Annotated in this window: 54 protein-coding genes and 1 tRNA gene (1 of these 55 running past the window's edge); 24 read left to right on the top strand and 31 right to left on the bottom strand. The window is 63.8% G+C overall.

Translation table 11 applies throughout. The features are described 5' to 3' along the window. Positions 1–78: 78 nt before the first annotated feature. Both F3J44_RS05725 and F3J44_RS05720 read left to right on the top strand, forming a co-directional pair. Positions 79–372 carry a putative quinol monooxygenase gene (locus tag F3J44_RS05725; RefSeq protein WP_167061715.1) on the top strand — a complete coding sequence of 98 codons (294 nt, stop codon included), beginning with the start codon at positions 79–81 and terminating at the stop codon, positions 370–372. A 46-nt stretch (positions 373–418) separates the two neighbouring features. After that, entirely contained in the window at positions 419–652 is a 234-nt protein-coding gene (locus F3J44_RS05720; RefSeq protein WP_167271102.1) for a hypothetical protein, read from the top strand. Here the strand turns inward: F3J44_RS05720 and F3J44_RS05715 are convergent, their stop codons facing one another. Both F3J44_RS05715 and F3J44_RS05710 read right to left on the bottom strand, forming a co-directional pair. Then, positions 653–1,258: a flavin reductase family protein gene (locus F3J44_RS05715; RefSeq protein WP_167271100.1), complete on the bottom strand. Its 606-nt coding sequence runs from the start codon at positions 1,256–1,258 to the stop codon at positions 653–655. A 101-nt stretch (positions 1,259–1,359) separates the two neighbouring features. Continuing rightward, the gene (locus F3J44_RS05710) at positions 1,360–1,686 is read right to left on the bottom strand and encodes a hypothetical protein (RefSeq protein WP_167271098.1); all 327 of its coding nucleotides are present in this window, start codon (positions 1,684–1,686) and stop codon (positions 1,360–1,362) included. 356 nt (positions 1,687–2,042) lie between these two features. Here F3J44_RS05710 and F3J44_RS05705 point away from each other — a divergent pair, with 356 nt between their 5' ends. Further along, complete coding sequence (locus F3J44_RS05705) at positions 2,043–2,795, top strand: hypothetical protein (RefSeq protein WP_167271096.1); 753 nt, start codon at positions 2,043–2,045, stop codon at positions 2,793–2,795. A 75-nt stretch (positions 2,796–2,870) separates the two neighbouring features. Here the strand turns inward: F3J44_RS05705 and F3J44_RS05700 are convergent, their stop codons facing one another. From F3J44_RS05700 to bglX, 4 genes are all read right to left on the bottom strand, one after another. Continuing rightward, positions 2,871–4,190 carry an MFS transporter gene (locus tag F3J44_RS05700; protein ID WP_167271094.1) on the bottom strand — a complete coding sequence of 440 codons (1,320 nt, stop codon included), beginning with the start codon at positions 4,188–4,190 and terminating at the stop codon, positions 2,871–2,873. Between the two features lie 267 nt (positions 4,191–4,457). Further along, positions 4,458–5,792, bottom strand: coding sequence for a sigma-54 dependent transcriptional regulator (locus F3J44_RS05695; RefSeq protein ID WP_167271092.1), 1,335 nt, complete (start codon positions 5,790–5,792; stop codon positions 4,458–4,460). Then, positions 5,786–7,543 (bottom strand): ATP-binding protein, encoded by a 1,758-nt coding sequence (locus tag F3J44_RS05690; protein ID WP_167271090.1) that lies wholly within the window; start codon positions 7,541–7,543, stop codon positions 5,786–5,788. The genes F3J44_RS05695 and F3J44_RS05690 overlap by 7 nt, the downstream gene beginning before the upstream one ends. A 146-nt stretch (positions 7,544–7,689) precedes the next feature. Beyond that, positions 7,690–9,981: a beta-glucosidase BglX gene (gene bglX, locus F3J44_RS05685; RefSeq protein WP_167271088.1), complete on the bottom strand. Its 2,292-nt coding sequence runs from the start codon at positions 9,979–9,981 to the stop codon at positions 7,690–7,692. A 187-nt stretch (positions 9,982–10,168) separates the two neighbouring features. Here bglX and F3J44_RS05680 point away from each other — a divergent pair, with 187 nt between their 5' ends. Together F3J44_RS05680 and F3J44_RS05675 are read left to right on the top strand one after the other, a co-directional pair. Continuing rightward, on the top strand, positions 10,169–10,786 hold the full coding sequence (locus F3J44_RS05680; protein ID WP_167271086.1) for a TPM domain-containing protein: 618 nt from the start codon (positions 10,169–10,171) through the stop codon (positions 10,784–10,786). A 79-nt stretch (positions 10,787–10,865) separates the two neighbouring features. Next, positions 10,866–12,086 carry an SAM-dependent methyltransferase gene (locus tag F3J44_RS05675; protein ID WP_167271084.1) on the top strand — a complete coding sequence of 407 codons (1,221 nt, stop codon included), beginning with the start codon at positions 10,866–10,868 and terminating at the stop codon, positions 12,084–12,086. 223 nt (positions 12,087–12,309) lie between these two features. On the opposite strand, the gene F3J44_RS05670 is transcribed toward F3J44_RS05675, so the two are convergent. The 9 genes from F3J44_RS05670 to F3J44_RS05630 all read right to left on the bottom strand — a co-directional run bounded on the left by F3J44_RS05670 (position 12,310) and on the right by F3J44_RS05630 (position 20,349). Further along, positions 12,310–13,302, bottom strand: a complete 993-nt coding sequence (locus tag F3J44_RS05670) for a DUF4917 family protein (RefSeq protein ID WP_167271082.1) — start codon at positions 13,300–13,302, stop codon at positions 12,310–12,312. Positions 13,303–13,689: 387 nt separating this feature from the next. Further along, complete coding sequence (gene nadS / locus F3J44_RS05665; RefSeq protein WP_167271080.1) at positions 13,690–13,977, bottom strand: NadS family protein; 288 nt, start codon at positions 13,975–13,977, stop codon at positions 13,690–13,692. After that, positions 13,974–14,294, bottom strand: coding sequence for a type II toxin-antitoxin system RelE/ParE family toxin (locus tag F3J44_RS05660; RefSeq protein ID WP_167061754.1), 321 nt, complete (start codon positions 14,292–14,294; stop codon positions 13,974–13,976). Before F3J44_RS05660 ends, nadS begins: the two co-directional genes overlap by 4 nt. Before the next feature lie 153 nt (positions 14,295–14,447). Continuing rightward, the gene (locus F3J44_RS05655; RefSeq protein ID WP_167271078.1) at positions 14,448–16,148 is read right to left on the bottom strand and encodes a SulP family inorganic anion transporter; all 1,701 of its coding nucleotides are present in this window, start codon (positions 16,146–16,148) and stop codon (positions 14,448–14,450) included. A gap of 197 nt (positions 16,149–16,345) precedes the next feature. Further along, positions 16,346–16,419: transfer RNA gene (locus tag F3J44_RS05650), tRNA-Gly, on the bottom strand. Positions 16,420–16,553: 134 nt separating this feature from the next. Further along, positions 16,554–17,444, bottom strand: a complete 891-nt coding sequence (locus F3J44_RS05645) for an alpha/beta fold hydrolase (protein WP_167271076.1) — start codon at positions 17,442–17,444, stop codon at positions 16,554–16,556. A 334-nt stretch (positions 17,445–17,778) separates the two neighbouring features. Continuing rightward, entirely contained in the window at positions 17,779–18,471 is a 693-nt protein-coding gene (locus F3J44_RS05640) for a pseudouridine synthase (RefSeq protein ID WP_167271074.1), read from the bottom strand. 173 nt (positions 18,472–18,644) lie between these two features. Continuing rightward, positions 18,645–18,866, bottom strand: a complete 222-nt coding sequence (locus F3J44_RS05635) for a cysteine-rich CWC family protein (RefSeq protein WP_167061766.1) — start codon at positions 18,864–18,866, stop codon at positions 18,645–18,647. Then, positions 18,859–20,349: a sensor domain-containing diguanylate cyclase gene (locus tag F3J44_RS05630; protein ID WP_167271072.1), complete on the bottom strand. Its 1,491-nt coding sequence runs from the start codon at positions 20,347–20,349 to the stop codon at positions 18,859–18,861. Before F3J44_RS05630 ends, F3J44_RS05635 begins: the two co-directional genes overlap by 8 nt. Before the next feature lie 213 nt (positions 20,350–20,562). Between F3J44_RS05630 and F3J44_RS05625 the strand changes: the two genes are divergently transcribed. Continuing rightward, positions 20,563–21,003: a hypothetical protein gene (locus F3J44_RS05625; protein WP_167271070.1), complete on the top strand. Its 441-nt coding sequence runs from the start codon at positions 20,563–20,565 to the stop codon at positions 21,001–21,003. Between the two features lie 3 nt (positions 21,004–21,006). Here F3J44_RS05625 and F3J44_RS05620 read toward each other — a convergent pair whose 3' ends face one another. Beyond that, positions 21,007–22,119, bottom strand: a complete 1,113-nt coding sequence (locus F3J44_RS05620) for an enoyl-CoA hydratase/isomerase family protein (RefSeq protein WP_167271068.1) — start codon at positions 22,117–22,119, stop codon at positions 21,007–21,009. 126 nt (positions 22,120–22,245) lie between these two features. Between F3J44_RS05620 and ung the strand changes: the two genes are divergently transcribed. Beyond that, positions 22,246–22,941: a uracil-DNA glycosylase gene (ung, locus tag F3J44_RS05615; RefSeq protein WP_167271066.1), complete on the top strand. Its 696-nt coding sequence runs from the start codon at positions 22,246–22,248 to the stop codon at positions 22,939–22,941. 15 nt (positions 22,942–22,956) lie between these two features. Here the strand turns inward: ung and F3J44_RS05610 are convergent, their stop codons facing one another. From F3J44_RS05610 to F3J44_RS05585, 6 genes are all read right to left on the bottom strand, one after another. Further along, positions 22,957–24,636, bottom strand: a complete 1,680-nt coding sequence (locus F3J44_RS05610) for a bifunctional UDP-sugar hydrolase/5'-nucleotidase (protein WP_167271064.1) — start codon at positions 24,634–24,636, stop codon at positions 22,957–22,959. Between the two features lie 113 nt (positions 24,637–24,749). After that, positions 24,750–25,778 carry an AbrB family transcriptional regulator gene (locus tag F3J44_RS05605; protein ID WP_205299708.1) on the bottom strand — a complete coding sequence of 343 codons (1,029 nt, stop codon included), beginning with the start codon at positions 25,776–25,778 and terminating at the stop codon, positions 24,750–24,752. Between the two features lie 10 nt (positions 25,779–25,788). Then, on the bottom strand, positions 25,789–27,303 hold the full coding sequence (locus tag F3J44_RS05600) for a tripartite tricarboxylate transporter permease (RefSeq protein WP_167271060.1): 1,515 nt from the start codon (positions 27,301–27,303) through the stop codon (positions 25,789–25,791). Positions 27,304–27,306: 3 nt separating this feature from the next. Next, positions 27,307–27,765, bottom strand: a complete 459-nt coding sequence (locus tag F3J44_RS05595; RefSeq protein WP_167061790.1) for a tripartite tricarboxylate transporter TctB family protein — start codon at positions 27,763–27,765, stop codon at positions 27,307–27,309. Positions 27,766–27,906: 141 nt separating this feature from the next. After that, positions 27,907–28,887, bottom strand: a complete 981-nt coding sequence (locus F3J44_RS05590) for a tripartite tricarboxylate transporter substrate binding protein (protein WP_167061793.1) — start codon at positions 28,885–28,887, stop codon at positions 27,907–27,909. A gap of 31 nt (positions 28,888–28,918) precedes the next feature. Beyond that, a complete protein-coding gene (locus F3J44_RS05585; protein WP_167271058.1) occupies positions 28,919–30,208 on the bottom strand; it encodes an OprD family porin in 1,290 nt (429 codons plus the stop codon). Between the two features lie 199 nt (positions 30,209–30,407). Between F3J44_RS05585 and F3J44_RS05580 the strand changes: the two genes are divergently transcribed. Further along, positions 30,408–31,079, top strand: a complete 672-nt coding sequence (locus F3J44_RS05580) for a response regulator (protein ID WP_167061799.1) — start codon at positions 30,408–30,410, stop codon at positions 31,077–31,079. Further along, positions 31,072–32,451 carry a sensor histidine kinase gene (locus tag F3J44_RS05575; RefSeq protein ID WP_167271056.1) on the top strand — a complete coding sequence of 460 codons (1,380 nt, stop codon included), beginning with the start codon at positions 31,072–31,074 and terminating at the stop codon, positions 32,449–32,451. The genes F3J44_RS05580 and F3J44_RS05575 overlap by 8 nt, the downstream gene beginning before the upstream one ends. Before the next feature lie 107 nt (positions 32,452–32,558). Here F3J44_RS05575 and F3J44_RS05570 read toward each other — a convergent pair whose 3' ends face one another. Together F3J44_RS05570 and F3J44_RS05565 are read right to left on the bottom strand one after the other, a co-directional pair. Beyond that, positions 32,559–33,368 carry an HDOD domain-containing protein gene (locus F3J44_RS05570; protein WP_167061805.1) on the bottom strand — a complete coding sequence of 270 codons (810 nt, stop codon included), beginning with the start codon at positions 33,366–33,368 and terminating at the stop codon, positions 32,559–32,561. Positions 33,369–33,399: 31 nt separating this feature from the next. After that, positions 33,400–34,341, bottom strand: coding sequence for a folate-binding protein YgfZ (locus F3J44_RS05565; RefSeq protein WP_167271054.1), 942 nt, complete (start codon positions 34,339–34,341; stop codon positions 33,400–33,402). Between the two features lie 133 nt (positions 34,342–34,474). Between F3J44_RS05565 and F3J44_RS05560 the strand changes: the two genes are divergently transcribed. Together F3J44_RS05560 and F3J44_RS05555 are read left to right on the top strand one after the other, a co-directional pair. Beyond that, entirely contained in the window at positions 34,475–34,729 is a 255-nt protein-coding gene (locus F3J44_RS05560; RefSeq protein ID WP_009684770.1) for a succinate dehydrogenase assembly factor 2, read from the top strand. Then, positions 34,713–35,192, top strand: a complete 480-nt coding sequence (locus tag F3J44_RS05555; protein WP_167271052.1) for a protein YgfX — start codon at positions 34,713–34,715, stop codon at positions 35,190–35,192. The genes F3J44_RS05560 and F3J44_RS05555 overlap by 17 nt, the downstream gene beginning before the upstream one ends. 109 nt (positions 35,193–35,301) lie before the next feature. On the opposite strand, the gene nadB is transcribed toward F3J44_RS05555, so the two are convergent. Beyond that, complete coding sequence (gene nadB / locus F3J44_RS05550) at positions 35,302–36,906, bottom strand: L-aspartate oxidase (RefSeq protein ID WP_167061815.1); 1,605 nt, start codon at positions 36,904–36,906, stop codon at positions 35,302–35,304. Between the two features lie 435 nt (positions 36,907–37,341). On the opposite strand from nadB, the gene rpoE reads away from it, so the two are divergent. The 10 genes from rpoE to pdxJ all read left to right on the top strand — a co-directional run bounded on the left by rpoE (position 37,342) and on the right by pdxJ (position 47,362). Continuing rightward, positions 37,342–37,923 (top strand): RNA polymerase sigma factor RpoE, encoded by a 582-nt coding sequence (gene rpoE, locus F3J44_RS05545; protein WP_003252049.1) that lies wholly within the window; start codon positions 37,342–37,344, stop codon positions 37,921–37,923. A 31-nt stretch (positions 37,924–37,954) separates the two neighbouring features. Continuing rightward, on the top strand, positions 37,955–38,545 hold the full coding sequence (locus F3J44_RS05540; protein WP_167271050.1) for a sigma-E factor negative regulatory protein: 591 nt from the start codon (positions 37,955–37,957) through the stop codon (positions 38,543–38,545). A 12-nt stretch (positions 38,546–38,557) separates the two neighbouring features. Beyond that, positions 38,558–39,532 carry a MucB/RseB C-terminal domain-containing protein gene (locus F3J44_RS05535; RefSeq protein WP_167271048.1) on the top strand — a complete coding sequence of 325 codons (975 nt, stop codon included), beginning with the start codon at positions 38,558–38,560 and terminating at the stop codon, positions 39,530–39,532. 188 nt (positions 39,533–39,720) lie between these two features. Further along, positions 39,721–41,160, top strand: coding sequence for a DegQ family serine endoprotease (locus tag F3J44_RS05530; RefSeq protein ID WP_167061824.1), 1,440 nt, complete (start codon positions 39,721–39,723; stop codon positions 41,158–41,160). 189 nt (positions 41,161–41,349) lie between these two features. After that, positions 41,350–43,140 (top strand): translation elongation factor 4, encoded by a 1,791-nt coding sequence (gene lepA / locus F3J44_RS05525; protein ID WP_205299734.1) that lies wholly within the window; start codon positions 41,350–41,352, stop codon positions 43,138–43,140. Between the two features lie 5 nt (positions 43,141–43,145). Further along, the gene (lepB, locus tag F3J44_RS05520; protein WP_167061845.1) at positions 43,146–44,000 is read left to right on the top strand and encodes a signal peptidase I; all 855 of its coding nucleotides are present in this window, start codon (positions 43,146–43,148) and stop codon (positions 43,998–44,000) included. Positions 44,001–44,162: 162 nt separating this feature from the next. Further along, on the top strand, positions 44,163–44,852 hold the full coding sequence (rnc, locus tag F3J44_RS05515; protein ID WP_167061848.1) for a ribonuclease III: 690 nt from the start codon (positions 44,163–44,165) through the stop codon (positions 44,850–44,852). Next, positions 44,845–45,747, top strand: a complete 903-nt coding sequence (gene era, locus F3J44_RS05510) for a GTPase Era (protein WP_114171483.1) — start codon at positions 44,845–44,847, stop codon at positions 45,745–45,747. Before rnc ends, era begins: the two co-directional genes overlap by 8 nt. A gap of 148 nt (positions 45,748–45,895) precedes the next feature. Continuing rightward, the gene (recO, locus tag F3J44_RS05505; RefSeq protein ID WP_167271046.1) at positions 45,896–46,579 is read left to right on the top strand and encodes a DNA repair protein RecO; all 684 of its coding nucleotides are present in this window, start codon (positions 45,896–45,898) and stop codon (positions 46,577–46,579) included. 60 nt (positions 46,580–46,639) lie between these two features. Then, positions 46,640–47,362 carry a pyridoxine 5'-phosphate synthase gene (pdxJ, locus tag F3J44_RS05500; protein ID WP_205299733.1) on the top strand — a complete coding sequence of 241 codons (723 nt, stop codon included), beginning with the start codon at positions 46,640–46,642 and terminating at the stop codon, positions 47,360–47,362. 77 nt (positions 47,363–47,439) lie between these two features. Here the strand turns inward: pdxJ and F3J44_RS05495 are convergent, their stop codons facing one another. Both F3J44_RS05495 and F3J44_RS05490 read right to left on the bottom strand, forming a co-directional pair. Then, a complete protein-coding gene (locus F3J44_RS05495) occupies positions 47,440–48,822 on the bottom strand; it encodes a heavy metal sensor histidine kinase (protein ID WP_167271044.1) in 1,383 nt (460 codons plus the stop codon). Beyond that, positions 48,819–49,493, bottom strand: a complete 675-nt coding sequence (locus tag F3J44_RS05490; protein WP_167271041.1) for a heavy metal response regulator transcription factor — start codon at positions 49,491–49,493, stop codon at positions 48,819–48,821. Before F3J44_RS05490 ends, F3J44_RS05495 begins: the two co-directional genes overlap by 4 nt. Before the next feature lie 199 nt (positions 49,494–49,692). On the opposite strand from F3J44_RS05490, the gene F3J44_RS05485 reads away from it, so the two are divergent. Continuing rightward, positions 49,693–49,896 carry a hypothetical protein gene (locus F3J44_RS05485; RefSeq protein WP_167271039.1) on the top strand — a complete coding sequence of 68 codons (204 nt, stop codon included), beginning with the start codon at positions 49,693–49,695 and terminating at the stop codon, positions 49,894–49,896. 30 nt (positions 49,897–49,926) lie between these two features. Here the strand turns inward: F3J44_RS05485 and cmoB are convergent, their stop codons facing one another. Together cmoB and cmoA are read right to left on the bottom strand one after the other, a co-directional pair. Continuing rightward, the gene (gene cmoB / locus F3J44_RS05480; protein WP_167271037.1) at positions 49,927–50,883 is read right to left on the bottom strand and encodes a tRNA 5-methoxyuridine(34)/uridine 5-oxyacetic acid(34) synthase CmoB; all 957 of its coding nucleotides are present in this window, start codon (positions 50,881–50,883) and stop codon (positions 49,927–49,929) included. Further along, entirely contained in the window at positions 50,880–51,683 is an 804-nt protein-coding gene (cmoA, locus tag F3J44_RS05475; protein ID WP_370526368.1) for a carboxy-S-adenosyl-L-methionine synthase CmoA, read from the bottom strand. The genes cmoB and cmoA overlap by 4 nt, the downstream gene beginning before the upstream one ends. Before the next feature lie 178 nt (positions 51,684–51,861). Here cmoA and F3J44_RS05470 point away from each other — a divergent pair, with 178 nt between their 5' ends. Continuing rightward, positions 51,862–53,025, top strand: coding sequence for an alpha-xenorhabdolysin family binary toxin subunit A (locus F3J44_RS05470; RefSeq protein ID WP_167271035.1), 1,164 nt, complete (start codon positions 51,862–51,864; stop codon positions 53,023–53,025). Further along, the gene (locus F3J44_RS05465) at positions 53,015–53,935 is read left to right on the top strand and encodes an alpha-xenorhabdolysin family binary toxin subunit B (RefSeq protein ID WP_167271033.1); all 921 of its coding nucleotides are present in this window, start codon (positions 53,015–53,017) and stop codon (positions 53,933–53,935) included. Before F3J44_RS05470 ends, F3J44_RS05465 begins: the two co-directional genes overlap by 11 nt. 6 nt (positions 53,936–53,941) lie before the next feature. Here the strand turns inward: F3J44_RS05465 and F3J44_RS05460 are convergent, their stop codons facing one another. Together F3J44_RS05460 and lon are read right to left on the bottom strand one after the other, a co-directional pair. Beyond that, positions 53,942–54,334 (bottom strand): protease inhibitor I42 family protein, encoded by a 393-nt coding sequence (locus F3J44_RS05460; RefSeq protein ID WP_167061905.1) that lies wholly within the window; start codon positions 54,332–54,334, stop codon positions 53,942–53,944. Positions 54,335–54,468: 134 nt separating this feature from the next. Continuing rightward, positions 54,469–55,467 carry the final stretch of an endopeptidase La gene (gene lon, locus F3J44_RS05455; protein WP_167061908.1) on the bottom strand. Its footprint extends 1,422 nt past the window's final position, so the window shows 999 of its 2,421 coding nt (coding positions 1,423–2,421); its start codon lies beyond the right edge, outside the window; it ends in the stop codon at positions 54,469–54,471.

The raw sequence follows: 55,467 nt of genomic DNA, 5'->3' as shown, positions 1-55,467 counted from the left end.
GCCTAACGCGCCGCGCGCGCCTGGCCCTAACCTTGGCAGCCTGGTCTATCCGCTTGCCTGCTTCAAGGAGATTGTGCAATGACCCTGAAACAACCGGTCACCCACTTGGCTTTCATCCGTGCCAGCAGCGGCCGTTCGGCAGAGCTTGGCGCACGCCTGCGCGATTTGCTGGAGCCTTCCCTGAGCACTCCCGGCTGCCTGAGTTTCACGGTGCAGCGTTCCCAGGCCGACGCCGACCTGTGGCTGCTCAGCGGCAGCTGGCAAGACCAACAGGCGATGCGTGGCTACTTTGCCTCACCCACCCTTGAGGTGTTCGGTGAGCTGGTGCAGGCGCAGGTTGTCAGCAGCCTCGACCTGCATACCTTCGACTGAAACACGGTTAGAATGCCGCCCCTCGATCAACCTGGCGGATGGCAACATGGCACGCAGAGAATTCCCGCAGTACGAAGCCGTTTCGGCGATGGTCCCGGTAGAAGGCGGTGGCTACAACGCCGCCATCGCGGTCAAGGGCTTGGGCAGCGGCGGCGCCCCGCGTTTTCACAAGGTGCTCGACGGCCAGGTGTTCAAGAGCGCCATGGCGGCCGACGAGGCCGCCTGCGCTGAGCTTTCGCGCCTGCAAGGCGTAGGCGAGGAAGGCGAACTGCTGTGGTGATCAGGCCTGCGGGCGCAGCATCTTGAACAGGTTGCCCAGCTCGAAGTAATCGGCCGGGCCGCCGCCGCGCAGGATCGGTTGGGCGGCGGCGGTGTCGTAGATACCGTCCTTGAGCAGGTGCTCGGCAATGTGCACCGCTACCACTTCCCCGAGAATCAGCCAGCTGGGCACCAGCGCCTGGTCTGCGCGCTTGAGCTGGACGATCTGGCTCACCTTGCACTCGAAGGCCACCGGCGTTTCGCCCACCCTTGGCACCTTGACGATGCTCGACGGCACCGCACTGAGCCCGCTCAGTTCGAACTCGTTCACGTCCGCGGCAACGGCGGCGCAGCTTTGGTTCATTTGCTCGGCCAGCGGGCGGGTGGCCAGGTTCCAGACGAACTCGCCGGTCTGCTCGATGTTGTTCAGGCTGTCTTTACGCCCGACGCTGCAGAAACCGATGATCGGCGGAATGTAGTTGAAGGCGTTGAAGAAGCTGTAGGGCGCCAGGTTCAACTGGCCGTCTGCGCTCTGGGAGGAAATCCAGCCGATGGGGCGCGGGCCGACGATGGCATTGAAGGGGTCGTGGGGCAGGCCGTGGCCTTTGGCGGGTTCGTAGTAGTACATCTGCCTGGCTCTTGGAAACGAAGTGCCTAGTGTGCCAAGCCTTTGCCCGCGTGGAAATGATCAAGCCCGGCCTAGGCCGGGCTGGGTGCACGCATCAGCGCTTAGCTGATGCGGTGGGCGTTGGTACGGTCGAAGCCATCTTCAGCGAAGCGTTGCGCGCCGGTGCGGTCGAAGCCGTCTTCAGCGAAGCGTTGCGCGCCGGTGCGGTCGTAGCCGTCTTCAGCGAAGCGTTGCGCGCCGGTGCGGTCGTAGCCGTCTTCAGCGAAGCGTCGGGCGCCGGTATGGTCGAAACCGTCTTCGGCATAGCCGGCCGCTTGGTTCTGGGTAGTGGTGAAGCAATGGGCGTGGGTGCGGTCGAAGCCATCTTCGGCGAATGCGCCAGCGGCGAACATCGAGAGGGCCAAGGTCAGGATCAGTTTGCTTTTCATGGTCGTTGCTCCGGTGGGTGCGAGAGGTTGTTCGTTGCTATGGGTTTCATCCTACTCCTATCAATTTGATAAAAAAGCGCAAAAAACAACGCTTAAAAATCGAATTAATAGATATGTAGGTGCGCGCTACCCGCGGTCCCGGCCGTTGCCGTTACCGATGCATCACAGGCAGTGAACCCCGTGCGAGCACAATGCTTCGCCAGCCATCGCAGCATGACGGTGGGGCATTAATCGGGCGTTAAGAGCGGAAAACTTCAGTTTGTAACAAGTTGTGAACGCTTTTTTCATCTCTCACCAACCGATTTTTCAGGCGCCGCTCATCACCATCGCCGCACCCCATTCCGGAGCGGCAAACAATGAATAAACTTCCGCAAATCACCCTGGCCTTCTGGGTCATGAAGATCTGCGCCACCACCCTTGGCGAAACGGCCGGTGATCTGCTGTCGATGACCTTGAACGTGGGATACGCGGTCAGCTCGATGGTGCTGATCAGCGTGTTCCTGCTGACCTTGCTCGGCCAACTGTTTTCCCGCCGCTACCACCCGATGCTGTACTGGTTGGTGATTCTTTCCACCAGCACGGCGGGCACCACCATGTCCGACTTCATGGACCGCACCCTGGGCCTGGGCTACGCCTCGGGTTCGGCCATCCTGATCGGTATCCTGTTGCTGACCTTCCTGGTCTGGCGCCTGAGTGGCAACCCACTGGACGTCACCCGTATCAAGACCCGCAGCGGCGAGATCTTCTACTGGGTGGCGATCCTGTTCTCCAACACCCTGGGTACGGCGCTGGGCGACTACCTGGCCGATGACTCTGGCCTCGGTTTTGCCGGTGGCGCGCTGCTGATCGGCAGCACCATCGCCCTGGTGGTGCTGGCCCGTTACTGGACACGCATCCCCGGCGTGGTGCTGTTCTGGGTGGCCTTCGTGCTCACCCGCCCATTCGGCGCCACCCTGGGAGACTTCCTGACCCAACCCCATGAAAAGGGTGGCCTGGACTTCGGCACGGTGGGCTCGTCGGCGGTACTGGGAGGGGTGTTGCTGGTGCTGGTGCTGATGGCCACCTGGTACCAGGAACGAGAACCGCGCGGGGCGCTGGAGATGTCCTGAACCGGCGAAATGTTGCGGCAAATGAAAAGGGCGCCCCGTTGGTCGGGGCGCCCTTTTTTCGTCTGCGGCTCACACTCAGTCAGTGGTGATCCGCGAATGCTGCTTGGTGTCCTTCATGGTGGCGTACACCAGCAACGAGCAGGCGATGCACGCCGTGACGTACCAGTAGAAGCCGCTTTCCATGCCCACGCTCTTGAACCACAGCGCCACGTACTCGGCAGTGCCGCCGAAGATCGACACGGTCAGCGCGTACGGCAGGCCCACGCCCAGGGCGCGAATTTCAGTGGGGAACAGCTCAGCCTTGACCACGGCGTTGATCGAGGTGTAGCCGCTGACGATGATCAGCGCCGCCATGATCAGGAAGAACGCGCCCCACCAGGTCTGGATGGTGTGCAGGGTGCTGAGGATCGGCACGGTGAACAGGGTGCCGAGCACGCCGAAGGCGATCAGGATCGGGCGCCGGCCGATCTTGTCCGACAGGCCGCCAATCACCGGTTGCAGGCACATGAACAGGAATAAGGTGGCAGCCGAGATGGTGGTCGAGTCACTGATGCTCATGCCCACCGTGTTCACCAGGTACTTCTGCATGTAGGTGGTGTAGGTGTAGAAGGCCAAGGTGCCGCCCATGGTCAGGCCGACCACGGTCATCAGTTCCTTGGGGTGGCGCAGCAGGGTGCGCATCAGGCTTTCCTTGGCCTTTTCCTTCTTGGTGAACGAGGCGGTTTCTTCCATGCCGCGGCGCAGGTAGAGGGCAACCACCGCGCACAGCGCACCGATCACGAAGGGAACGCGCCAGCCCCAGGCATACAGCTGCTCGGTGGTCAGGGTTTGCTGCAGGATGATTAGCACGGCCAGGGCAATGAGCTGGCCGGAGATCAGGGTCACGTACTGGAAGCTGGAGAAGAAGCCGCGGCGTTCCTTGCTGGCCATCTCGCTGAGGTAGGTGGCCGAGGTGCCGTACTCGCCACCCACCGACAGGCCCTGCAACAGGCGGGCGATGACCAGCAGGATCGGTGCGGCGACGCCGATGGTTTCATAGCCTGGGGTCAGGGCGATCACCAGGGAGCCGGCGCACATCAGCAGCACCGACGCCATCAGCGCGGCCTTGCGGCCCTTGCGGTCGGCGTACAGGCCCATCAGCCAGCCACCGATCGGGCGCATCAAGAAGCCCACGGCGAAAATCGCGGCGGTATTGAGCAGTTGGGCGGTGGAGTCGCCGGCGGGGAAGAACGCCTTGGCGAAGTACAGCGAGAATGCGGCGTAGACGTACCAGTCGTACCATTCGACCATGTTGCCGATGGAACCGCTGAAGATCGACTTGAGGCGGCTGGCGGTGGTTTTTTCAGCGGCGGGCGCGATGGCCGCCCCGGCTGGCAGGGAGGTGGCGTTATCCATCAGGGATACCTTCTCGTTGTTTTTGTGGAGCGCGCCGAAGCGCAGCTTGCCAAGGCAATTGCAGAAGGTGTGCCAAATGAGTGCGCAGCGATCCAAATGAGGGCGCCCCGCGCCCCTGGCGGGCAAGCCCGCCCCCACAGCGCCTAGCCCCGCGCGCCCTCCCGGTAGGAGCGACCAAAGGTCGCGATGGGCTGCAAAGCAGCCCCCTACGCCCGCTCAATAAGCGAACTACCGCCTATCAACCCACATCAATAAGCGGATTTCCGCCTACCCACGCGCCACGAAGTCTTCACGCAGCAGCCCATGCCGCTGCATCTTCTCGTTCAACGTCCGCCGAGGCACCTGCAATGCCTCCATCACCGCCTTGATCTCCCCCCCATGCTGGCGCAGCGCGGCCCGCAGGCACTGGGCCTCGAAGGCTTCCATCTGCGCGACCAGCGACTGCCCCGCAGGCGCCACTTCGCTATTGGGCGCGCCCAGCCCCAGGGCATGGCGTTCCGCCGCATTGGCCAGCTCACGCACGTTGCCCGGCCAGTCATGGGCCAGCAGTTGCGCCAGTTGCGCACCTGGCAGCGCCGGGACCTGGCGCCCGAGCTTCTCGCCCGCGGCCCGGCTAAAGTGCTCGAACAGCAGGGGGATGTCCTCGCGCCGTTCGCGCAGCGGTGCCAGGCGCAATTCGGCCACATTCAGGCGGTACGCCAGGTCCTCGCGAAAACGCCCGGCGCGGGCTTCTTCGAGCAGGTCGGGCTTGGTTGCCGCGATGATGCGCAAATCCACGCTGATGCTCTGGTTGGCCCCAAGACGCTCCAGCTTCTGTTCCTGGATAACCCGCAGCAGCTTGGCCTGTTGGGCCAGTGGCATGCTTTCGATCTCGTCGAGAAACACCGTGCCGCCGTTGGCGAACTCCAGCTTGCCGATGCGCTTGCCCTGGGCGCCGGTAAAGGCGCCGCTTTCATGGCCAAACAGCTCGGCCTCGAACAGCGCCTCGGGAATTGCCGCGCAGTTGAGGGCGACGAATGGTTTGTCGGCGCGCAGGCCGAAGTCGTGCAGGCAGCGCGCCACGCGCTCCTTGCCACTGCCGGTTTCGCCGCGGATCAGCACGTTGACCGGCAGGCCGGCAAGCTCCAGCACCTGCCGGCGCAACTGTTGCAGGCCCTGGGACATGCCCAGCAGGGTGGCTTCCAGGCGCGACTTGAGGTCGGCCTGCTGATGCAGGCGGCGGTTTTCCAGCACCAGCTGGCGCTTTTCCAGGGCGCGCCGCAGGCTGCCCAGCAGGTGTTGCGGGGTGAAGGGCTTTTCCAGAAAGTCGTAGGCGCCACTGCGCATCGCCTCCACCGCCATGGGCACATCGCCATGGCCGGTCAGCAGGATCACCGGCAGGTCGGGGTCATCGGCCTGCAGGCGTTCGAGCAGTTGCAGGCCACCCATGCCCGGCATGCGCACATCGCTGATGATTACCCCAGGAAAGTGCCGGGGCAGGTGTGCCAGGCATTCCTCGGCGCGGGCGAACAACTGCACGTTGAAGCCGGAAAGGCTCAGCCATTGCTCCACCGCCGTGCGGATACTGGCTTCATCATCGACGACGATCACTGAATTCAACATACAGGCTCCAGGTCGCGGGGCAGGGTCAGGCTCAGGCGGGCGCCGCCGGGGACGTTCTCGGCGTGCAGCTGGCCGCCGGCTTCGTGGATGATGCCATAGGAAATCGCCAGGCCCAGGCCTAGGCCTTCGCCCACCGGCTTGGTGGTGAAGAACGGGTCGAACACCTTGGCAAGGTCGGCTTCGGCTATCCCACCGCCGGAGTCGAGCACGCTCAGGCGCCACTGGGCATGGTCGGGCTCGATACGGATTTCCAGGCGCTTGTAGCGTTTGTCGGCCATGGCGTCGAGGGCGTTGCGCAACAGGTTGATCAATACCTGCTCAAGGCGGATGGCATCGCCACGCACCCAGGCCGGGCGGGCCAGGTACAGGGCCACCTCGACCTGTTCGGCGCGAATGCGCGTGTCGAGCAGGTGCAGGGCCTGGTCGACCACGGTGGCCAGGTCGAGGCGTTCGCGCAGGCCCACCGGGCTGTTGCGGGCGAAGGTTTTCAGGTGGCTGGTCAAGGCGGCCATGCGCGTGAGCATCTGCTCCAGTGGCTCCAGGGCCTTGCGCGCGTCGTCGTGGCGGCCGTGGTCCAGCAGCAGGCGCAGGGTTTCCAGCTGCATGCGCTGGGTGGTCAGTGGCTGGTTGATCTCGTGGGCCATGGCCGCCGACATCTGCCCCAGGGCCGCGAGCTTGGCCGACTGCACCAGGCCTTCCTGGGCGGTGCGCAGCTCGCGGGTACGCTCCTCGACCTGGCGCTTGAGCGCTTCGCGGCTGCGCTGGCGCAGGCGAGCCAGGCGCAGGCGCTGGCTGACGAACAGCGCGGCGAACACCAGGCTCAGCCACACGGCGGCAGCGCCTAGCGCGGCATTGCGCCCGGCGGCGCTGACCTGGGGTTTGCGCAACAGGTGCAGGGTCCAGTTCTCGCCTTCCAGCGGCAGGCTTTCCCACAGGTATTCGGCGCTGCCGTCGGGGCCTTGCACACGGGTCAGGTGGCTGTTGTCGGCAAAGCGGGTGAGCACCTGGTGGGGCAGTGGCACCAGCGGCTGCTTGTCGTACTGACGGGTTTCGGCCAGTTCGGCGCGGTCGGCGCTGCCGAGTGGATGCAGCTCGCGGTAGCGCCAGCCGTCCTGGTTGGCGATGAAGGTTATGCCGCGGGCGTCGCTGACCAGCAGGATGTCGCTGCCCTGGCTCCACTCGCGCTCCAGTTCGGGGAATTCGAGCTTCACCACCATGGCGCCGAGAAAACGCCCGTGCTCGTCATTCACCGCACTGGACAGGAAGTAGCCCGGCACGCCGCTGGTCACGCCTACGGCGTAGAAGCGGCCGCTGCCTTGGCTGCGGGTTTGTTTGAAATAGGGGCGAAAGCCGTAGTTCGAGCCCACGTAGGTGGTCGGCAGCCGCCAGTTGCTGGCGGCCACGGCCAGCCCGGTGCGGTCGAGCAGCTCCAGGGTGGAGGAGTTGGCGGCGCCATTGATACGTTCAAGCTTGAGGTTCAGCGCGTGCTGGGTGGCCTCGTCGATAGGGCCGCGCAGGGCCTGGAGCAGTTCCGGGTCCAGCGCCAGTACGGCAGGCAGGGCGCGGTAGCGGTCGATCAGGGTGTGCAGGGCGTTGGCGTACAGCACCAATTGCTGGCTGGCGCGGCGGGCGTCGTCTTCCATGGCCTGGCGCTTGGCCTGGTGCATGGCCCAGCCGGCGCTGAGCAGGGTGCCGAGCACGATCAGCAGGGTAATCAGCCCCAGACGCAGGGCGCGAAAGGAAAAGGGCATGGGGCGGATCCGGGTGAGGGGATATCAGGCGCGGCCTCTTCGCGGGGCAAGCCCGTTCCTACAGGAATATCACATGGCCGGAGGGGGCGCTGTGACGGTAGGAGCGGGCTTGCCCCGCGAAGAGGCCGGGTTAGGCGACCGACTGCTTACAACAGTTCGAAGCTCTGCTGCTGCACCGCCTCGGAGTCGAGCCCGACCTGCACATTGAACTCGCCAGGCTCGGCCACCCGCTGCAGCTGGCCATTGTAGAACTTCAGGTCATCCTCGCTGATGCGCATGGTCAGGGTGCGCGACTCGCCAGCCTTGAGCATCAGTTTCTCGAAGTGCTTGAGCTCCTTCACCGGGCGGCTCATGGACGCCGACACATCCTGCAGGTACAGCTGCACCACGGTTTCGCCGTCGCGCTTGCCGGTGTTCTTCACCGTGACCTTGGCTTCCAGGGTATCGCCACGCTTGAGGTTCTTGGTCGACAGCTTCAGCCCGGACAACTCAAAGCTGCTGTAGCTCAGGCCGTAGCCGAACGGGTACAGCGGGCCGTTGGGCTCTTCGAAGTACTGCGAGGTGTAGTTGCCAGGCTTGCCCGGGGTGAACGGCCTGCCAATGCGCGTGTGGTTGTAGTACATCGGAATCTGCCCGACCGAACGCGGGAAGGTGATGGCCAGCTTGCCCGACGGGTTGTAGTCGCCGAACAGCACGTCGGCGATGGCGTTGCCGCCTTCGGTACCGGAGAACCAGGTTTCCAGGATGGCATCGGCCTGTTCGCGCTCCCAACCGATCGACAGCGGGCGGCCGTTCATCAGCACCAGCACCAGTGGCTTGCCGGTGGCCTTCAGGGCCTTGATCAGCTCGCGCTGGCTGGCGGGGATTTCCAGGGTGGTGCGGCTCGACGACTCATGGGACATGCCCCGGGACTCGCCGACCACGGCGACCACCACATCCGACTGCTGCGCCGCCTTTACCGCTTCGTCGATCAGCACCGCCGGTGGGCGCGGGTCGTCGACGATTTCCGGGGCATCGAAGTTGAGGAAGTTCAGGTAGTCGACGATCGCCTTGTCACCGGTGACATTCGAGCCCTTGGCATACACAAGCTTGGCCTTGCCTTCGACGGCGCGGCGCAGGCCTTCACGCACGGTAACCGAATGCATCGGCTTACCGTCGGCGGCCCAGCTGCCCATCATGTCGATTGGCGCATCGGCCAGCGGGCCGACCAGGGCGATGGTGCCGGCCTTCTTCAGCGGCAGGGCCTGGTTGCGGTTTTCCAGCAGCACCAGGCTGCGCCGGGCGACGTCGCGGGCAGCTTCACGGTGCAGGCGGTCGTCGCTGTAGTAGTCCTTGAGGTCGGTGTCGGCCTTGCCGATGCGCACGTAGGGGTCTTTGAACAGGCCCATGTCGTACTTGGCGCCAAGCACTTCGCGCACGGCCTGGTTCAGCTCGTGCTGGCTCACTTCGCCGGATTTCAGCAGCCCTGGCAGCTCCTGGCCGTACAGGGTGTCGTTCATGCTCATGTCGATGCCGGCCTTGATCGCCAGCTTGGCCGCCTCGCGGCCATCGCGGGCCACGCCGTGGCGGATTAGCTCCTGGATGGCGCCGTGGTCGCTGATGGTCACGCCCTTGAAGCCCCACTGCTTGCGCAGCAGGTCGTTCATCAGCCAGGTATTGGAGGTGGCCGGCACGCCGTTGATCGAGTTCAACGCCACCATCACGCCGCCGGCACCGGCGTCGAGCGCGGCGCGGTAGGGGGGCAGGTAGTCGTTGTACATCTTCGGCAGGCTCATATCGACCGTGTTGTAGTCGCGCCCGCCTTCCACCGCGCCGTAAAGGGCGAAGTGCTTGACGATGGCCATGATGCTGTCGGGGTTGGCCGGGCTGCTGCCCTGGAACGAGCGGACCATCACCTGGCCGATCTTCGAGGTCAGGTAGGTGTCTTCGCCGAAGCCTTCACTGGTGCGGCCCCAGCGCGGGTCGCGGGCGATGTCGACCATGGGCGCGAAGGTCATGTCCAGGGCATCGGCGGAGGCTTCGATGGCCGAGGTACGGCCGACCTTGGCGATGGCGTCCATGTCCCAGGTGGCGGCCAGGCCCAGGCCGATCGGGAAGATGGTGCGTTCGCCGTGGATGGTGTCGTAGGCGAAGAACATCGGAATCTTCAGGCGGCTGCGCATGGCGGCGTCCTGCATCGGCCGGTTTTCGGGGGCGGTCCGCGAGTTGAAGGTGCCGCCGATGCGCCCGGCGGCGATTTCTTCGCGGATCTTCTCGTGGGTCATTTCCGGGCCGATGCTGATCAGGCGCAGCTGGCCGATTTTTTCGGCTTCAGTCATCTGGCTGATCAGGTTGTCGATGAACGCCTGCTTGTCCTGCAGGGGCGGTGCGAGTGGGGCGGCAAGGGCCGCCTGGCTGGCAAGGCCCATGGCCAGGCCCAGCAAAGACAGTTTCATCATGAATTCCGTTGTCGAGGCCGGTGCCGTATCCACGGTGATACGCGCGCGGCCGAAGTTTTCAGGCGGCTATTGTTGTACGATTCGCATGCTTTTCTTCCAGCGGCCGATTATGCCTGAATATATCGCCAGGGGAGGAAGACCCGTATGCCGGGACCACAACTATAAAAACAGCCAAGAGATCCAAGGCATGACGCCCCTCAATGAATACGAGCAGCGCCGCATCGCCGAGGCCATCGCCCGGGTAGAACAGCGCACCGACGCGCAACTGGTGACCGTGCTGGCGCGGCGCGCCGATGACTACGCCTACCTGCCGCTGTTCTGGGCCGCCGTACTGGCACTGGTTGTGCCGGGCCTGTTGCACGGGCTGGTCGGCTGGCCTGGGGTGCGTGGCCTGCTGGTGGCCAATGTGCTGCTGTTCATCGGCCTGTGCCTGTTGCTGCGCCAGCCGCGCCTGGCTGACTGGCTGATCCCCCGCGCCCTGCGCCGGTGGCGGGCCTCGCGCCTGGCCCGCGAGCAGTTTCGCGAGCAGAACCTGCAGGGCACGGTGGGCTCCACCGGCGTACTGATTTTCGTGGCCGAGGCGGAGCGGCATGTGGAGATCCTGGTTGACCAGGGCATCGCCCGTCATTTGGATGCCGCTACCCGGGCCGCACTGGTTGGCCGATTTGCCGAGCAGGTGCGCCAGGGGCATACCTTGCAGGGTTTCGTCGACTGCATCGAGGCCTGCGGCGAACGGCTGTCCCGGCAGTTGCCACGCACCCATGCACGCAATGAGCTGCCCAACCGCCTGGTGATACTCGACTGAAGCAGATTGCAGGCCGCTCCCACAGGGCATCTGGCGCACGGTAGAATGTGCGATCCGCTATTCGAGGCACCGTTTCGCCATGTCCGCCAGTTCTTCCGCTTCCTCCGCACCGGATGCCCGCACCCGGTTCCTAGACCTGCTCAGCGCTGCCTTGCAGGGCAATACCCTGGTCAAGCTGGTACTGGCGCGCCATGTCGGCGCCGACGCTACCTTGCAGCGCATCATCGCCAAGCCGCTGTTGGTGAAGGGGCAGGCCAGCCTGTCGCTGGTGTACCGCCACCAGACCCGCGACATCACCCGCAACCTGCCGCTGGACCAGGCCCAGGCGCTGGTGGCCGAACTGCTGCCGGACAGCTTTCGCAATGCCCATCTGTTCGACGCCGATGGCGAGGTGCAGCTGACGTTCAGCAAGAAGGGCAAGCCGATGCTTCAGCGCCATGGCGCGCAGGCGCCGCGTGAAGCCGCCGTAAGCGTTGGCCATGACCGTGAGAAGAAGCGCTACCTGGAGCTGTCGCGCCCGTTCCTGCGCGACCTGGGCGTGACCGATGCCCAGGCGGCGCTGATTCCGTCGATGTCGCGCAAGTGGAAGCAGATCAACAAGTTCATCGAAGTGTTCGACCACGCCCTGGCCACTGCGCAGGTGCCTGCCGGCCAGGCGCTGCGGGTGGCCGACTTCGGCTCGGGCAAGGGCTACCTGACCTTCGCCATGCATGACTACCTGCGCAATACCCTGGGCCGCGAGGCGCAGGTGACGGGTGTGGAACTGCGCCAGGACATGGTTGACCTGTGCAATGCCGCGGCCGCGCGCCTTGAGCATGCTGGCCTTGAGTTCCAGTGCGGGGACGTGCGCAGCGTGGTGCCCGAGGCCATCGAGGTGATGATTGCCCTGCATGCCTGCGACATCGCCACCGACTACGCCATTCACACCGGCATCCGCTGCAACGCCGCGATCATCATGTGCTCGCCGTGCTGCCACAAACAGATTCGCCCGCAGCTGCACAGCCCGGGGTTGCTGCAGCCGATGCTGCAATATGGCCTGCACCTGGGGCAACAGGCGGAAATGCTCACCGACAGCCTGCGCGCGCTGTACCTGGAAGCCTGTGGTTACGAAACCAAGGTGTTCGAGTTCATCTCCCTGGAGCACACCAACAAGAACAAGATGATTCTTGCGGTGAAGCGCCGCCAGGCGGGCGACAACGCCGCCCTGCTGGAGAAGATCGCCCAGCTCAAGGCGTTTTACGGGGTGCAGGAGCACTGCCTGGAGACGTTGTTGCAGGCGGATCATCTGATACCGCAGTAGGGTTGCTGGCCCTACCGCGTCTCCTATGGAACAAATCGAAACTATCTGATTTAACAGATAATCCTGTAGGAGCGGGCTTGCCCCGCGAAGCAGGCGCCGCGGTGCATGGCACCGGCTGCGCCGGTGTTCGCGGGGCAAGCCCGCTCCTACAGGGAGTTGCATCGCCCTACGGGATTTGGCATGCCTTGGTTGTAGGCGCTCGCGATGCGCCCGCTGGGCGGCGCTAGCCGATTGCCAGTTCCGCCGCCCCCAACGGGTGCGTGCTGGCGTCGAAGAAGTGCAACGCCGTGCCCGTCAAGTTCCCGAACCGCTCCTGGTAATGCCGTTTCTGGTTGAGCACCGACGCTTCGCCCAGTGGCCGAATCGCAATCGACAGGTGCGCCGGGCGGGCCTGGCGGATAGCTTCCAGCAGGTGCTGGTCGCTGCTGTCCAGGTGCTGGCCGAATAGGCATACGCCCTGGTTTTCCAGTGCCAGTTGGCCCAGGCACCAGGCCAGGTAGTCCGAGTGGCGGATGGCGCGCAGCTTCTCCTCGCTGCGGTCCTCATTGACGAACAGCGGCACCTCGCCGGGGATGTTCACGGCAAAGCCGTGGAGCAGTTCGGCGCTGTCGGCGCTGCGCTGGCGCGTGGTGCCGTCGGGCAGTTTCAGCAGGTGCAGGCCGCCGTGCAGGTGCAGCACGCGGGTGCCCTCGCTGCGGGTGCGGCGAACGTCGAAAAAGCCCTGTTCGTCGAACAGCTCGGCAAAGCCTTGTGGGGCCTGTTGCACGGCCCAGGGCAGGATCAGGTCGTAATTGCTGGTATAGACACTGCGGTAGGCGCGCAAGGCCTGGTTGATCGAGGCCAGGGTGGCCTTGGGCACCCGCGCCCACGGTAGGTGCAGGGTGCGCACGGCGTGGATCAGGCCTTCCTTGATCGAGTAGTAGCGGTTCAGTGGCGCCGTGGAATTGATCGCCAGGGCGGCGTTGGCGCGCACGGTGTGGTTGAGCGTGCTCAGTACCGGTTCGAACAACTCGGTGCCCAGGGACTTGAACAGGGCCTGGTCGCTGATCGCCAGGCCTTTCTTGCGCCCGGCACGCTGGGCTTCCTCGTACAGCGAGAAGTAACCGAACGGTTTCCACAGCGCGCGACTGGCGCCGTTGCCCAGCAGCAGGGCTGTGCAGGGGTGGCGCTGGTTGAGGTCTGACCAAGTGGCGAGGAGGGCGTCGAGAGCTGGCATGCGGGGTCCGTTCGATGATGCAGGGAGCGGCGGGGACTTTAGCATGTCATGCAAGGAGTGCGAGGGTTGCTGTTTCCAGCTGCGCCTTGTGTCGCCTGTACTGGCCTGTGCCTGCAGTCGCGCCGCCATCCTTTGTAGCAGATAACCCAGCCCTACGGGCTGCGCTGTCGCGCAGGGAACCGTGCCAGCAGTCGCGCTGCAGTTCCCTGTGGGAGCGGGCTTGCCCGCGAAGCAGGCGACACGACGCATGGCACCGGCTTCGCCGGTGTTCGCGGGCAAGCCCGCTCCCACAGAATTTGCCGTTAAATCAGATAGTTACGATTTGTTCCATAGAAGCCTACCCGCCCCGCGAACACCGGCGAAGCCGGTGCCACGCACCGCGGTGCCTTAGTGGGAAAGTGCCTTCAGAACATGGTCGGGATCGTTGCGGATTGCTCGGAGCAGCGCTTTGGCTGGCCCGGTGGGTTCTCTGCGCCCCTGTTCCCAGTTTCTTAACGTAGCCACCTGGACATCGATCATTTCGGCAAAGCGTACCTGCGACAAACCTGTTGCTTGGCGAATGCGTCTGACTTGGAGGGCGTCGATTTCAAACAGCTGCGAGGGCGCGCGCTTGCCCTGAACGATCTCGTCCATTTGCTGGACGCTTTCCATTAGCTCTTCAAAGAACGTGTTCATGTGCGCCTCCAGTTTTCAATGATGTGCTTCAGTGCCTTGCGTTGCTCGGAAGACAACTCGGACTGCTCGTTTTTCGGGTAGATGTACAACATGGCGAGTTGTGAGTGTGAGGTGAAGTAGTAGTAAATCACCCGGGCTCCGCCACGTTTTCCACGGCCGCAGGCAGCAACGCGAAGCTTGCGTAGGCCTCCGGTTCCCTCGATCAAGTCACCGGACTCCGGTGCGGCCATCAGCTTGATCTGTAGAAGCCGATAGGCATCGTCCTCAAGGAGTTCCTTCACCCTTCTCGAAAAAATAGGTGTTTCAATGAAAAGCATAGCAGGATGTGCGCCATTGGCGTAGTCGCTGGTCGCACAGCGCTACGGGAAGGAAGATATCCTGGCGCATGAACCTACGCCGGAACGTTAGGCTAGTGGATCGCGCAATGGTTGGGAGCTAGCCCACTTCCGGTTCAGATGTAGTCCGTTTCGCTATTGCGCCCCCGTCGCTCCGCGCTGCCTGTTCCGCCACACCCGATACGCTCGAATCCCGGCCCGCACCGAGCCGAACAGCAATTTGTCTTCCATCTCCCGGGCCATGCCGGAGCGCACCAGCATGCGCAGGAAGGTGCCGCGGGCGCGGGCGATGGCGAAGTGCACGCCCTGGGCGGCCAGGGTGTCGCGGACTTCGCGCAGGGCCGAGATACCGCTGACGTCGATGCTGCTCACCGCCTCGGCATCGAACAGCACAGCCTGGGGCTGGCCCTCGCGCTGCACGGCTTCGAGCAGGCGCTGCTTGAAGTAGTCGGCGTTGAAGAACAGGATCGCATCGTCGAACCGGTACACCACCAGGCCCGGCACCGTGCGCGCCTGCGGGTGCTTGCGAATGTCGACCTGGCCTTCGGTGCCTGGCAGCCAGCCCAGTACCGCGTCGGTCGGTTGGTAAATGCTGTAGAGCAGGCGCAGGATCGCCAGGGTCACGGCGAACACGATGCCCGGCAACACGCCCAGGCCCAGTACGCCCGCGGTGGTCAGCAGGCACAACCAGAACTCGAAGCGGCTCAGGCGCCGGATACGGCCCAGCGAGCGCACATCGATCAGCCCCCAGCCGGCCATCAGCAGCACCGCGCCCAGTGCTGCCTGCGGAATCCATGCCATGGGCGCGGTGAAGAACATCAGGATCAGGGCGATCACCAGCGCGGCGATGATGCCCACCAGTTGGCTCTTGCCGCCGACCATGTCATTGACCGCGGTGCGCGAGTCGGCCCCGCTGATGGCAAAGCCCTGGGAAATACCGGCGGCCAGGTTGCTGACGCCCAAGGCGACGAACTCGTGGTTGGCGTTGATCGCGTAGCCGTGCCGAGCGGCGAAGCTGCGGGCGGTGAGCATGGCGCTGCAGAAGCTAACGGTGGCGATGCCCAGGGCGTCGCGCAACAGGCTTTTGGTTTCCGCAAGGTTGCTCTGCGGCCAGGCCAGGCTCGGCATGCCCGAGGGCACCGGGCCGAGGATGGCGACGCCGAAGCGGTCCAGGCCGAACAGGCCCGCCACCAGGGTGAACAGCGCTACTGTCACCAACGCCGCTGGCAGGCGCGGGTAGCGGTGCGGCAGCCAGATCAGCAGCGCCAGCCCGGCCAGGCCAATGGCCAGGGTCAGCCAGTGGATTTCATTCAGGCGCTGGAAGAAGTTGACCACGCTGAGGACGAAACCATCGCCCTCGATCCTGAACCCCACCACCTTGGACAACTGCCCGGCAATCAGGCTCAGGCCGATGCCGTTGAGGTAACCGATCAGGATCGGCCGCGAAAAGAAGCTGGCAATGAACCCGGCCCGTGCCAGCCCTGCGCCAATCAGCATCACCCCGACCAGCACGGTGACGATCACCGACAGCTCGGCGATGCGCTGCGGGTCGCCCATGGCCAGCGGCGCCACGGCGCCGGCGATCATCGCGCAGGTGGCCGCATCGGGGCCGACCATCAATTGGCGCGAGCTGCCGATCAGGGCGTACACCATCATCGGCAGCACACAGGCATACAGCCCATATTGCGGCGGCAGGCCGACGATCTGGGCATAGGCAATGGCGATGGGAATCTGGATGGCGGCCACCGAAAGCCCAGCCTGCAGGTCGGCGTGGAACCATTCGCGGCGGTACTGCAACAGGTTGGCCAGGCCCGGGAGCCAGCGGGAGAGAAACATGCGTCGTCCTTTCGAAATGCTTCACGAGTCCATTGAGCATATGCGCCACTCGTCGTTGCGCATGCAAGCGGATTCAAGCGGATCGAAGAGGAAATGGCCACCGGCCACATCAATGAAAGGACAGAAACGAAAAAAGGAGCCTTGGCTCCTTTTGACAGCGATGACGTTGCTGGAACGCCATGCGGGGACTGCGAATCTGGAGCGGGTAGAGGGAATCGAACCCTCAACTAAAGCTTGGGAAGCTTTCGTTTTGCCACTAAACTATACCCGCATCTGGTGTACAACTTTTACCAGAGGCTTTTTACCAGAACCCTCCTCGAATTAGAAGCCCCGGTTATAAAAAGAGCCGCAAAAAGCTGTCGGCGCCCATAGCCTGCGGGTGAGGGCTACAGAACGCCGATGCGCTCAGATGGCAACTGCATGCTGGCCCTGCTGCATGAATGAATAAGACGGTTGGCGGGACTCGCGCACGGTGGGCTTGAGGAAATCGAGCATCACGTTGCGGGTGTCTTCGCAGGCGTTCTTGCTTTCCATGTCAAGGAAGTGCCCGGCATCGCGAATCACACTGAAGTGGCTCTTGCCAACGTGCTGGCCAAAATGGCGGGCATCCTCGACCGTGGTGTACTCGTCCCGGTCACCGTTGATGAACAGCACCGGAATGTCGATGTTGCGCGCACCTTTCAGGGCACGTTCCAGGTCATGCTGCAGCACCTGGTTGATGTGGAAGTGCATCTGCGCGTACTCGTGGCTGTCCAGGCTGCTCACGTGGCGGTAGTTGAAGCGCTTGAACAACGACGGCAAGTGCTTGCCGATGGTGTCGTTGACCAGGTTGCCGACCTGGTAGCGATCGCAGGCGGCCAGGTACTTGCAGCCACGCTCCAGGTAGTCGCGCATCGGTTCGTTGATGATCGGTGAGAATGAACTGACCACCGCCTTTTTCACCAGCCGTGGCTGGTGCGCCAGTGCCAGGAGGGTGCAGGCACCGCCCCAGGAGAAGGACATGACGTGGTCGCAGCGGAAGTGCTCGATCAACTCCAGCAGGATATGCGCCTCATCCTCCTTGCTGATCAGCCGTTCCTGGCGGTTGTGTGGCTTGGACTTGCCGGCATAGGGCTGGTCGTACAACACGACGTTGAATTGCGGGTGCAGGTTGCGCACCGTCTGGGCGAACGATGCCGTGGTGGCCAGCGACCCATTGATCAGAATGATCGTTTTTTCGGCCGCATCCGCGCGATAGAACTCCGTGTAAACCCGATACTGACCTTGGACATCAAGTACAGCGATTTCTGGCCTCATGTCATCGACTCCTGGCGCAAAAAGGGTATTCGCGTCACCTAGGGTGCACGTTCTTTATGACAGGTAGGCATTCGCCTGAATTAAACCGGGGGGCCCTGTGTCGATCCTTGGCACGCATGTCGACGATTGTTTTTGGCGGGCAATTCACCGTGCCCCAACGCATCAAGGCATTGGGTGGCCGGCAAAAAGTGTCAGGGTCCACTGACTGTGACTGGTTGGTCACTCATGGACTGACGAAGATGGAGTCAAGCAGCGGGTCGGGAATCGCGCAAGTGCCGTTTGCGCAAATTTGTGACTCGGAGCGCTCAGCGGTCGTATGCCTGTATTACGGCATTCAGACCGAGGCGATTTCTTCCGCCGTCAGGGCCCGGAACTCCCCAGGTAACAGGCAAGGATCGAGCCGGATCGCACCCATGCTTTCGCGGTGCAGGCCGATCACCTTGTTGTCGAAGTGGCCGAACATGCGCTTGACCTGGTGGTAGCGGCCTTCGACGATCGCCAGCCGTGCCTGGCGGGGGCCGAGGATGTCGAGCTGGGCGGGCTGGGTGGTGAGGCCTTCGAAGGCGAAATAGAAGCCTTCGCGGAACTTGGCCACGTAGTGGTCGGCGATGTCGTCTTCGGTGTGCACCAGGTAATGCTTGGGCAGCTTGGTGGCCGGCTGGGTCAGGCGCCGCGACCAATGGCCGTCGTTGGTCAGGACCATCAGCCCGGTGGTGTTGAAGTCCAGGCGCCCGGCGATGTGCAGGCCATCGCGCAGCGCGGCGGGCAACAGGTCGAGCACTGTGCGGTGTTGCGGGTCGTGGGTGGCGCTGACGCAGCCGACGGGCTTGTGCAGCATCAGGTAGCGGGCAGGGCGGCCGGCTTGCAGCAGCTGGTCGTCGACTTCTACCCGGCTGAACTCACGCACCTCGGTGGTTGGCTCGTATGCCACCTCACCGTCCACGCGCACCCGCCGTTGCACCAGCATGAGGCGCACTTGCTGGCGGTTGTAGCAGGGCAGGTTGGCGAGGAAACGGTCGAGACGCATGGCGAAAAGGGGGCAGAAGTGCGGGGGCGCAGTTTAGCGGTTTTCCTTGGGGGGCGGTGCTGGCTTCTTGATCTGATTTAACGGGGAAGCCTGTAGGAGCGGGCTTGACCCGCGAAGCAGGCGACGCGGTGGGTGGCACCGGCTGCGCCGGTGTTCGCGAGGCAAGCCTGCTCCTACAGGGGATTGTGGGCGGCGCCTCGCTCCAGGTCGTCGACTACCGCCGCGCAGCGCGGGCAAAGGCAAGCCTTGTCGCGCAGTTCGGCCGGCAGGGCCTGGAGCACCGCGGGGTCGATGCTGACGCTGAAGCACCAGCACGCCTGGGTGGCGCTGCGCGGGTCAGCCAGGGCGCACTGGTTGAGGGCGCCACAGGCGGGGCAGTGCAGGCTGTCATTCATCGTCGGTTCCGGCAGATTCAGTGCAGACACGGTTGCGCCCGGCCTGCTTGGCACAATACAACGCGCGGTCGGCGCGGCTGAGCAAGGTGTGCAGGGTGTCGCCTTGCTGCAGGGCACTGAGGCCGATGCTGGTGGTCAGGTGCAGCGCTTGCGCTTCGAAGCTGAAGGCCTGCTGCTCGGTGCGGCGGCGGATTTTCTCGGCCACCTCGATGGCCTGCCGGCCCTCGGTTGCGCGCAACAGCACGATGAATTCCTCGCCACCCCAGCGGCACAGTATATCCGACTGGCGCAGGCTGCCTTGCAGCACCTGGGCGAACTGGCGCAGCACTTCGTCGCCTGCCAGGTGGCCGTGGGTGTCGTTGAGGGTCTTGAAGTGGTCGAGGTCGATCAGCAGCGCCACCAGCGCCGTGCGGTCGCGCTGCGCCGCCTGCAGTGCCTGGGCGGCGAGCAGGTCGAAGCTGCGCCGGTTGGGCAGGCCGGTGAGGCTGTCGAGGGTGGCCAGGGCCTCGGTGCTGGCCTGGTGGCGCTTGAGCATGCCGTGCAGCAGCGACAGCACCACCAGGCTGATGGCGGCGCAAATGGCCAGGTTCAGGTACAGCGAGTGGCGAATGCGGTCGAGGGCGCCGGTTTCGCGCTTGTCCACCAGCAGGTACCAGTCCAGCTCGGGCAACTGCCGAACATTGAGAAAGTGGCTGTGGCCCTGGCTGTCGGTGTACTCGTGGCTGCCTTCGCCCGGCACCGGGCTTTGCCCGAGCAGGCCGCCCAGCTCGGTGTTGTCGTGCAATGCCTGGCCCACCCGCAAGCCATGGGGACCACCGTCGGAGCCTGTAAGCAGCACCTTGCCATGGGCGTCGGTGAAGAACACCGAGCGCTGGTAACGCCGCTGGTAGGTGTCGATCAGCTTGACCACCGCATCCACGCTCAGGCCCACCCCGGCAGCGCCGATGAAGCGCTGCTGGTAATCGAGCACCTGGTAGTTGATGAACACGGTCAGGCTGTCATGGTTGGCCATGTCCAGGTCGACGTTGATTTCATACGGCTCCTTCGCGTCACGCAGGCGGAAATACCAGGCGTCGCGCCAGGTGCCGGGTACCACGTGCTTGAGCACGCCCCTGGCCTGGTAATAGGTGAGGCTGCGGTCGGACACGAAGAACGAGGTGAAGGTTGCCTGCTTGCCCATCACCTCGCGCAGGTAGCGGGTAATGCGCCCGGTGTCCTGTTCACCGGCCAGCACCCAGTCGCGCAGGAAGGTGTCCTGGGCCATCATCGAGGCGATCAGCACCGGGCGGATCAGGTCTTTCTGGATTTCCGAATAGACCGTGTCGGAGGTCAATGGCAGCTCGGTGTTGATGATGCCGTCGCGGATCGCGCTGCGCGAGGCGTAATAGCTGATCAACGAGGTGGCGAGAAAGCCGCAGGCCAACAGCAGCAGCAGGGCAAGGATCAGCGAGCGCTGCGAAAACAGGGCGGAGCGTGAAGGCATGATCTTCCCATGATGTGTGCCGAGGCGCACATTCTAGTGATATGGCGGCAAAATGACTGCATGTATTTAAGGGGTATTTCCACCTGTATCAATTTGTTTCACCAAGGGCACTGCACCCTGGGAACGTTGTCTGATTCAATGTCGACGAACGCTTTCGTGTCGACGCTCGCCAGCGCCGCTGTTCGAGCACCCCCAGCGGTCCAGGAGGCCGCCATGTCCTATCGTATTCTGTTGATCGCCCTGCTGGGCCTGATGATGTCCGCCTGCGCTCCTTACTACGAGAGCTCGGGTTATTACCGTTCCGATTACTATTCAACTGGCCCCTATGCCTACCCAGGCTATTACGGCTATGACCGCTATTATGTCGCCCCCCGTACCCACTATTACTACCAGCCGGCACCCCGCTACTACCGGCCGGCGCCTCCCCCGGTCTACCGCCCTTATCCGCAGCCGGGAATGAACCAGTGGCATGGCAACCCGCGTTACGACTACGGCAACCGCCAGCGCAATGACTACGGGCGTGACCGCGAACGGCAGGACTACACCAATGGCAGCCAGCGCTACCAGCATGATCGCTGGCATTCCAATGGCGGCGGCGACAACGACCGCCAGCAGGGCCCAGGCCGTGGCGGTGACCGTAACTGGCAGCGCTGACCGTCAGCCCTGGCCCATGTCTGCCAGTGGGTGACGGCCTTCCCAGGCTTTGCTGAAGTGCGCCTCGACAACCGCCGCTGGCACCTGCGCCACGTCCGGCCAGTGCCAGCGCGGCTGGTTGTCCTTGTCCAGCAGGCGCGCCCGCACGCCTTCGCTGAATTCCGGATGCCGGCAGCAGTTCAGGCTCATGCTGTATTCCATCTGGAATACCTGCGCCAGGGACAGGTGCCGGGCACGGCGAATCTGCTCCCACACCAGGTGCGCCGTCAGCGGGCAGCCTTCATGCAGGCGTTGGCCGGCCTCGGCCAGCACGGGGTCGGCGTGGTGTTTCAAGCCCTCCAGGGCACGCCACGCGGCTGACGCATCGGCCACATCCAGCAACGCGTCTATCGCCTGGCGGCGCGGCAGCCATTGCGCCTCGGGCAATTCGGCCCAGGCGCGGTGTTGTTCAGCCTTGAGCAGGCTGTTCAACTGCAACGCGGTTTGTTCCTGCCAGTTCAGTTGCAGCAACTCCTCGATCAACGCCTCTTGCTGTTGCTCGCCGAAAAAGCGGTCGGCCAGGCCCAGGTCGAGGGCATCGCGGGCATTGATCGGTGACCCGGTCAGCCCCAGGAACAGGCCGAGCTTGCCCGGCAGGCGAGCGAGGAACCAGCTGGCGCCGACATCCGGGTACAGGCCAATGCTGATTTCCGGCATGGCCAGCCGGCTGCTGGGGGTGACGATGCGCACCCCGGCACCTTGCAGCAAACCCATGCCGCCACCCAGCACATGGCCATGGCCCCAGCACAGCAGCGGCTTGGGGTAGGTGTGCAGCAGGTAATCGAGGCGGTACTCGGCGGCGAAAAAGGTGGCAGCCAGGGGCGGCACGCTGGCGGGGTGATCGCGGCAGGCCTGGGCCAGCGCGCGCACATCGCCGCCGGCACAAAAGGCCTTGGCGCCGTTGCCGCGCAGCAGCACGCAGACGATGCCAGGGTCGTGGGCCCAGGCAAGCAGCTGCTCGCCGAGCACCTCGATCATGGGCAGGTTGAGGGCATTGAGCGCCTTGGGTGCGTCCAGGGTGGCAATGCCGATGCGGGCGCCATCGGCGCCGGTGAGTACCTCGCAGTGAATGGCCATGGGTAACCTCGCGCAAGTCATCCCCCAAGTATGGCCCGCCTCGGCGAACATGGCGGTCGTCGGTCGGATCGATTGACAAGGGCCGAGGGCTTACCTAGTGTCGCGCCATTGATTACGGATGGCCCCATGACTGACGACGATCGCATCAAACTCGAACCCAGCTGGAAGGCTGCCCTGCGCGCCGAGTTCGACCAGCCCTACATGCACCAGCTGCGTGAATTCCTGCGCCAGGAGCACGCGGCCGGTAAGGAAATCTACCCGCCAGGGCCGATGATCTTCAACGCGCTCAATTCCACACCGCTGGGCCAGGTGAAAGTGGTGATCCTCGGCCAGGACCCTTACCATGGCCCAGGCCAGGCCCATGGCCTGTGCTTCTCGGTGCAGCCGGGGGTGCCTGCGCCGCCTTCGCTGGTGAACATCTACAAGGAGCTGCAGCGCGACCTGAACATCCCGATCGCCAGCCACGGCTACTTGCAGAGCTGGGCCGAGCAGGGTGTGTTGCTGCTGAACACGACCATGACCGTGGAACGCGCCAACGCTGCGTCCCACGCCAAGAAGGGCTGGGAGTTCTTCACCGACCGGATCATCCAGGTGGTCAGCGAGCAGTGCCCGAACGTGGTGTTCCTGCTGTGGGGCGCCCATGCCCAGAGCAAGCAGAAGCTGATCGATGGCACCAAGCACCTGGTGCTCAAGTCGGTACACCCCTCGCCGCTGTCGGCTTATCGCGGGTTCCTGGGGTGCGGGCATTTCAGCCGGGCTAACGGTTTTCTGGAGCAACGCGGCCTGGCGCCGATCAACTGGGCATTGCCACCCGTGGCCTGAGGCCAGGCCGGGCCTCTAGTTCACCAAGCCGATGCGCGGCGCCTGCTGGCCTCCCACGGCGATACCGCGCTCATCCTGCAACCGGGTGTACTGGGTCAAGGCATCCAGGTCCAGTATGCCGGTGTCTTCCTGCCGTGCCGCGGCTTCGAATACCTTGAAACCGTTACCACCATAGGCAAGGAAACTGTTGGCCACCACGCGGTAGTGGTTCTCGGGGACCACTGGTTGGCCATTGAGCCGCAGGCTGCCTGGCACCACGCGGTTTTGCTCCGGTGCGCCAGGGTCCCACTCATAATAGAAACCGGTGGACACCTGTAGAGGCAGGAAGGTGCCCAGGGACCATTGCTGGTTGAGTAACGCTACGAGCTGCGCCCCCGTCAGGTCCTGAAGCACCAGGGTGTTGGAAAAGGGTTGCACGGCATACAGTTGCTCAAAGGTCAGGAAGCCACCCTTGGGCTGGTGCAGGTCGGCACGCAAGCCACCCGGGTTGGCGAACGCAATCTGTGCGCCCTGTTCGGCAGTCCTTGCCAGTTGGGCGTCGGTGATCAGGTTACCCAAGGTGCTTTCCCCCGCAGCATTGTGTACGCGAGTCAGTGCCGGTACTGCGAGCTGCCCGACCCGTTCGCTCAGCCTGGACTGTGTCCGTTCGCGAAGCTCACTCACCAGCGCGACCAACCCATCGTTGGGCTTCAAGCGCTCCGGGTCCACGATCAGGTTCCTGGTGGAAATCCTTGTGACCTCGTGCGTTCCAGGGGTGACGTCCAGCGTCAACTGTGTAAGAAACTGCCCGTACTCACCTGCCTGGGTCACGGTCAGCTCGCCGACGCTGCACTGGTAGCCCTGGTGGGTATGCCCGCTGACCAGGGCGTCCACGGCACCTTCCAGGCGTTTCGCCACGTCCACGATGCGGCCCTCGAGTTGCTTGCAGTTACGCTGATCGAAGGGCTCTTGCGTGTGCCCGCCCTGGTGAATGACTGCCACGATGGCATTGACCCCCTGGGCTTGGAGTTCGGGGAGCAGGCTGTTGATTGCATCGGCCTCGTCGATGACCTTAAGGCCCGCGAACCCGCTCTTCGTCACCACGGTCGACATTTCCTTGAGCACCGCGCCGACGAAGGCGATTTTCACGCCTTTGGCGTGCGCTATGTGGTAAGCCGGCAGCAGGCGCTTGCCGGTATCCGTGTCGATCAGGTTGGCGGCGATGTACGGAAAGCCACTGCCCGTGTAATCCCCGCGCAGTTTGCAGGCTTTGTCCGGGCGTGGTGATTCGCAGCCGCCGTTTACCTGCCTCAGGAGCTCGACTTTGCCAGCGTCGAATTCATGGTTGCCCGCCGCGCTGGTGATCATGCCCATCTTGTTCAACGCCTCGAGCACCGGTTCATCGGCCCATAGCGAGGAAATGGCAGGGCTGGCGCCTATCAGGTCACCCGCGCCGATGAACAGCAGGTCAGGGTCTTCTGCCCGCAGTTCGTCGAGCAGTGCACCCAGGGCGGCGACTCCGCCGTAGGGGCGGTCGTCCAGTGCATCGCCAGTGTTGCGATAGCGTTGCGGGCTGGCCTCCAGATAGCCATGCAGGTCGTTGATGGCAACCACATTGATACGGGTAGTGGGAAGCGATGCGGCAATCGAGTAGTTTGCGCCCATTGCCAGGCATGCCCACGTGATGGCCATGCATCCAGTACGTCTTGGACTCATTCATTTCTCCGCTCTGAACTTGGCTTTGTTTGCCTGCCCCGGCTGTGGGCAGGCAAGCAAAACTTAATGGCGGTGCAAGGCTCAGAACATCGGAAAAGGCGTGTTGTGTGCGTCTACCGTGCGGATTCAGCGGTAGTTCTTTTCCAGCAGCGGAACAACGGCTCGGCCAGAAACAGCACGAACAGCAAGCGCATCACCTGCAGCGCTGTAACCAGTGGCACCGACAGCTGCAAGGTTTCCGCCGTCAGGCTCATCTCCGCGATGCCGCCAGGCATCATGCCCAGGGTCAGCGAGCGCAGGTCCAGTTCAGTCATCACGCTCAAGCCCCAGGCCGCGCTGCCGGCAATCGCCATGCACAACCCCGTGGCCACCAGCGTGCGCCCAAGAAACGACGGCGCACGGCGAAAGAACGCCCGGTTGAAGTGGCAGGCCAGGCCGCTGCCGATCAGCCATTGGCCGATCTGGCTGGCGCCATTGGGCAAGGCGATCTGCAGGTTGCCCGCCAGGCTCAGCGAAGCCGCCACCAGCAAAGGCCCGAACAGCCATGGGTTGGGTTGGCGCAAGCGTTGCCAGGCAAACCCCATGGCCACGCCCAGCGGCACGATCACCGCCAGCCAGCCCCAGCTCACGCTGCCGGCATGGTTCAGCGGCACGCCATCACCGAGCAGGAACTTGAACAATGCCGGTACGCACAGCACCACTGCCAGCACGCGCAGGCTCTGGGCCGCTGCTACCTGGCTGAGCACGGCGCCATTGCGTGCGCCGAGGTTGACCATTTCCCCCGAGCCGCCGGGCATGCTGGCGAAAAACGCCGTGGCGCGGTCCTCGCCGGTGCGCCGCAGCAGCCACACGCTGATCCCGCTGGACAGGGTGGTGAACAGCGCACCGAAGAAAATCAGCAGGAAATGGCTGGCGACCTGTTCGATCACCGCCGGGGTGAAGTGCAGGCCAATGCCGATGCCGATGATGCATTGGCCGCACTTGCGCCCGTTGGGGATTTCCGAAAGCTGCCAGGGCGTCAGGCAGCGCACCAGGATGATCGCCAGCAGCGAGCCGACCATCCACGGCAAGGGCCAGCCGACCTTGCTGGCGGCATAACCGCCGGCAAGGCCGACCAGCCCGGTGGCAACGAACAGTGGCATTGGCCGCCGGTCAGGCATCGGCCAGGGCCCGGCGCTGCTGGCTGCGCTTGCGCCAGATGCGCAGCAGCGGCAGGGTCAGCATGCAGGTCGTCAGCACCCACACCGACAGGCTGATCGGGCTGGACCAGAGGATGCCCAGTTCGCCGTTGGAAATCGACAGCGCGCGGCGCAGGTTCTGCTCCATCAGCCCACCGAGGATGAACCCAAGCAGGATCGGCGACAGCGGGAAGTCCAGCTTGCGCAGGATGTAGCCCATGATGCCGATGCCCACCATCAGGAACAGGTCGAAGGTGGTGGCGTGCACGGCGTAGACGCCGATGGCGGTGATGATGGCTATCACCGGCACCAGCGCCCAGTTCGGCACGGCGAGGATGCGGGTGAAGATGCGGATCATCGGAATGTTCAGGATCACCAGCATGATGTTGGCGATGAACAGCGAGGCGATCAGGCCCCAGACGATGTCCGGTTGCTGTTCGAACAGCAGCGGGCCTGGGGTGATGTTGTACAGGGTCAGTGCACCGATCATCACCGCCGTGGTGCCCGAACCTGGTACGCCCAGGGTCAGCATCGGCACCAGGGCGCCGCAGCAGGAGGCACCGATGGCGGTTTCCGGGGCCGCCAGGCCACGGGCGTCACCCTTGCCGAATTTGCCCGTGGTGCCGGCGATGCGCTTCTCGGTCATGTAGGCCACGGCGCTGGCCAGGGTGGCACCGGCACCGGGCAGCACGCCCATGATGAAGCCGAGCAGGCCGCAGCGGATATTCACCACGAACACCGAGGCCGCTTCCTTGAAGTTGAACAGCATGCGCCCCGTAGCCTTGACCGCCTGGTGGCCATGGTGGGTTTTTTCCAGCAACAGCAGGATCTCGCTGATGGAAAACAGGCCCAGCACCAGCACCACGAACTGAATGCCGTCGGCCAGGTGCACGCTGTCACCGGTGAAGCGGTACACGCCGCTGTTGGCGTCGATGCCGACCGCCGACAGGAACAGGCCGATCAGCGCGGCGATGAAGGTCTTCAGGGGTTTGTCGCCGGCCATGCCGCCCAGGCAGACGATGGCGAACACCATCAGCACGAAATATTCCGCCGGGCCAAAGGCGATCGCCCATTTGGCCAGCAGCGGGGCGAACAGCACCATGCCGCAGGTGGCGATCAGGGCGCCGATGAACGAACTCCAGGCCGACAGCGACAAAGCCACGCCAGCCAGGCCCTGGCGCGCCATGGGGTAGCCGTCCAGGGTGGTCATCACGGTCGAGGCTTCGCCCGGGATGTTCAGCAGGATCGAGCTGATCCGCCCGCCGTACTCGCAGCCCAGGTACACCGCAGCCAGCAGGATCAGCGCCGACTCAGGCGGCAGGCCGAGGGCGAAGGCGATCGGAATCAGCAAGGCCACGCCGTTGATCGGGCCCAGGCCCGGCAGCAGGCCGACCACGGTGCCGATCAAGGTGCCAGACAAGGCGGTGACCAGGTTGTAGGGGCTCAGGGCGACGCCGAAGCCCTGGCCCAGGTAGCTCAAGGTATCCATGTGTCAGTTCTCCAGTACGCTCAGCAGGCCCAGGGGCAGGGGGACGTCCATGACGCGGTCGAACAGCCAGTACAGCAGCAGGCTCATGCCCACCACCACCAGGCTGCTGTGCAGCCAGCGGCCGCCGTACAGGCGGGCCATGGGGATACCGACCAGAATGGCGCTGAGGATGAAGCCCAGGGGTTCGAAGGTGCCGGCGAACACGATCAGCAGGCCGACGCACACGCCGATCTTGATCAGGGTTTCCCGGTCCAGTTCGGGTTCGTCGTCCTTGCGCACGATGGGCGTTGGGCGAACGGCCAGGTACAAAAGGCCCAGGCTCATCAGGCCGAGCATCAGCAGCGGGTAGGCGCGCGGGCCCACCGGCTCATAGGAAAACGCGGCCTGGTAGGGCCAGGCCATTACGGCCAGGGCGGCGCACACCGCCAGCAGGGCCAGGGCGAAAATGCGTTGCAGGATCATGCAAAAATCCTCATTGAATCGCAGGCCTTGTAGGCGCGGGCTTGCCCCGCGAACACCGGCGCAGCCGGTGGCAGTGACTGCGGTGGTTTCTTCGCGGGGCAAGCCCGCTCCTACAGGGATCGGGGAAAAGTCCTGAGTGGCTTACTGAATCAGCCCGAATTCCTTGGCCAGCGATTTGTAGTCCGCCACCTGCTTCTTCACGTAGCCGTCCAGTTCTTCACCGGTCATGGCGAACGGGAACAGCTCGCGCTGGTCACGCAGCTTGGCGAAGTCTTGCGAAGCCAGCATCTTGTCGAAGGAGTCCTTCCACCAGGCGTATTCCTCGTCGCTTACCTTTGGCCCCAGGTAGAAGCCACGCACCACTGGCCAGACGATGTCGTAGCCTTGTTCCTTGGCGGTGGGGATGTTCTTCATCTCCGGCTCGTCCAGGCGGTTTTCCGAGAACACCGCGAGGATGCGCATGTTGCCGCTCTGGATGTGCGGCATGGAGTCGGAAATGTCGGTGGAGCCCACCTGGATATGCCCGCCCAGCAGCGCGGTGGCGATCTCGCCGCCGCCTTCCAGGGCCACGTAGCGCAGGTCGCGCGGGTTGATGCCAGCGGCCTTGGCGATCAGTGCGGTTTGCATCCAGTCCTGGCTGCCGACGGTGCCGCCGGAGCCGATCACGACCTTGCTCGGGTCCTTCTTCAGGGCGGCGACCAGGTCGTCGAGGGTTTTGTAGGGCGAGTCATTCTTCACCGCGATGGCACCGTAGCTGGTGCCGACCGCCGCCAGCCATTTCACCGCGTTCTCGTCGAAGCGGCCGAACTTGCCCTGGGCCAGGTTCAGCAGCGAACCGCTGGACCAGGCCACCAGGGTGCCGGCGTCGGCCGGGCGCTGGGCGACCACGGCGTTGTAGGCCACGGCGCCAACGCCACCGGGCATGTAGGTGACGCGCATCGGCTTGCTGAGGATCTTTTCCTGCACCAGGGCGCTTTGCACCAGCTTGCAGGTCAGGTCGAAGCCGCCACCGGGCGAGGCCGGGGCGATGCATTCAGGGCGTTTCGGTTCGGCGGCGAGGGCATTGCCGGCCAGCAGCAGGCAGCCGGTGGCGAGGACGAGGCGGCGCAGTGAAAAGGTCATCGAATGTCTCCGTGAGCGTTGTTGTTATGGGTTACCACAGCGCGACGCTGTAGCTCACCAGCAGCCGCACTTCGTCGGCGTCGCGGGCGAAGTTCGAGCGGAAGGTGGCGTTGCGCAGGCGCACGGCGACGTTTTTCAGCGCGCCGCTTTGTACCACGTACTTGAGTTCGGTGTTGCGTTCCCACTCCTTGCCCTCGCCACCGGCGGCGCGGCTGACGTTGTCGCCGTTGATGTAGCGGGTCATGAAGGTCAGGCCGGGGATGCCGAGTGCGGCGAAGTTGTAGTCGTAGCGCGCCTGCCAGGAGCGTTCGTCGGCCCCGGCGAAGTCGTTGATCTGGACGAAGTTGACCAGGTACGGGTCGGCGCCATCGATGTACGGGAAGGCGCTGTCGCCCGACAGTTGCTGCCAGGCGGCGCTGACCTTGTGCCCGCCCAGGCTGTAGCTGAGCAGGGTGTTGAAGGTGGTGTTGTCGATGCGCCCGGCCTTGGCCGCGCCGGCATCGTCGCTGATCGCCAGGCGCACATCGGCGCCGAAGGTGCCAGGGCCCCAGGGCTGGCTGGCGACCATGCCGATGAAGTGCTGGCGGTAGATGTCGTCGAGCTGGGCGAAGTGGTAGCTGCCGGTGATACGGTCGGTGAACTTGTAGTCCAGGCCCGCCAGGTCGAGGTTGTCGGCGCTGAAACTGCCACCGAAGCGGCCGTTCTTGTTGTTCAGGGCCAGGTCTTCCCAGTTGGTGTCGTTGCGGTCCTTGGCCTTGTCCAGGCGCCCGCCGGTGAAGGTCAGGCCCTTGATTTCCTGGGAGGTGAGCAGGCCGCCTTGGAAGGTCTGCGGCAGGATGCGCCCGTCGTTGGGCTGCAGGGTCGGCAGTTCGGGAATCAGCGTGCCGACTTTCAGTTCGGTCTTGGAGATCTTCACCTTGCCGGTCAGGCCGAGCTTGGAATACTCGTTGGCCGCCTTGCCGTCGTCATGGGTGGGCAGCAGGCCGGTGCCGGTACGGTCGGGGCTGGAGTCGAGCTTGATGCCCATCATTCCCAGGGCGTCCAGGCCGAAGCCCACGGTGCCGTCGGTGTAGCCGGACTCGAAGTTGAGCATGAAGCCCTGGGCCCACTCGTCGCGCTTGGACTGCTGCGCGCTGGTGCCGTCGCGAAAATCGCGGTTGAAGTACATGTTGCGGGTTTCGAAGGTGGCCGTGCTGTCTTCGAGGAAGGCGGCCTGGCTCAGCGGGGCGACGCCGGCGAGCGCCAGGGCGCTGGCGATGGCAGAGGGGCGTGCGGACAGGGAACGGCTAGGCGCGAACGCCTGAGGCTGCAATGACAGCATCGGGATGACTCCGTTTTTTATTCTTGTTCGTTGCACCTTGCTGGTGCTTTTTTCGGCGCGTGGGGCAACCGTGGTGCGATGCTAGGTAACGAACCTTTCGTGAACCTTTCAGCGCGAAAGGTTTGTTACAAGGGGCTTCACAGCCTTGACTTCAGCGGTACACTCCGCGCCACCGCCCCACCCGAGCAGGGAGAATCCGATGCGTGTGCTGCTGGTCGAAGACCATCTGCAACTGGCTGACAGCGTGGCCCAGGCCTTGAAAAGCCATGGCCTGACCGTGGACGTGCTCCACGATGGCGTGGCCGCCGACCTGGCCCTGGCCAGCGAGGAATACGCCGTTGCCGTGCTCGACGTGGGCCTGCCGCGCATGGACGGTTTCGAGGTGCTGGCGCGCCTGCGCAGCCGTGGCAAAACCCTGCCGGTGCTGATGCTGACCGCGCGCAGCGACGTCAAGGACCGGGTCCACGGGCTGAACCTGGGCGCCGATGACTACCTGGCCAAGCCGTTCGAGCTCACCGAGCTGGAGGCGCGGGTCAAGGCCCTGTTGCGGCGCAGCGTGCTCGGTGGCGAACGCCAGCAACGCTGTGGGCCGCTGGTGTACGACCTGGACACCCGGCGCTTCAGCCTGGGGGACGACAACCTCACCCTGACTTCCCGCGAGCAGAGCGTGCTCGAAGCCCTGATTGCCCGCCCGGGCCGGGTGATGAGCAAAGAGCAACTGGCGGCCCAGGTGTTTGGCCTGGACGAAGAAGCCAGCCCCGATGCCATCGAAATCTACATCCACCGCCTGCGCAAGAAACTCGATGGTCACCCGGTGGCCATCGTCACCTTCCGCGGCCTGGGCTACCTGCTTGAGCACCGCGATGCGTGACAATGGCAGCCTGCGCGGGCGGCTGGTGGGCAACCTGGCGCTGCTGCTGGTGGTGCTAATGCTGGCCAGCGGCCTGAGCGCCTACTGGAATGGCCGTGAAGCGGCCGATACCGCCTACGACCGCACCCTGCTGGCCTCGGCGCGGACCATTGCCGCCGGGCTGTCCCAGCGTGACGGCACCCTGAGCGCCGATGTGCCCTATGTGGCGCTGGACACCTTTGCCTACGACAGTGCCGGGCGAATCTACTACCAGGTGCTGGACATCGAGCAGAAGCTGATTTCCGGTTACGAGCACCTGCCGCCACCGCCGCCCGGCACCCCGCGTACCGACGACTACCCAGCCCTGGCGCGCTTCTACAACGCCACCTACCTGGGCCAGGACGTGCGCGTGGTCAGCCTGCTCAAGGCGGTGAGCGAGCCGAACATGAACGGCATGGCGGAAATTCGCGTGGCCGAAACCGAGGAGGCGCGGGTGCGCATGGCCAGGGGGCTGATGGCCGATACGCTGCTGCGCCTGGGCATGCTGGCGCTGGGGGCGCTGGTGATGGTCTGGTTTGCCGTCAGTGCCGCGCTGCGCCCGCTGGAGCGCCTGCGCACGGCGGTGGAGGAGCGCCAGCCAGACGACCTGCGGGCGCTGCCGGTGGTGCAGGTGCAGCGCGAGCTGGGGCCTTTGGTGCGGGCCTTGAACCACTTCACCGAGCGCTTGCGTGGGCAGTTCGAGCGCCAGGCACAGTTCATCGCCGAGGCCGCCCACGAACTGCGCACGCCACTGGCCGCGCTGAAGGCGCGGGTCGAGCTGGGCTTGCGTTCGCAGCAGCCGCAGGAGTGGCGGCAAACCCTTGAAACAGCGGCTCAGGGAACCGACCGCCTGACCCACCTGGCCAACCAGTTGCTGTCGCTGGCCCGAGTGGAGAACGGTGCCCGGGCGATTGCCGAAGGCGGGGCGCAACGGCTGGACTTGAGCCAGCTGGCCCGTGAGCTGGGCATGGCCATGGCGCCGCTGGCGCACAAGCGCGGTGTGGCGCTGGCGCTTGAGGCCGAGGCGCCGGTGTGGTTGAAGGGCGAGCCGACCCTGCTCAACGAGCTGCTGAGCAACCTGATGGACAACGCGCTGGCGCATACGCCGGCGGGCGGTAATGTGATTTTGCGGGTATTGGCCCCTGCCGTGCTGGAGGTCGAGGACGATGGGCCCGGAATTCCCGAAGATGAGCGCGAGCGCGTGTTCGAGCGGTTTTACCGGCGCGGAGTGCAGGGCAGTGGGCTGGGGCTGGCCATCGTTGGCGAGATTTGCCGGGCGCATCTGGCACAGATCAGCCTGCATGATGGCGAGAAAGGTGGGTTGAAGGTGCGGGTGAGTTTTATTGCCGATTGATGGGCTGCCTGGGCGGGCCCTTTCGCGAGCTGCGCTCGCTCCTACAGGGTTACGCCAACCGGGTAGGAGCGAGCGTAGCTCGCGAAAGGGCCCCCCCAGGAAAATGCCTAGCGCAACATGCTCCGCGCCTCCAGCAACTCGCCCATCTCAAGCTCCGTGCCAAACGGCAAGCCCAGGTGCCGATACGCCGGCAGTGCCGCCAGTGGCCGGCTGCGCCCGCGCAGGCTCAGGCACTTGGCGATCTGCACCACGTCGATGTAGTCGACCTTGTCGGTGCTGCGGTCAAGGTCCTGTACCTGGCTTGGCAGGTTGACCAGTTGCTCGGGGAATTCCCACGAAGAGAGAATCTTGTCGCCCAGCACCGGCTGGATCTGTTCGATCACGTAGTGCAGGCACACAGGGTCCGACAACAGCTCGTTGTGTTCCTCGGCATAGATCAGCACCGGCAGCGCGCCGATCTGGTTCACCAGCCCGCCCAGGGTCGCCTGGTCGGGCTTCAACTGGGGCGTGTAGCGGCGGCACAATTCATAGCTGATGCCAGCCACTTCCAGGCTGTTCGACCAGATATCGCGCAGCTTTTGCTCCACTGCCGAAGAACGGGCATGGAAGATCTGCTCGATCACCAGGCCAATGGCCAGGTTGCAGCTGTAGTTGATGCCCAGGCGGGTAATGGCAGTGTGCAGGTCGGTGACCTCCACGGCCGCACGCAGCAGCGGGCTGTTGACCACCTTGATCAGGCGTGCCGAAAGGGCGGCATCGCGGCCGATCACCTTGCTCAGGGCGGCAACGCTGATTTCGCTGTCTTCGGCTGCCTCGCGAATGCTCAAGGCAACCTCGGGCAGGGTCGGCAGGACCAGGTCATCGTTGTCGATGGCAGCGAGCAACTGCGCTTGAACCATCTCGGCCAGCTTGTTCATGAACGTCTCTACGGCAAGGGTGGTGCACTCTTCAGCGCTGGATTTCGCGGTCGCGGTCCAGCGCGTAGGGCAGGCTCAACAGCTGCAGGCGTGGGCCTTCCAGGCTGCCCAGGTGCAGGTTGTCGTCCTCCACCGAATCGGCGCTGAGCACCGCCAGCAGCTCGCAGCCCTGGCCGGTGCTGGCAGCCAATACCACCTCGCCGACCGACGAGCCGTGGGTGGGCGAGAAAATCTCCTCGCCCGGCGCCGGCACGGCTTGCTGGTCGAGTGCCAGGCGGTACTGGCGGCGCTTGAGTTTGCCCAGGTACTGCATGCGCGCGACGATTTCCTGGCCGGTGTAGCAGCCTTTCTTGAAGCTCACGCCATCGACAGCTTGCAGGTTGATCATCTGCGGGATGAACAATTCCCGGGTCGGGCCCATGACCTGGCCGATGCCGGCACGGATCTGCCCCAGCAGCCAGTCGTTGAGGCTGCCTTCGGGCAAGGCGGCGGCCAGTTGCTCGCGCACGCTGGCGGCGTTGTCCGCCGGCACCCAGAGCTCGACGCGGCCAGGAGAGACGGCAATGGCGATCAGGCCATCATGGCGCACGGTGCTGCCAGGCTCGTCCGGCACGACCAGGCCCAGTGCTTGCAACGCGGCCTCGCCACCCTGCAGGCCGAAGCGGGCCCAGGCCGCGCTTTCATCGGTCAGCGTGGCCTTGGAGAACACGGCGTACTTCTTCAGGTCGGCCAGTTGCGGCTCCAGCAGCTCGCTGGCCATGGCCAGCAGGAAGCCATTGCCTTCGGGCAGGATGCGGAAGCTCGACTGCATGCGCCCCTTGACCATGCAGCGGGCACCGAGGCTGGCATGCTCAAGGCTCAGGTAGTTGATGTTGCAGGTCAGCTGGCCCTGCAGGAACTTGCCGGCGTCGGAGCCGCGGACGGCGAGAATGCCCTCGTGGGACAGGGGGCTGAAGAAAGCGGAATCGGCCATGGGTCATCGCGGTGGCTAAAGACTGGCGGCCATCATAGAACGCCGGTAACAAAATAGGTAGGTGACTAGACCAACGCCCGGTGTCGCATCGCGCGCTGCGCGGTATACTGCGCGACCATTCGAGGAGGGCCCCATGGTCGAACAAACAGAACTCAACCGGCTTTTCTGGCACAGCCGCCGCGGCATGCTGGAACTGGACGTACTGCTGGTGCCATTCACCCAGGAGGTCTACCCGACCCTCAACGAAGCCGACCGCGAGCTCTACGTGCGCCTGCTCAGCTGCGAGGATCAGGACATGTTCGGCTGGTTCATGGAGCGCACCGAGTCCGAAGACCCGGAGCTGCAGCGCATGGTCCGCATCATTCTGGACCGTGTCCAGCCCAAGTGAATGCTTCGAGTGCCGCTGGCAGGGCTCGCGCCTGTTGCTGGTGGCCTACCTCGGTTGCCAGGCCCTGGCCCTGCTGGCCTTGTGCTTGAGCGCCTGCCCCTGGTGGCTGGCCTGTGCTGCCGCCGCCGCTTGCCTCGCCCACGCTGGCTGGGCCATTCCCCGACGTATTCTGTTGACCGATCCCCACGCCGTGACCGGCTTGCGCCGCGATGCCCAGGGCTGGCGGGTGTTCAGCCGCGCGCAAGGTTGGCAGCCGGTGCGCCTGTGCCGCGACAGCGTGGCGCTGCCAGCGTTGGTGGTGGTGCGGTTCGTCAGGGCAGGGGCATGGTTCGGCCAGAGCCAGTGCGTACCGCGTGATGCCCTGGGGGCAGACGCGCATCGGCGGTTGCGGGTGAGGCTGAAGTTCAGCCGAAGAAGGTTTGGCCTCCCGGTAGGCGCGAGCAAAGCTCGCGATGCGATCTAACTGGCGTAGCATACCTTAGGGTATCAGCCCGCCTGTGAGGCCCCATCGCGAGTTTTGCTCGCGCCTACCAGGTTTGGGCAAGCCCTCTGTGAAGAGGGCGGCGCAGTGCTCAGAGGGGGCTGAGGATGGTATCCCTGGCCTCTGGCAGCATCCCTGGGTAATCCAGGGTGTAATGCAGCCCGCGGCTCTCCTTGCGCTGCATCGCCGAGCGAATCATCAGCTCGGCCACCTGGGCCAGGTTGCGCAACTCGATCAGGTCGCGGCTGACCTTGTAGTTGCTGTAGAACTCGTCGATCTCATCAAGCAGCAGGCGTACCCGGTGCTCGGCCCGCTGCAGGCGCTTGCTGGTGCGCACGATGCCCACGTAGTCCCACATGAAACGCCGCAATTCGTCCCAGTTGTGCGCAATGATCACGTCTTCATCGGAGTCGGTCACCTGGCTGGCATCCCAGCAGGGCAGGGCCTTGGGCATGCCGATTTGCTCCAGGTGAGCCTGGATGTCCGCTGCCGCGGCGCGGCCGTAGACGAAGCATTCGAGCAACGAGTTGCTGGCCATGCGGTTGGCCCCGTGCAGGCCGGTGAAGCTGGTTTCGCCGATGGCGTACAGGCCCGGCACATCGGTGTGGCCGCGATCGTCCACCATCACGCCACCACAGGTGTAGTGGGCTGCCGGCACCACCGGGATCGGCTGGCGGGTGATGTCGATGCCAAAGGCCAGGCAACGCTCGTAGACCGTGGGGAAATGGCTCTTGATGAACTCGGCTGGCTTGTGGGTGATGTCCAGGTACACGCAGTCCACGCCCAGGCGTTTCATTTCATGGTCGATGGCGCGGGCGACGATGTCACGCGGGGCCAGTTCTTCGCGTGGGTCGAAGCGCGGCATGAAGCGCTCGCCGTTGGGTAGGCGCAGCAGGGCGCCTTCGCCGCGCAGGGCCTCGGTAATCAGGAAGCTCTTGGCCTGGGGGTGGTACAGGCAGGTGGGGTGGAACTGGTTGAATTCCAGGTTGGCCACCCGGCAGCCGGCGCGCCAGGCCATGGCGATGCCGTCACCGCAGGCGCCGTCGGGGTTGCTGGTGTAGAGGTAGACCTTGGCCGCGCCGCCGGTGGCCAGCACGGTGAAGCGGGCGCCGAAGGTGTCGACCTCGCCGCTGTTGCGGTTCAGCACGTAGGCGCCCAGGCAGCGTTCGCCAGGCAGGCCCAGGCGCCGCTCGGTGATCAGGTCCACCGCCACCCGTTGCTCCAGTAGCTCGATGTTCGGGCGCTGCCGGGCACGCTCCAGCAAGGTGGTGAAAATCGCAGCGCCGGTGGCGTCGGCGGCATGGATGATACGCCGGTGGCTATGGCCACCCTCGCGGGTCAGGTGAAACTCGAAACCGCCATCGTCGACGCTGTGGTGCTCGTCACGGGTGAACGGCACGCCTTGCTCGATCAGCCACTGGATGGCTTCGCGGCTATGTTCCACGGTGAAGCGCACCGCCGCTTCGTCGCACAGGCCACCGCCGGCATTGAGGGTGTCCTCGACGTGCGACTGCACGGTGTCGGTGTCGTCCAGCACGGCGGCGACGCCGCCCTGGGCCCAGAAGGTCGAGCCGTTGGCCAGGTCACCCTTGCTCAGCACGGCAATGCGCAGGTGGGCGGGAAGGTTCAGTGCCAGGCTGAGACCGGCGGCGCCGCTGCCGATCACCAGGACATCATGTTGGAATTGTTGGCTCATGTCGGGACACTAGTAATCTTTGGAAGGGGCGCGGCACAATAGTCACGCGCAGATGGCATTGTGAAACTATCGTGAACGCAGGCCGGGCTGCCTTTATAGCAGCCTGCGGTGGCCAATTTCCATGCCACTGGGGACGTTACGGCATCTTCGTGGGAACTTTCCGACACGGCCGGAAATCCTATGAAGGCTGCCCGCACGCCACACATTGCCGCGGCGACGCAGGGCGGCAGCTCTTTCCGGGCTGACACCTGCGTAATTCGAAACCTGTTTATCGACGCAGCGGGCCGTGACCGCGCCGCGTCTTCCGTGCGAGCCGACCAAGGGCCGCAGGAAACTTGCTTGGAGGGGAGAACTTTTGCGCAAAGCCCGAGTCTATGGTTGCAAGCCTGAACGATGGCTGTTGCAACGCTCCTTCGAGTTCACTGAGGAGTGTTCATGCTAACCCAGGAAGAGGATCAGCAGCTTGTAGAGCGCGTACAGCGCGGTGACAGGCGAGCGTTCGATCTGTTGGTGCTGAAGTATCAGCACAAGATTCTCGGGTTGATCGTGCGGTTCGTTCACGACACCCACGAGGCCCAGGATGTAGCACAGGAAGCCTTTATCAAGGCCTACCGTGCGCTTGGCAATTTCCGCGGTGACAGTGCGTTTTATACCTGGCTGTACCGCATCGCCATCAACACGGCGAAGAACTACCTGGTGTCCCGTGGAAGACGGCCACCAGACAGCGATGTGAGCTCCGAGGATGCGGAGTTTTACGACGGCGATCATGGTCTCAAGGATCTCGAGTCCCCAGAGCGCTCGTTGTTGCGGGATGAAATCGAAGGCACTGTCCATCGCACCATCCAGCAACTGCCTGAAGATTTGCGCACGGCCCTGACCCTGCGTGAGTTCGATGGGTTGAGTTACGAAGACATTGCCAGTGTCATGCAATGTCCGGTGGGTACCGTGCGCTCTCGAATCTTCCGCGCTCGGGAGGCCATAGACAAAGCCCTGCAGCCGTTGTTGCAGGAAACCTGAGACAGCGGCGACAGCCAAGAGAGGAACCGCCATGAGTCGTGAAGCTTTGCAGGAATCGCTGTCCGCGGTGATGGACAACGAAGCGGACGAACTGGAATTGCGTCGGGTGTTGAACGCCGTCGACGATGCCGAAACCCGTGCCACCTGGTCGCGTTACCAGGTTGCCCGTGCAGCGATGCACAAGGAACTGCTGCTGCCCAAGCTGGATATCGCCTCGGCGGTGTCTGCGGCGCTGGCCGATGAGGCCGTGCCGGTGAAGGCCAAGCAGGGCCCATGGCGTACCGTTGGCCGCCTGGCCGTGGCCGCTTCGGTGACCGTTGCGGTGCTGGCCGGTGTGCGCCTGTACAACCAGGATGAAATCACCGGTGCCGAGCTGGCTGCCCAGCAACCTGCCCAGCAGGGCCTGAGCATGCCACTAAGTCAGGGCCCGGCCGTTCTGGCAGGCTATAGTGAGAGCAGTGAGCAACCGACCGGGCCAATGGCCAACGGCGTGCTGCAGAACCAGGCCGGCTGGGATCAGCGTCTGCCAGGCTACCTGCGCCAGCATGCCCAGGAATCCGCGCTCAAGGGCACTGAAACCGCCTTGCCGTATGCCCGCGCCGCCAGCCTGGAAAACCGCTAAGTAAGGAGGATCATGCGCGCGCTACCTCTCCTGTCGCTGCTGATTGGCAGCTGCATGACGGTGCCAGCGTTGGCAGCCAACTCGTCGCCCGAGGCGACGCAATGGTTGAACAAGCTGGCACAGGCCGAGCAAAAGCAGAGTTACCAGGGCTCCTTCGTTTACGAACGTAACGGCAGCTTCTCTTCCCACGATATTTGGCACCGTGTGCAGGACGGCAAGGTTAGCGAGCGCTTGTTGCAGCTCGACGGCGCCGCCCAGGAAATCGTGCGCGTGGATGGCAAGGTACAGTGCGTCAGTGGCGGCCTCGCCAATGGCGCCAGTGGCGTGAACAACCCGCCAGACGCTGCGCAGCGCTCGCTCGATCCCCTTAAGCTGATGAGCTGGTACGACCTCAGCGTCGCGGGCAAGGCCCGTGTCGCCGACCGTGACGCGGTGGTCATTACCCTGACCCCGCGCGACCAGCATCGCTACGCTTTCGAACTGAACCTGGACCGCCGTACCGGCCTGCCGCTGCGTTCGTTGATGCTCAACGACAAAGGGCAACTACTGGAGCGCTTCCAGATGACCCGCCTGGACACCGACACCCCGCCCAGCGACCAGGACCTGCATGCCAGCGCCACCTGCAAGCCGGTGGAGCGGGTGGCCAGCAGTGCCAGCGAGGTGGTGGCCGGGTGGCGTTCGGACTGGCTGCCGCCAGGCTTCGAGCTTATCAACAGCTCGGTGCGCCGTGACCCTGCCCGTGACAGCACCATCAGCAGCCTCATGTACGACGATGGCTTGGCGCGGTTCTCGGTGTTCCTTGAGCCGGTGAAGGAAGATGCTGGCACCGACGTGCGCACCCAGCTGGGCCCGACCTCGGCGGTATCGCGGCGCCTCAACACGCCCAAGGGCAAGGTTCAGGTCACCGTGGTTGGCGAGATTCCGCTGGGTACGGCAGAACGTGTCGCACTGTCGATGCGCCCACAGGATGCCCAGGCAAGCCAGTAGTGGCGTGCCCTCACGGCCCTGTACAAGGGCGATGCCAAGGCGGACGGACACGCTGCTGAAATGAAATTAAAGCATTGTCATTTGCAATCCTTTGGCAAATTTTCTATAGGTCAGGCTTTCAGGAGCCTGGCCTTTCCTGCGTTGTGCAGGGGCTATTTCCAACTACCGCTCGTTGTGACGGGAGCCGTATGTCAATACCACGCTTGAAATCCTACCTAACGCTGTTCGCCGCCGTGCTGATGCTCGGCCAGGTGCTGACTGCCCAGGCCGATGAAGCCCTGCCGGACTTCACCACCCTGGTCGAGCAGGCCTCGCCGGCGGTGGTCAACATCAGTACCAAGCAGAAACTGCCAGACCGCCGCGTGGCGGCCGGGCAGATGCCGGACCTGGAAGGCCTGCCGCCGATGTTCCGCGAGTTCTTCGAGCGCAACATGCCGCAGCAGCCCCGTTCGCCACGCGGTGACCGCCAGCGCGAAGCCATGTCGCTGGGTTCGGGCTTCATCATCTCCAGCGATGGCTACGTGCTGACCAACAACCACGTGGTGCAGGACGCCGACGAGATCATCGTTCGCCTGTCGGACCGCAGCGAGCTGCAAGCCAAGCTGATCGGCACCGACCCGCGCACCGACGTGGCCCTGCTCAAGGTCGATGGCAAGAACCTGCCGACGGTCAAGCTGGGTGACTCGGAAAAACTCAAGGTGGGCGAGTGGGTGCTGGCCATCGGTTCGCCGTTCGGCTTCGACCACTCGGTGACCAAGGGTATCGTCAGCGCCAAGGGCCGTACCTTGCCCAACGACACCTATGTGCCGTTCATCCAGACCGACGTGGCCATCAACCCGGGTAACTCCGGCGGCCCGCTGTTCAACATGAAAGGCGAGGTGGTGGGCATCAACTCGCAGATCTTCACCCGTTCCGGCGGCTTCATGGGCCTGTCCTTCGCCATCCCGATCGACGTGGCCATCGACGTCTCCAACCAGCTTAAGAAAGACGGCAAGGTCAGCCGCGGCTGGCTGGGCGTGGTGATTCAAGAGGTCAACAAGGACCTGGCCGAGTCGTTCGGCCTGGACAAGCCGGCCGGTGCCCTGGTAGCCCAGGTGCTGGAAAACGGCCCGGCAGCCAAGGGTGGCTTGCAGGTGGGTGACGTGATCCTGAGCATGAACGGCCAGCCGATCGTCATGTCCGCCGACCTGCCGCACCTGGTGGGCAGCCTGAAAGATGGCGAGAAGGCCAAGCTGGAAATCATCCGCAACGGCAAGCGCCAGAACCTCGACGTCGCCGTGGGCGCGATGCCTGACGACGATGCCGACATCGGCACCGGCACCGGCGCCGACGGCAAGGCCGAACGCAGCAGCAACCGCTTGGGCGTGTCCGTCTCGGACCTGACCGATGAGCAGAAGAAATCCCTGGAGCTCAAGGGCGGCGTGGTCATCAAGGAAGTGCAGGATGGCCCGGCAGCGGTGATCGGCCTGCGCCCGGGCGATGTCATCAGCCACCTGAACAACCAAGCCATCGCCTCGGCCAAGCAGTTCACTGAAATCGCCAAGGACTTGCCGAAGAACCGTTCGGTGTCGATGCGCGTGCTGCGCCAGGGGCGCGCCAGCTTCATCACCTTCAAGCTCGCCGAATAAGCGGTTTGCCAGGTGAAAAGGGCAGCTTCGGCTGCCCTTTTTCATGAAAGTTCACAATTGCGCGCGCCATTGATGTGTACAGTTCGGCAGAGGAATCTCCCATAACCCAACTGCTTAAGGTACAATTCCCGGCTATTTTTCGGCGGGCGTCCGGCTCGCAGCCTTTTCGAGTGTTGACCCGTGAGTGATTTGAGTCATATCCGCAATTTCTCCATCATCGCCCACATCGACCATGGCAAGTCGACCCTGGCCGACCGTTTCATCCAGATGTGCGGTGGCCTGTCGGCTCGCGAAATGGAGGCCCAGGTACTGGACTCCATGGACCTGGAGCGCGAGCGCGGTATCACCATCAAGGCCCACAGCGTCACGCTCAACTACAAGGCGCAGGACGGCAAGGTCTACCAGCTGAACTTCATCGACACCCCCGGCCACGTCGACTTCACCTATGAAGTTTCGCGTTCGCTGGCGGCCTGCGAAGGCGCGCTGCTGGTGGTGGACGCAGGCCAAGGCGTCGAAGCCCAGTCGGTTGCCAACTGCTACACCGCCATCGAGCAGGGCCTGGAAGTCATGCCCGTGCTGAACAAGATGGACCTGCCCCAGGCCGACCCGGACCGCGTCAAGGACGAGATCGAGAAGATCATCGGCATCGACGCCACCGACGCCGTGGCCTGCAGTGCCAAGAGCGGCATGGGCGTCGACGAGGTGCTCGAACGCCTGGTGCAGAGCATTCCGGCCCCGGAAGGCGATATCGACGCGCCGTTGCAGGCGCTGATCATCGACTCCTGGTTCGACAACTACCTGGGCGTCGTCTCGTTGGTGCGCGTGCGCCATGGCCGCGTCAAGAAAGGCGACAAGATCCTGGTCAAGTCCACCGGCAAGGTGCACCTGGTCGACAGCGTCGGCGTGTTCACGCCCAAGCACACCCAAACCGCTGACCTCAAGGCCGGCGAAGTGGGCTTCATCATCGCCAGCATCAAGGACATTCACGGTGCCCCGGTGGGTGACACCCTGACCCTGTCCACCACCCCCGAGGTGGCGGTGCTGCCTGGCTTCAAGAAAATCCAGCCGCAGGTTTACGCCGGCCTGTTCCCGGTCAGCTCCGACGACTTCGAAGACTTCCGCGATGCCCTGCAGAAGCTGACCCTGAACGACTCGTCGCTGCAATACATGCCGGAAAGCTCCGACGCCCTGGGCTTCGGCTTCCGTTGCGGCTTCCTCGGCATGCTGCACATGGAAATCATCCAGGAGCGCCTGGAGCGCGAATACGACCTGGACCTGATCACCACCGCGCCAAGCGTGATCTACGAGCTGGAACTGAAAACCGGCGAAACCATTGTCGTCGACAACCCGTCCAAGCTCCCGGATGTCTCGGCCGTGGCCGATTTCCGCGAGCCGATCGTGACCGCCACCATCCTGGTGCCGCAGGAGCACCTGGGCAACGTCATTACCCTGTGCATCGAAAAACGTGGCGTGCAGCGCGACATGCAGTTCCTTGGCAGCCAGGTGCAGGTGCGCTATGACATGCCAATGAACGAAGTGGTGCTGGACTTCTTCGACCGCCTGAAGTCCACCAGCCGCGGCTACGCTTCGCTGGACTATCATTTCGATCGCTACCAGTCGGCCAACTTGGTCAAGCTGGACGTGCTGATCAACGGCGACAAGGTCGATGCCCTGGCATTGATCGTGCACCGTGACAACGCGGCCTACAAAGGCCGTGCATTGACCGAGAAGATGAAGGAGCTGATCCCTCGGCAGATGTTCGACGTAGCGATCCAGGCAGCCATCGGCGGCCAGATCATTGCCCGGACAACCGTCAAGGCACTCAGAAAGAACGTACTGGCCAAGTGCTACGGTGGTGACGTCAGCCGTAAGAAGAAACTGCTGGAGAAGCAGAAGGCCGGTAAGAAACGCATGAAACAGGTGGGCAACGTGGAAATTCCACAGGAAGCCTTCCTCGCCGTGCTCAGGTTGGATAGCTAGGTCCTATGTCGCTAAATTTCCCGCTGTTGCTAGTCATCGCCGTCTTCGTCTGCGGTCTGCTGGGCTTGATCGACCTGCTGTTCCTGGCCCCGCGCCGGCGGGCAGCGGTCGCCACCTACCAGGACAGCGTCACCCAGCCAGAAATGGCAGTGGTCGAGCGCCTGAGCAAGGAACCGCTGCTGGTGGAGTACGGCAAGTCGTTCTTCCCGGTGCTGTTCATCGTGCTGGTGCTGCGCTCGTTCCTGGTGGAGCCGTTCCAGATTCCTTCCGGGTCGATGAAACCGACCCTGGAAGTGGGCGATTTCATTCTGGTGAACAAGTTCTCCTATGGCATCCGCCTGCCGGTGATCGACAAGAAGGTCATCGAGGTCGGTGACCCGCAACGCGGCGATGTGATGGTGTTCCGCTACCCAAGCGACCCGAACGTCAACTACATCAAGCGCGTGGTTGGCCTGCCGGGCGACACCATCAGCTACACCAGCGACAAGCGGTTGTTCGTCAACGGCCAGCCGATTGCCGAGCAATTGGTCGGTGCCGAGCCGGGGACCCTGGGCAGCGCCGAGCTGTACAAGGAAAAACTCGGCGAAGCCGAGCACCTGATCCGCAAGGAAATGACCCGTTATCGCATGCCGCCGGACCAGCAATGGACCGTGCCGGCCGGCCATTACTTCATGATGGGCGACAACCGCGACAACTCCAACGACAGCCGCTACTGGGACGACCCGAAGATTCCGAAGGAACTGCACGGCATGGTTCCGGACCGCAACATCGTCGGCAAGGCTTTCGCGGTATGGATGAGCTGGCCAGAGCCCAAGCTCAGCCACTTGCCCAACCTGTCGCGGGTCGGCCTGATCCATTGATACCCTTCGGCGCTGTCCTGCAGACAGCGCCGAATGCTTTTCTGACATAGGCTTGTGTTCTCAGGGAACGAGAGATTCGCCGCTCGCTGCGTCGGACCACAGGCAAACAGTCTTTCAGGATGTTGATTTGAACAACGCGTTGAACAACCAGCGGGTGGCTGCATGAGTGCTTCCCTTGCCCGTCTCGAGCGCAAGCTCGGCTACACCTTCAAGAACCAGGAGCAGATGCTGCTGGCCCTGACCCACCGCAGCTACGCCGGGCGCAACAACGAGCGCCTGGAGTTCCTGGGTGACGCCATCCTCAACTTCGTCGCCGGCGAAGCGCTGTTCGAGCGCTTCCCGCAGGCCCGCGAAGGCCAGCTGTCGCGCCTGCGTGCCCGCCTGGTCAAGGGTGAAACCCTGGCCCGCCTGGCCCGTGGCTTCGACCTGGGCGACTACCTGCGCCTGGGCTCGGGCGAGCTCAAAAGCGGCGGTTTCCGCCGTGAGTCGATCCTCGCCGACGCCCTCGAAGCGCTGATCGGTGCGATCTACCTGGACGCGGACATGCAGACCGCGCGCGAGCGCATCCTCGCCTGGCTGACCGACGAATTCGAAGGGCTGACCCTGGTCGACACCAACAAGGACCCGAAAACCCGCCTGCAGGAGTTCCTGCAATCGCGCAGCTGCGAGCTGCCGCGTTACGAGGTGGTCGACATCCAGGGCGAACCGCATTGCCGTACCTTCTTCGTCGAATGCGAAGTGGTGCTGCTGAACAACAAGAGCCGTGGCCAGGGCGTGAGCCGGCGTATCGCCGAACAGGTCGCCGCCGCCGCCGCATTGATCGCCCTGGGCGTGGAGAATGGCAATGACTGAGAACACCCCAACCCGCTGTGGCTATGTGGCTATCGTCGGCCGCCCGAACGTGGGCAAGTCGACCTTGCTCAACCACATCCTCGGGCAGAAGCTGGCGATTACCTCGCGCAAGCCGCAAACCACCCGCCACAACATGCTCGGCATCAAGACCGAGGGTGACGTGCAGGCGATCTACGTCGATACCCCGGGCATGCACAAGGCCAACGACAAGGCCCTGAACCGTTACATGAACCGTAACGCCTCGGCGGCCCTGAAGGACGTCGATGTGGTGATCTTCGTGGTCGACCGTACCAAGTGGACCGACGAAGACCAGTTGGTGCTTGAGCGCGTGCAGTACGTGACCGGCCCGCTGATCATCGCGGTCAACAAGACCGACCGCATGGAAGAGAAGGCCGAGTTGATCCCGCACCTGCAGTGGCTGCAGGAGCAACTGCCGAACGCCGAGGTGATGCCGATTTCCGCGCAGCAGGGGCACAACCTCGAAGCGCTGGAAGCGCAGATTGCCAAGCACCTGCCGGAAAACGACCACTTCTTCCCGGAAGACCAGATCACCGACCGCAGCAGCCGCTTCCTCGCCGCTGAACTGGTGCGCGAGAAGATCATGCGCCAGCTGGGCGCGGAGCTGCCGTACCAGATCACCGTGGAGATCGAAGAGTTCAAGCAGCAGGGCCATGTGCTGCACATCCACGCGCTGATTCTGGTGGAGCGTGACGGCCAGAAAAAAATCATCATTGGCGACAAGGGTGAGCGTATCAAGCGCATTGGCTCCGAGGCGCGCAAGGACATGGAAGTGCTGTTCGACTCCAAGGTCATGCTCAACCTGTGGGTCAAGGTCAAGGGCGGCTGGTCCGACGACGAACGCGCCCTGCGTTCGCTGGGCTACGGCGACCTGTAAGCCTCTCCGCATGGCCTGTAGGAGCGGGCTTGCCCCGCGAACACGGGCGAAGCCCGTGCCATGCACTCATGGCGCCTGGGCTGGCCCCTTCGCGGGGCAAGCCCGCTCCTACAAGGTGCACGCCCCGCCTGCGACCGAGTGACTGCTCATGGATCAACCCGTTGGCCAACCCGCCTACGTCCTGCACAGCCGCGCCTACAAGGAAACCAGCGCCCTGGTGGACTTCTTCACGCCGCAAGGCCGCCTGCGTGCAGTACTGCGCCGTGCGCGGGGCAAGGGCGGCAGCCTGGTGCGGCCGTTCGTGCCATTGGAAGTGGAATTGTTCGGCAAGGGCGAGCTGAAGAATGTCCGGCGCCTGGACACCGTGGGCATCGCCGCCTGGTTGCATGGCGATGCGCTGTTCAGCGGCTTGTACCTCAATGAACTGCTGATGCGCCTGCTGCCTGCCGAAGCGCCGCAACCTGAACTGTTCGAGCACTATGCCCTGACCTTGCAGGCACTGGCCGCCGGCAGGCCGCTGGAGCCTTTGCTGCGCTCGTTCGAGTGGCGGCTGCTGGAAGACCTGGGCTACACCTTTTCGCTCAGCCACGACGTCAACGATGAACCGGTCGAAGCCGATGGCCTCTACCGCCTGCGGGTCGATGCTGGCCTGGAACGGGTCTACCTGGTGCAGCCTGGGCTGTTCAACGGCGCCCAGCTACTGGCCCTGGCCCAGGCCGACTGGGAGGCGCCCGGCGCGCTGCTGGCGGCCAAGCGCCTGATGCGCCAGGCACTGGCGGTGCACCTGGGGGCAAAACCGCTGGTCAGCCGGGAACTGTTTCGCAAGCGCTGAGCACGACGTATGCTGTGGGGCTCAATCACAGGAGAGCCTTTCGTGACTCACAGCAACCGCATGCTTCTTGGCGTCAACATCGACCACGTGGCGACCCTGCGCCAGGCCCGGGGCACCCGCTATCCGGACCCGGTCAAGGCCGCACTGGACGCCGAGGAAGCGGGTGCCGACGGCATTACCGTGCACCTGCGCGAAGACCGCCGGCACATCCAGGAGCGCGACGTGGTGCTGCTCAAGGACGTGCTGCAGACGCGCATGAACTTCGAAATGGGCGTTACCGAAGAGATGATGGCCTTTGCCGAGAAGATCCGCCCGGCGCACATCTGCCTGGTGCCCGAAACCCGTCAGGAGTTGACCACCGAAGGTGGCCTGGACGTGGCGGGGCAGGAAGCACGCATCAAGGCCGCCGTTGAGCGCCTGGCGCGCACCGGCGCGGAGGTTTCGCTGTTCATCGATGCCGACGAGCGGCAGATCGAGGCCTCGCGGCGGGTAGGTGCGCCAGCCGTGGAGCTGCACACCGGGCGCTACGCCGATGCACAAACCCCGAGCGAAGTGGCCGACGAGCTGCAGCGTATCGTCGATGGCGTGGCCTTTGGCGTGGGGCAGGGGCTGATCGTCAATGCCGGGCATGGCCTGCATTACCACAATGTCGAGGCGGTGGCGGCGATCAAGGGGATCAACGAACTGAACATCGGCCATGCGCTGGTGGCCCATGCCCTGTTCGTTGGCTTCAAGGCGGCGGTGGCTGAGATGAAGGCGTTGATCGTCGCGGCTTCGCGCTGATCCGTTGGTTGCCAGTGTCGGCCTCTTCGCGGGGCAAGCCCGCTCTTACAGGGAAGAGGCCGGCACTGGCAAGCCATTCATTCTGATCGAAACACCAGGGTAAACCGCGTTGGCCCAGCAGGGCTGCTGCAGACCTCGACCCGCCCCCCATGCAACTGCATGATCGACTTGACGATCGCCAGGCCCAACCCCGTCCCGCCTTCGAGCCGCGAACGCCCGGCACCCACCCGGTAGAAGCGTTCGAACAGCTGCGGCCAGTGTTCCTCGGCAATCCCCGGCCCCTGATTCTCCACCCACACTCGCACTTCGGCGCCCTGGCGTTCGATGCCCAGTTGCACGGCCTGCCCCTCGGCGCCATGGCGGATGGCATTGCTCAGCAGGTTGGACAGTGCCCGCTGGAACATCAACCGGTCGACCAACGCCGTTGCCCACCCCTGCAATCGCAGCTCGATGCCCTTGGGTTCGGCCGTGTAGGCGAACAACTCGCTGACCTGCGCCGCTTCATCGGCCAGCGCCAGCGGTTTGAGCAGCACCTGGGCCTGGGGTTGGCTGACCTGGGCGAGGAACAGCATGTCGTTGATGATGCGGTTGAGGCGGGTCAGTTCCTCGATGCTGTCTTCCAGCACTTCGCGGTAGTTCTCGCTCTGCCGTTCGCGGGCCAGGGTGACCTGGGCCTTGCCCATCAGGTTGCTCAACGGCGTGCGCAGTTCGTGGGCCAGGTCGTCGGAGAACTGTGACAGCTGGCGAACGCCCTGGTCGAGGCGTTCGAGCATGACGTTGATGCTGCGCGCCAGGTCCGCCAGTTCCTGGGGCAGGCCGGCCACGGGCAGGCGGTGCTGCAGGTCCTGGGCCGAAACCTGCCCGGCAATGCGGCGGAACCTGCGCAGCGGCTTGAGGCCGCGCTGCATCAGCCACCAGGCACCGGCGCCGATCAGTGCCAGCAGCAGCGGCAGCGCCAGCAGGGTGGAGTTGAGGTAGGCCTGGAGCAGGGCGTTGTCGTCTGCACGGTCGAGCGACATCATCACCCGCACCGGGGTGTCGTCGCGCAGGCGCATCAGCTGGGTGGCGGTGAGGATCTGCCGGCCGCTGCCGTCGCGCCACTGATGAAAGCCCAGGCGGGCGTCGGTGGGCAGCTCGCTGACCCGTGATTCAAGGGCCGGCCCCAGGCTGAGCAGGTGCGGGTGGCGGCCATCGAGGGCCAGCACGCTGAGGCTCAGGTTGTCGTGGCCCATCACCAGGTCGAGCAGCGGGTGGGCGCGGTTGCCCAGGTCTTCGTTGCGCAGGTCGACCCGCAGGTTGTGCGCTACCTGCATCATCTTGCGCGCCAGGTCCTTGCGCGCGCGGCTGTCCAGCTCATGGTCGAGGGCGAACACGGCCAGGCAGGCCAGCAACAACACCAGCGCGGCGCCCATCAGGGTGACGCCCAGGCCCAGGCGCAGCGACAGGCTGGCGTTTTTCACACGCGGGCCTCAAGCACGTAGCCGACGCCGCGCAGGGTGTGGATCAGCTTGTCGTCGAACGGGTCGTCGATTTTTGCCCGCAGGCGGCGGATCGATACCTCGACCACATTGGTGTCGCAATCGAAGTTCATGTCCCACACCAGCGAGATGATCTGCGTGCGTGACAGCACCTCGCCGCTTTGGCGCATCAGCAGGTGCAGCAGGGCGAACTCCTTGGCGGTCAGGTCGATACGTTGCCCGGCGCGATAGGCGCGGTGGCGGCCGGGGTCCAGCTCCAGGTCGGCGACCCGCAGGGTAGTCGGTTGCAGTTGCTGGTCGTTGCGCCGCAACAGGGTGCGGATACGGGCCAGCAGCTCGGGAAACTCGAACGGCTTGAGCAGGTAGTCGTCGGCGCCTAGGTCCAGGCCCTTGACCCGGTCGGCCAGGCGGCCGTGGGCGGTCAGCATCATGATGCGGGTGGCGGATTCGGCGCGCAGCCGCTGCAGGACCGTCCAGCCGTCGAGCTCTGGCAGGTTGACGTCGAGGATGACCAGGTCGTAGGGCTGCTGGCGCGCCAGGTGCAGGCCGTCGGTGCCGGTGTGGGCACAGTCGACCACGTAGCCGTTTTCGCGCAGGCCTTGGTGCAGGTAGTCGGCGGTTCGCAGTTCGTCCTCGATGATCAGCAGGCGCATGGGGCGGGCTCGGTGTGTTGGAAAGGGCGGGATTCTCAAGCCTGAAGGGGGTTGAGGGTCAAGGGGCGGGATGTTACGGAATGAGAATGGCCCGGCAACACCCGATCACATTGCAAGACTGTAATGCCCGCCTCACCTTGGTGTTAGCTGCCCTAGGGCAGGCTTGCCTTGTCAGATCGACTAACACGAGGCAAGCACGATGAACCTGAGCAAATACCTGCTGCTGGCGGCCATGGCCCTGGGCAGCGCCAGCGTCTACGCCGAAGGCGGCGCGGAACGTTCGAAGCAGTTCTGGGAGGCCTTCCGCCAGGACCAGGCACGCCTGTATGGCGACCAGCAGCAGGCCATCGCCGAGCGCGAGCGCAAGGCCCAGGCGAAAGCCCGCGAGGTGGCCAAGGATTGACGCCGGACGCCGCTGGCGCGACCCCAAACGCTATTTACGCGCCAGTAACGTGGCCCGGCGTGGCGCTGGCAAGCCTTCGATGGTTTTGCCATGGTCGTTGGGGTCGAGGAAGTCGCCCAGCGACTGGTAGCGCATCCAGTCGGTGCTGCGCTGTTCCTCGACGCTGGTGGTGCTCACGTCGACGCAGCGCACGTCGCTGAAACCGGCGCGGCGCAGCCAGCGCTCCAGGGCCGGAACAGACGGCAGGAACCAGACATTGCGCATCTGCGCATAGCGGTCCTCAGGCACCAGCACCTGGTTCTCGTCACCTTCGATCACCAAGGTTTCCAGCACCAGCTCACCGCCCTTGACCAGGCAATCCTTGAGCGCCAGCAGGTGCTCGATGGGCGAGCGGCGGTGGTAGAACACGCCCATGGAAAACACCGTGTCGAAACCTTCCAGGTTGGCTGGCAGGTCTTCAAGGGCAAACGGCAGGTGCCAGGCTGGCAGCTCGGGCAGGTACTGCTGCACGGCCTGGAACTGGCAGAAGAACAGCCAGTTGGGGTCGACGCCGATGACCATGTCGGCGCCGGCGCCGAGCATGCGCCACTGGTAGTAGCCATTGCCGCAGCCCACGTCGAGCACGCGCTTGCCCTTGAGGTTCAGGTGCGGGCCAACCCGCGACCACTTCCAGTCCGAGCGCCATTCGGTGTCCACGTGCACGCCGAACAGGTCGAACGGCCCCTTGCGCCAGGGCGACAGCCCCATCAGCGCCTGGCGCAGCTGGGCGCGGGTGGCATCGTCGCAGGCGCAATCCAGGCGCAGGCCGGTGGCCAGGTCGACGTCACTGGGCGTGAGCGCCGGCAGGGCGTCGAGGGCGCCGCGCCAGCGGTCGAGGTCGCCATGGCCTTTTTCCAGCTTGGCATCCAGTTGCGCTTGCAGGCCCTGGGACCAGGAAGCCAGGGGCGTACCCGCCAGGCGGCGGACGAGGGGGGAAAGATCGATCATGGCAGGGCTATCAGCGAGGCGAAGTTGAGGCATTGGAACCAGGGCACGACCTTGGTGAAACCGGCCGCGTGCAGGCGCTCCTTGTGCGCCTGCAGGGTGTCGGGCTTCATCACGTTCTCGATGGCACTGCGTTTCTGGGCGATTTCCAGTTCGCTGTAGCCATTGGCCCGCTTGAAGTCCAGGTGCAGCTCGTTGAGCAGGGTTTGCTCTTCGTCATCGGCGAAACGCAGTTTCTCCGAGAGGATCAGCGCGCCGCCGGGCAGCAGCGCCTGGTGGATGCGCGTGAGCAGCTCCAAGCGCTGCTCGGGGGCAATGAATTGCAGGGTGAAGTTCATTGCCACTACCGAGGCCGGCGCGAGCGGCAGGCTGAGGATGTCGGCCTCCAGCACTTGTACCGGCAGCAGTTCCTGGAACATCGAGTCCTGGGCGGTGAGGTATTGGCGGCAGCGCTCGACCATGGCCGCGGAGTTGTCCACGGCGATGACCTGGCAGCCGTCGCTGCGCACATGGCGGCGCAGCGCCTGGGTCACCGCCCCCAGGGAAGCCCCCAGGTCGTACAGTGCGGTGTTGGGCTGGGCGAAGCGCGCGGCCAGCACGCCGAGGTTCTCGACGATGGTCGGGTAACCGGGCACCGAGCGCTTGATCATGTCCGGGAACACGCGCACCACGTCTTCGTTGAACACGAAGTCGGGCACTTGCTCCAGGGGCTGGGCGAAAAGGCGGTCGGGTTGTTTGCTCACGGCGGGCTCGGTGCGGAAACGGGGGCGATATTCTAGCCAAATCAAGGGCGTAATGCCTATTTATCGGACTGCCGTCCTGCCAGGGGCGACGGGAGGGAGATTTCCCCGTTTAAAAGGTCTGACGACCGTTGCTGATGAATTCGTGACTACGCTGCTGTGCCTGCTGATTATAGCCCCGACCGGAAAAGCCTATCGTCGTCTTCTGCAGCGTGATGTAGGTAATTAACGGAGGCATTAGATGACTGAAATAACCCATCCTGAACAAAGGCTGTCCTTTCAGCAATTGAGCGAAGAGCAGCGCGCCCAGTATGTGCCGGAGCAAGTTTTTGATCTGCGAAAGAACGAGCCGGCCTTTATCTTCAATCGGGATAATCTGATCGCGATCAAGCGCTACGAAAAAGCGATTCGCAAACTTCCTACTGCTGATGCAGCCATCCCCGAATCCGTGATGAGCCTGGTGAGTGCCAGCAAGCAGGATATTGACGTTCTCTTTGACAACCTGCGCAAGCATGCCGATTCTTGGGACGGTGTGGAAGATGCTTGCAAGAGTTTGGGGGCGGATCTTCAAATTTTTGCAGAGACCTTGGTCGCTGAGGCGACTAAGTTGATTGCTCTGATCAAGACGATGGACACCTGGGATGCCACTGCCGGCCAGCACGCTATTGAGCTGCCAGTGAGGGACGGCGAGACCTTCAAGCAGGCCGTTGCACGGCACATGGGCGTCATTCGCGAAGAAATTGCCTACAAGCGCAAGAGTATTCAGCATGTAAAACAACTGGTCGATCACTTCGGCGACGCCATCAGCGAAAACTTGCTACCGATGGCGCGCGGTTTAAGAGACAAAATGCTGCACAGCCAGTTCACCGAGGCGCTGACACAGTTAGATGCCAAACTCACGGTGTTGGACAGCGAGATACAAAAAAAACTCGATGAATACAAAAGTTTGGTCGGCCTGTCTTTTACCGGCCTGGTGTTTGGCCCCCTCGGATTGGCGATCACCGGTGGTATTTATGGCAAGCAAGCGGAGGCAGTGCGGGCTGAAAAAAACAAAAAAATCCGCGAGCGCAGCGAGTTGGTCGAACAAAAGTCCAAGTTGCAGGACTACTTCCCGATCATTGAGAAAGTCACTACGGACATCGCTGACATGGCATTTCGCTTGGTCGACGTGCGCACGGCTACTGCCAACTTGGAGGACGTCTGGGTACTGCTGGATGCCTATGCGAAGAATTCGCAGAGGCGCGCAGAGGCCGTTTCAACCAATCATGATGTCAAGCGCTTCGTCGAGCAATTCGAGCGAGTGATCAATCCATGGAAAAACATTCAAGGTATCTCAAAAGATATCTCAAAATTGTTCAATGAGACGTTGATAGATTTTGAAAGGAAGTTCCAAAATGGTAAATGAAACGCGTAGCCTGCCAGATGTAAACGTGATGACCCAGGCCGAGGATAAAATCCGCACGCTTTATCACGGTCATACAGCAACTGTTCTACCGGCGGTACGGGAACGCCTGCTCGACCTCGCCTCCTTGGTAAAAGCCGGAAACGACACGCTGCGAGAAAGTGTGCTTTCCAGTCTGGTTTCGCTGAACCTGGAGTTTGACCAATATCCGGCGTCGGAAGAGGACGATCTTCTGCGCCTGCGGCAGAGCGTGGCGGCCGACATGGCGCAAGTGGTCCTGGCGGCCGAGCGTGTGCAGGGCTACCGCGACCCGAATATCGCCGCTTTGAAGGCGGAACAGGGGAAGGTTGTGTTGCAGGTTCAAACTTCCATTGACGCCCAGAAAGCGCTTGTCGCCGCCCAAGAGGCTCGCCTGAAGGAGATAGACGCTTTACTCCAGACCCTGGAGAAGCCATCTGTAACCCAAGCACTGCGCGGCTTGCTGCCTGAACCGAAGGATATCGAAGTGGTTATCGGCACCCTCAAGGATCCAACGGTAAGTCCGGAGTTGCTGAAGGCTGCCCTCGAAAATCTCAATAAGCACCTGGATCTTCTTGAACAGGGGCGCAAACTGTCCGACGTGTTCATGAGCCGCCGTCGTCTCGGTGAGGCGTTGAATGAGCAACGCATTACTTTGGAGCAGATCCGACTGCAGTTGTCGAAGGAACAGGCTGGACAACGGCAATATGAAAGCATTGAGCAACTGCTGGCCGAGCGACAGACCTGGTTGCAGCAGGTGAGCCGGTTCTGTGACAGTTGGAAGGCACTGTCGCAAACCGTCGCTGCAGCCACACAGCCCTCTGCGCTTAAATCTGCACTTGAAGAGGTCCGCGACTACCTGGTATCGGTGCGCCGCGCCATCGAGGCCGTGTGAAATCGCTCAATCAACCCTGACTTTGCAATCGAACGTCTGCACCGGTTGCACCTGCGATGCCCAAGGCTGCTGATACACCAGTATCAAGTGGCCTTCGCCGGCGCCATGAGCTTGGAAGCGCCAGGTCGAAAGCCCGGCCTCGCCCACGATGTCAGCGTCCTCGGGGGCGCTGTACACCTCGGGGCCAAGGCCCTTGAGGACATTGGACGCTGGGTTCTGAACCCGCCAGCGGTAACCGGTGGACGGGTTGCTGGGCAGGGTCAGGGTGAGGGTCTGGCCGACCTGCAGGCGCTTGGGGCATTCGCTTTCGGCGTCCAGTTCGACATTCGGTTGCGGCTGCTGGGCGCAGGCGGCGAGCAGGGCGAGGCTCAGGGGAACGAGCAGACGGGGGGCGGTCATGGTGGCTCCGAAGGCTGGCGATGGCCTGAGGATAACCGATGATCGAGGGGTTTTGTGTTGTGGCTGCTGGCTTATTCGCGGGGCAAGCCCGCTCCTACAAGAGCGGGCTTGCCCCGCGAAGAGGCCGGCACTGGCTAGAACAGAACCTTGGCCACGTCGGCGAAGCGCTTGGCGAAATGCACGGTCAGGCCTTCACGCAGGTAGTCCGGCAGCTCCTCGAAGTCCCCGCGGTTAGGTTCGGGCAGGATCAGTTCGAAAATCTTCTGCCGCCGCGCCGCAATCACCTTCTCGCGCACCCCACCAATGGGCAGCACCTGGCCGGTCAGGGTCAGCTCGCCGGTCATGGCCACGCCTTTCTTCGGCGCTTGGTCGCGGGCCAGCGACAGCAAGGCACTGGCCATGGTGATGCCGGCACTCGGGCCATCCTTGGGCGTGGCGCCTTCGGGAACGTGCAGGTGAATGAAAGCTTCGTTGAAGAAGCCTGGGTCGCCGCCGTACTGCTTGAGGTTGGAGCTGACATAGCTGTAGGCGATTTCGGCAGACTCCTTCATCACGTCGCCCAACTTGCCGGTGAGCTTGAAGCCGCGGTTCAGGGTGTGGATGCGGGTGGCCTCGATCGGCAGGGTGGCGCCGCCCATGCTGGTCCAGGCAAGGCCAGTGATCACGCCCTTGCCGGCCAGCACCTGTTCACTGCGAAACACCGGCATGCCCAGGGCGGCTTCAAGGTCCTTGTTGCCGATTTTAAGCTTCGCCTGTGGGTCGTCCAGCAGCTTGACCACGGCCTTGCGCACCAGCTTGCCCAGCTGTTTTTCCAACTGGCGCACACCGGCTTCGCGGGCGTAGCCGTCAATCACCGTGCGCAGGGCGCTGTCGCTGATGCTCAGGCTGGTCTTGGCCACACCGGCCTTGTCCAGCTGCTTGGGCCACAGGTGGCGCTTGGCGATGGCCAGTTTCTCTTCGGTGATGTAGCCAGAGAGGCGAATCACTTCCATGCGGTCGAGCAGCGGGCCGGGAATCGAGTCCAGGGTATTGGCGGTGCACACGAACAGGACCTTGGACAGGTCCAGGCGCAGGTCCAGGTAATGGTCGAGGAAGTCGACGTTCTGTTCCGGGTCGAGGGTTTCCAGCAGCGC

The organism is Pantoea sp. Tr-811 (genome assembly GCF_011752535.1).
In the GTDB taxonomy this organism is placed as follows: Bacteria; Pseudomonadota; Gammaproteobacteria; order Pseudomonadales; family Pseudomonadaceae; genus Aquipseudomonas.
The sequence above is the reverse complement of the archived record's forward strand: the minus strand, read 5'-3'. Positions and strand labels throughout refer to the sequence as shown.

Bases quoted from the DNA above. Each gene is read 5' to 3' on its own strand.
- F3J44_RS05725 (WP_167061715.1), top strand. From the start codon at position 79: ATGACCCTGAAACAACCGGTCACCCACTTGGCTTTCATCCGTGCCAGC.
- F3J44_RS05720 (WP_167271102.1), top strand. From the start codon at position 419: ATGGCACGCAGAGAATTCCCGCAGTACGAAGCCGTTTCGGCGATGGTC.
- F3J44_RS05715 (WP_167271100.1), bottom strand. From the start codon at position 1,258: ATGTACTACTACGAACCCGCCAAAGGCCACGGCCTGCCCCACGACCCC.
- F3J44_RS05710 (WP_167271098.1), bottom strand. From the start codon at position 1,686: ATGAAAAGCAAACTGATCCTGACCTTGGCCCTCTCGATGTTCGCCGCT.
- F3J44_RS05705 (WP_167271096.1), top strand. From the start codon at position 2,043: ATGAATAAACTTCCGCAAATCACCCTGGCCTTCTGGGTCATGAAGATC.
- F3J44_RS05700 (WP_167271094.1), bottom strand. From the start codon at position 4,190: ATGGATAACGCCACCTCCCTGCCAGCCGGGGCGGCCATCGCGCCCGCC.
- F3J44_RS05695 (WP_167271092.1), bottom strand. From the start codon at position 5,792: ATGTTGAATTCAGTGATCGTCGTCGATGATGAAGCCAGTATCCGCACG.
- F3J44_RS05690 (WP_167271090.1), bottom strand. From the start codon at position 7,543: ATGCCCTTTTCCTTTCGCGCCCTGCGTCTGGGGCTGATTACCCTGCTG.
- bglX (WP_167271088.1), bottom strand. From the start codon at position 9,981: ATGATGAAACTGTCTTTGCTGGGCCTGGCCATGGGCCTTGCCAGCCAG.
- F3J44_RS05680 (WP_167271086.1), top strand. From the start codon at position 10,169: ATGACGCCCCTCAATGAATACGAGCAGCGCCGCATCGCCGAGGCCATC.
- F3J44_RS05675 (WP_167271084.1), top strand. From the start codon at position 10,866: ATGTCCGCCAGTTCTTCCGCTTCCTCCGCACCGGATGCCCGCACCCGG.
- F3J44_RS05670 (WP_167271082.1), bottom strand. From the start codon at position 13,302: ATGCCAGCTCTCGACGCCCTCCTCGCCACTTGGTCAGACCTCAACCAG.
- nadS (WP_167271080.1), bottom strand. From the start codon at position 13,977: ATGAACACGTTCTTTGAAGAGCTAATGGAAAGCGTCCAGCAAATGGAC.
- F3J44_RS05660 (WP_167061754.1), bottom strand. From the start codon at position 14,294: ATGCTTTTCATTGAAACACCTATTTTTTCGAGAAGGGTGAAGGAACTC.
- F3J44_RS05655 (WP_167271078.1), bottom strand. From the start codon at position 16,148: ATGTTTCTCTCCCGCTGGCTCCCGGGCCTGGCCAACCTGTTGCAGTAC.
- F3J44_RS05645 (WP_167271076.1), bottom strand. From the start codon at position 17,444: ATGAGGCCAGAAATCGCTGTACTTGATGTCCAAGGTCAGTATCGGGTT.
- F3J44_RS05640 (WP_167271074.1), bottom strand. From the start codon at position 18,471: ATGCGTCTCGACCGTTTCCTCGCCAACCTGCCCTGCTACAACCGCCAG.
- F3J44_RS05635 (WP_167061766.1), bottom strand. From the start codon at position 18,866: ATGAATGACAGCCTGCACTGCCCCGCCTGTGGCGCCCTCAACCAGTGC.
- F3J44_RS05630 (WP_167271072.1), bottom strand. From the start codon at position 20,349: ATGCCTTCACGCTCCGCCCTGTTTTCGCAGCGCTCGCTGATCCTTGCC.
- F3J44_RS05625 (WP_167271070.1), top strand. From the start codon at position 20,563: ATGTCCTATCGTATTCTGTTGATCGCCCTGCTGGGCCTGATGATGTCC.
- F3J44_RS05620 (WP_167271068.1), bottom strand. From the start codon at position 22,119: ATGGCCATTCACTGCGAGGTACTCACCGGCGCCGATGGCGCCCGCATC.
- ung (WP_167271066.1), top strand. From the start codon at position 22,246: ATGACTGACGACGATCGCATCAAACTCGAACCCAGCTGGAAGGCTGCC.
- F3J44_RS05610 (WP_167271064.1), bottom strand. From the start codon at position 24,636: ATGAGTCCAAGACGTACTGGATGCATGGCCATCACGTGGGCATGCCTG.
- F3J44_RS05605 (WP_205299708.1), bottom strand. From the start codon at position 25,778: ATGCCACTGTTCGTTGCCACCGGGCTGGTCGGCCTTGCCGGCGGTTAT.
- F3J44_RS05600 (WP_167271060.1), bottom strand. From the start codon at position 27,303: ATGGATACCTTGAGCTACCTGGGCCAGGGCTTCGGCGTCGCCCTGAGC.
- F3J44_RS05595 (WP_167061790.1), bottom strand. From the start codon at position 27,765: ATGATCCTGCAACGCATTTTCGCCCTGGCCCTGCTGGCGGTGTGCGCC.
- F3J44_RS05590 (WP_167061793.1), bottom strand. From the start codon at position 28,887: ATGACCTTTTCACTGCGCCGCCTCGTCCTCGCCACCGGCTGCCTGCTG.
- F3J44_RS05585 (WP_167271058.1), bottom strand. From the start codon at position 30,208: ATGCTGTCATTGCAGCCTCAGGCGTTCGCGCCTAGCCGTTCCCTGTCC.
- F3J44_RS05580 (WP_167061799.1), top strand. From the start codon at position 30,408: ATGCGTGTGCTGCTGGTCGAAGACCATCTGCAACTGGCTGACAGCGTG.
- F3J44_RS05575 (WP_167271056.1), top strand. From the start codon at position 31,072: ATGCGTGACAATGGCAGCCTGCGCGGGCGGCTGGTGGGCAACCTGGCG.
- F3J44_RS05570 (WP_167061805.1), bottom strand. From the start codon at position 33,368: ATGAACAAGCTGGCCGAGATGGTTCAAGCGCAGTTGCTCGCTGCCATC.
- F3J44_RS05565 (WP_167271054.1), bottom strand. From the start codon at position 34,341: ATGGCCGATTCCGCTTTCTTCAGCCCCCTGTCCCACGAGGGCATTCTC.
- F3J44_RS05560 (WP_009684770.1), top strand. From the start codon at position 34,475: ATGGTCGAACAAACAGAACTCAACCGGCTTTTCTGGCACAGCCGCCGC.
- nadB (WP_167061815.1), bottom strand. From the start codon at position 36,906: ATGAGCCAACAATTCCAACATGATGTCCTGGTGATCGGCAGCGGCGCC.
- rpoE (WP_003252049.1), top strand. From the start codon at position 37,342: ATGCTAACCCAGGAAGAGGATCAGCAGCTTGTAGAGCGCGTACAGCGC.
- F3J44_RS05540 (WP_167271050.1), top strand. From the start codon at position 37,955: ATGAGTCGTGAAGCTTTGCAGGAATCGCTGTCCGCGGTGATGGACAAC.
- F3J44_RS05535 (WP_167271048.1), top strand. From the start codon at position 38,558: ATGCGCGCGCTACCTCTCCTGTCGCTGCTGATTGGCAGCTGCATGACG.
- F3J44_RS05530 (WP_167061824.1), top strand. From the start codon at position 39,721: ATGTCAATACCACGCTTGAAATCCTACCTAACGCTGTTCGCCGCCGTG.
- lepB (WP_167061845.1), top strand. From the start codon at position 43,146: ATGTCGCTAAATTTCCCGCTGTTGCTAGTCATCGCCGTCTTCGTCTGC.
- rnc (WP_167061848.1), top strand. From the start codon at position 44,163: ATGAGTGCTTCCCTTGCCCGTCTCGAGCGCAAGCTCGGCTACACCTTC.
- era (WP_114171483.1), top strand. From the start codon at position 44,845: ATGACTGAGAACACCCCAACCCGCTGTGGCTATGTGGCTATCGTCGGC.
- recO (WP_167271046.1), top strand. From the start codon at position 45,896: ATGGATCAACCCGTTGGCCAACCCGCCTACGTCCTGCACAGCCGCGCC.
- pdxJ (WP_205299733.1), top strand. From the start codon at position 46,640: ATGCTTCTTGGCGTCAACATCGACCACGTGGCGACCCTGCGCCAGGCC.
- F3J44_RS05490 (WP_167271041.1), bottom strand. From the start codon at position 49,493: ATGCGCCTGCTGATCATCGAGGACGAACTGCGAACCGCCGACTACCTG.
- F3J44_RS05485 (WP_167271039.1), top strand. From the start codon at position 49,693: ATGAACCTGAGCAAATACCTGCTGCTGGCGGCCATGGCCCTGGGCAGC.
- cmoB (WP_167271037.1), bottom strand. From the start codon at position 50,883: ATGATCGATCTTTCCCCCCTCGTCCGCCGCCTGGCGGGTACGCCCCTG.
- F3J44_RS05470 (WP_167271035.1), top strand. From the start codon at position 51,862: ATGACTGAAATAACCCATCCTGAACAAAGGCTGTCCTTTCAGCAATTG.
- F3J44_RS05465 (WP_167271033.1), top strand. From the start codon at position 53,015: ATGGTAAATGAAACGCGTAGCCTGCCAGATGTAAACGTGATGACCCAG.
- F3J44_RS05460 (WP_167061905.1), bottom strand. From the start codon at position 54,334: ATGACCGCCCCCCGTCTGCTCGTTCCCCTGAGCCTCGCCCTGCTCGCC.